This window comes from Arthrobacter sp. B0316-5-4, assembly GCF_059090325.1.
This window is the reverse complement of the sequence record NZ_JBNHFN010000003.1, coordinates 503276-560946: the sequence shown is the minus strand read 5'-3', so window position 1 is coordinate 560946 and position 57671 is coordinate 503276. Positions and strand designations below refer to the sequence as shown.

Below are 57671 nucleotides of genomic sequence, written 5' to 3'. Positions count from 1 at the left end.
CCGCCCGGCGGCACTCACCCCGCCAGCCCGACGCGCCTAGCGTTGCCGCGCCACCCAGCGCACGGACAACGTGGTGCACACGCAGAACGTGAGCACGGAGCCGAGGATCACGAAGAGCGGAACAGTCCAGCCGTCAGAGGCACTGTGGACGTAGCCAACAATGGTGGGAGCCAGCGCCGCGAAGCAGTAGCCAACCCCTTGCACCACTGCGGACATCTTCCCGGCGGACGCTTGCGAGTGTGCGAACTTGATGATGGCAATGAAGATGACCGTGATGCCGCCACCCTGGGCAATACCGCCCATCGAAGACCACAGCCACCAGAACCCAGGCGCCAGTAACAGGCCCACGGGAACGGCCAGCCAGAGCGCGCTCAAGGTGACCGCCACCGTCGTCGTACTGGCGAAGCGGGCCAGGAGTGGCACGCCCAGGCCGCCAACAATCGCGAAGATCTGGAAGAGCGAGGAGCCGGCACCGGCTTCGGCGGTGCCCATGGCGAGCTCATCAGCGAGGAAGCTGGGCAGCCAGGCGGTGACGCCGTAGTAGGAGAAGGCCTGGCCGGCAAAGCCGAGCGTCAGGCCAACTGTCAGCCAGCCGACGCCGGCCACCTGGCCAGCGCCGGAAGCAGCGGGGGTGGGAACAGCGGCAGGGACGAAAGCCCGCCGTGCACCAACAGTGGGCACCCAGAACACGATGGCGGCCAACGCCAATAGTGCACTCGCGGCCAGGGCCAGACGCCAGCCGACGAGCTCAGCCAACGGCGCCGTCGCCACGGATGTGAGGAACGAGCCGATGTTGAGCGCAGCCGTGTAGACGCCCATGGCAGTGGCTTGGCGCCGGGGTGCGAAGTCACGCCGGATGATGAGCGGCACCGCGATGTTGCCGATGGTGATGGCCAGGCCAATGATGACCGTGCCGGCCATGACCAGGGCACCACCGCCGCTGGAGCGGATCACCACACCGGCCAATACCCCAAGCAGGGTGAGCATCACCGCGAACTCGGCTCCGAGCCGCCGCCCGGCCAACGAAGCCAGAGGGGACGCCAAGGAGAAGCAGAGCACGGGAATGCCGGTCAGCAGCCCGAGTTCCACCGGCGAGAACCCGAGGTCCTGCCGCAGGGAGTCCACCACGGGCGCCACCGCGACGAAAGGCCCGCGCATGTTCAGGGCAATGAGCCCAATACACGCGAGGATCAGCCAGCCGCGCGGGACTTTGGCAAGGAATTGGCTCATTGGACGCACCGGGAAGGAAAGAAAATAGACATCACTTTCATTGCTATCACGCCGCCACCCGGCGAACGGCACCCAACGGGGCTCAGCCTGCAGCTTGCAGCGTGGCTTCAATCACGGCCGGCGAAAGAACGTGTTGTGTGACCATTTGGCTGGCGCCCAGGATGGCTGCACGGTCGCCGGCCATGGAGATACCGATGCGCAGGTGGGTGGTGGCCAGTGGCAGGGACCGCCGGTAGACCACTTCGCGGATGCCCGCTACGAGGTGCTCGCCGGCTTCCCCCACGCTGCCGCCGATAATGATCATGGACGGATTGAGCAGGTTGACCACGGTGGCCAGTACGTCGCCGACGTCGCGACCGGCCTGCCGCAGCGCCTGGATGGCTTGCAGGTTTCCCTCGCCCACGAGCCGCAACACGTCCCCGCCAGTGGAGGCTTCGAGCCCCTGCGCCTTGAGCTGACGGGCGACGGCGGGACCTGAGGCCAGCGCTTCGAGGCAGCCGTGGTTGCCGCATCGGCAGAGGACGTCGTCGCCGCGCGGAACACGGACGTGGCCGAGGTCGCCGGCCGTGCCGTTGGCGCCGCGTTGCAGTTCGCCACTGCTGATGATGCCTGCGCCGATGCCGGTGGCGACCTTGATGAACAGGAAGTTATCGTGGTCGGGCCAAAATGCGGTCCGTTCGCCGAGGGCCATGATGTTGACGTCGTTGTCCACCAAAACGGGAACGGGCAGCAATCGCTGAACGTAAGTGACGACGTCGAACCCGTCCCAACCGGGCATGATGGGCGGCTTCACGGGCCGCCCGGTGGCGTGCTCAACCGGCCCCGGCAATCCGATGCCCATTCCGGCGAGGTCCCCGAGCTCCCGACCTGCCTCGGCGAGGAGCTCACGTCCCGCGGAAACCAAACGGCCCAGGACCGCTTCGGGCCCGTCGGCGACTTCCTGGCCCAGCCGCCGCTCAGCGAGGATGCTGCCGCTGAGGTCGGTGACGGCAACAATCACGTGGGTTGCGCCGACGTCGACCGCCAGGACCACGCGCGCGGCGGGATTGAAGGCAAAGCGCGACGGCGGCCTGCCGCCGCTGGAGCTCGCCTCCCCTGCCGGACCGACAAGGCCGGAATGAATCAGGGCATCGATGCGGGACGCAACTGTTGAACGGGCGAGCCCTGTGGTGACGGCAAGTTCAGCTCGGGTGCGGGCTTGGCCGTCGCGGAGAAGTTGGAACAGATCGCCAGCGCGCGAAAGGTTGCCGACCTCCACCACGGAGGCATTTCCGGCGTCGTTTGCGCTGGCTGAAGTCATGTCTTTAGTGAAGCACGATTGCTTATGCGTGTCATGCAGCAGAAGTATGTCGGCCTTATTTCAACTTTTGCTTGACGCTCGGCAAAAGTCCCCCTAGGTTGTGATGAGCAGCACATCAAGGCGATCGATTCTCACCATCTCCCCCATCGATTCACCTCCAGAAGTCCGCTTACGAAGAGGTAACTGAACTTGTCCAGCCACACAGACGCCACCCGCCCTTTGGGTGTTGGCATCCTCGGCGCCGGCCCTGTCACCCAGGCCATCCACTTGCCGTCCCTCGCCCGGCTCGGCGACATCCTCACCGTCCGCCACATCATGGACGTGGACCCCTCCGTCGCCGAATCTGTCGCCGCCCGCGTCGGCGCCACCCACAGCACCAGCGTCGACGCCCTCCTCAGCGATCCCGCCGTCGAGATTGTCGCCATCTGCAGCCCCCACCAGTTCCATGCCGAGCAGGTCATCGCTGCCTGCCGCGCCGGCAAGAAGGCCGTCCTCTGCGAGAAGCCCTTCGCCATGAACGCCGGGGAAGCGGCACGGATCTCAGCGGTCAGCGCGGAAACCGGAGTGCCGATCATCGTCGGTGCCATGCACACCTTTGATCCCGGCTGGCTTCCCGCCCAGGAGAACTGGACCGACCTCCCCGAGACCACGCACACCATCCGTTCCTCGATCGTCCTCCCACCCAACGCCCGGTTCGAGGACTTCGCCACCGAGATCATCACGCGCCCCGTTGGGGGCACACCCGACTACTCGGACCCTGAGGTAATCAAGGGCGCACTCCGCGGCGGCATCATGGGCCTGGCCATCCACGACCTCCCGCTGATCCGCCGGTTCACCCCCGATTTCAAGGACATCGAGGTGCTCGAGGCACGCCACGTCCGCCCGTTCGGCTACGTCATCTCACTCCGCACCCCCACCCGGACCATCGAACTCCGCGCGGCCATGAACAACACGTGGAAGCCGGAATGGACCTTCGAAGCCATCTCAGACGACGCTGCCCTGCACATCGACTTCACACCGTCGTACGTGCAGGCCGGTTCCGCCACCGCCGCCTTGACGCGGGGCACCACGACCACAGTGCTCGGCCCCTTCGACCACAACGGCTACGAAGGCGAGTGGCGCGAACTTGCTGCCCTCGCCACGGGAGCGAAGCAGCCGCCCACCGCGCAAACCCTGATTGACGACCTGACCTTCGCGTTGGACATCGCCGACGCTACGGTAGCCACCCTCGAGACGCAGCGCGCCGTAGCCGAAGGAATCCGCGCATGAGCCACAAGTACACAGTCAAAGCCGCGCCCGAGGCCCAGGTCGCCGGTGCCGTGGCGTTGGTGGTCGCGTCCCTACCCGAATCGTTCGGTCCCGCTACCGAAGCAAAGGCCCACGTACACGTCATTGCCGGCCGGCCAGGCTGGACCGCCGAGGCGGCCACGGCCATCGACGACGGTGCGCGCGGCATTGTGGTGGTCAACCCGGCACCGGAAAACACCGACTCCCTCGCGGCAGCCGCCGGACGCAGCAACACCGCAGTGGTCCTGGACCAGCGCTGGGCATCCAACCCCGCAATGCCCGCAGCCGAGGACGCAGTCCGCTCCCTCGCCGGACGTGCCGCGATGGTCGACACCGTCGCAACCGCCCCGGCCGGCACCAACTCCGGTGAGCTGCTCGCGGACCATCTTGCCGCCGTCGTGCGTGTCACGGGTCCGTTGGGCAAGCTGCGGACCGTGGGCCACCGCGACACCGGCTACACGGTGTCCGCGACGCTGGCCAACGGCGCCCCGGTCGCCTTGCAGGGCGTGCTGACCGACGCCCGGCCCGCGGCCCTGCAGCTCAGCATGCTGACGGACGACGGCGGCGTCGACCTCACGCTGCCTGAACCGTCCGCGGCGTGGCCGGCCACGGTCAAGGTCACCGACCCGCACGGCGAACTGCTTCTGCCCACCCTGTACGAATCCGCCCACCGCGCCACTTGGCGTCGACTCAAGGAACACCTCGACGCCGGCACCGTCCCCTCAGATCTGCGCCGCTTCGCGGAACTGTCCGAATCCGTTTCCAACCTCACCTGAACCACCGCAACACAAAGCAGTACCAGCCATTCAGTATCCGTTTGCCCTACTCAAAGTTGAGCTGGACCGGCGTATCGACGCGGACTCCGCGTTGCCGGTCCCGAAAGGAATCACTATGAATGTTCAGTCCACAGCCAACAAAGCATTCTCCCGCCGCGGCTTTCTCGGCCTGACCGCCGCCGCGGCCTCAGTGCCGCTGCTCGCCGCCTGCGGAGGCGGCTCAGCCAGCCAGGGCGGCGGTGGCGGCGGTGCCGGTGGCACCATCAAGTTCTGGGATATGCCGTGGGCAACACCGGCCTACAACGATTCCGCCAAGAAGATCGCTGAGGGCTTCTCCGGCGCCAACAACGCCAAGGCCAACTACCAGATCATCCAGTGGAACAACTTCTACCAGACGTTCTCCTCGGCCATCGCGTCCAAAACCGGTCCCGCTGTTTCCACTGGTGGTGGCTTCCAGGCGTTCCAGTTTGATCAGCAGGGTCAGATCGCGTACGCAGACAAAGTCATTGAGAAGATGAAGTCCAACGGCCAGTTCGACGACTTCCTTCCCGGAGTGCTCGATCCGTTCAAGTCGGACAAGGGCTACGTCGCAGTACCGTGGCAGCTGGACATGCGCGTGTTCTGGTACCGCAAGTCGCTGTTCGAGAAAGCCGGAGTCTCGCTCCCCACCGACTGGCCATCCCTGCTCGAAGCCGGCAAGGCACTGAAGAAGGTTGGCGCGTTCGGCTTCGCCACAGGCGCCGGTTCGGGCAACAACTACGGCAACCACTCCATGATCATGATGATGGTCAACAACGGCGGCGGCGTCTGGAACAAGGCCGGCGAACTGGACCTCCTCAACGACCGCAACGTCGAAGCCATGGAATTCGTCCTGGAGCTTGTCTCCAATGGCATCATCGATCCAGCCGCGGTCAGCTACACCACGGACAACATGTCGGCCCAGTGGAAGGACGGCAAGGCAGGATTCGGCCTGTTCCAGGTCAACGTTCCGCAGCGCGTGGGCGACACTTCCGGCGACCTGCTCGTGGCCGACCCCATCACCGGCCCGCACGGCGACAAAGCCACCATCGTCTTCCCGAACAACATCATGATGTACAAGAACACCCCCTCGCAGGAGGCCTCCGAAGAGTTCCTTGTCTACTACATGGGCCAGCTCAAGGAACTGTGGAAGCAGAAGCTCATGTCCGCGCTTCCGGTGTTCAAGTCGATCACCGAAACGCCCGAGTTCGCCAACGATCCCAACAACGTCAAGATCGTCAAGGACTGGCAGCCCATCGCCAAGACGTTCGCCTCCCAGGGCAGCACCCTCAACGCCAACCTCGCAGCCCTCGACGGCGGCCAGGCCCTCAACCAGTTCAGCCAGTCCATCCTGACCGGCCAGGCAAAGGACGCCAAGAGCGCCCTGCAGACGTTCCAGTCCGGCCTCGAATCCGTCCTGAAGAAGTAGAACGGGTCCAGCCATGACATCCACCACCGCACCTTCGGGCTTGTCCCGGGCCCGCCGGGGGCTCGCCCCCGGCGGGCCGGGGGCCTCCCCTGGTAAACGCAAGAGCAAACTGAGCGCGCAAACCACCAAGACCTTCTTCTGGCTCCTGTTGCCTTCCGTGGTCCTGCTGGTCCTGATCCACGGCTATCCGCTGATCCACGCCGCGGTCCAGGCTACCCACGACGGCGACCTGCTCCAGACGGGAAACTTCGTTGGTGGGGAAAACTTCGCCAACGTCCTGTCCTCGCCGGCGTTCTGGAAGGCTGCACAGTTCACCCTGTGGTTCACGATTGTTGGCGTGTTCGGCTCCTGGCTTGTTGGCCTGGGACTGGCCCTGCTGCTGCGGACCAAAATCCCCGCAGGCAATACCTTCAAGGTCCTCTTGCTCCTGCCGTGGGTGGTGCCGATCGTGGTCTCCTCCACCGCGTGGAACTGGCTGGTTGCCACACCTGACAGCCTGATCCCGTCGATCTTCCGGGGCCTCGGCCTGGGAACCCCACTGTTCCTGGCCGATCCGACCCTCGCGTCCATCACTGTCATGGTGTTCAAGGTCTGGGTTTCCTTCCCCTTCATGATGATGATGATCTCCGCGGCCCTGGCCTCGGTGGACACCACCGTCTACGAAGCCGCGAGCATGGATGGTGCCAGCCGTTGGCAGCAGTTCACCCAAATCACCTTGCCGCTGATCGCCCGTTCCACGTACATCTCGTGGATCCTCATGACGATCTTCTGCGTCAATGACTTCCCCACCATCTACCTCCTCACCGGCGGCGGACCTGTCAGCGCCACCACCTCGCTGGTGGTCCTGGCCTACCGGACCGTCTTCCAGGACTTCGCCACCGGGCCAGGCGTTGCCATCGCCTTCCTCATGACCATGACCCTGGTGGTCATCTCAGTCATCCTGTACCGCCAGATCCGAAAGTCGAGCGTCGAATAATGAGCGCTGTACTCCACGCCCACCCCGAATCCGGCCCGGCCCTCGGCATCAGCGAAACGGGCAAAACCCGCCGGGTCCTCTCCGAAGCCGGCATGCGCGGACGCTGGTGGCGGTTTGTCCTGATCCTGGCCATCACCGTGATCGTCCTGGTTCCCATCATGGTCACCGTGGTCCTGGCGTTTACACCAGGCCCCAACAGCACCGCGACCGGGTTCACCTTCGAAAACCTGGCCAACGTCTTCAACGGAACACTGGCTGCGACGTGGCTGCAGAACAGCCTGGTCACCACGCTCTCCACGGTTGTGGTGTCCGTAGCCGTGGCAGCACCTGCCGGCTATGTCCTCTCCCGCGGGCGGTCCAAGGCAGTCTCCGGCTACTCGCTGCTCCTGTTCGTCATGCAGTCCCTGCCGATCATCACCTCGGTGGTTCCGCTGTTCATCCTCTTCGCAGGGATGGGACTGGTGGACAACCTGCTGGGCATCACCATCATCTACGTCGGTTCCACCATGACAGTCGCAACCTGGATGATGGCCGCGTACTTCGATTCGATCCCCATCAGCCTTGAAGAAGCATCGTGGATCGATGGGTGCTCGGTCTTCGGGTCGTTCACCAAGGTGGTGCTGCGCAACTCCTTGCCGGGCATCCTCTCCACGGCGATCTTCGCCTTCCTGCTCGCATGGAACGACTACCTCGTGGCAATCGTCTTCCTCCGCTCCAATGAGATCTTCACCCTCCCCATGGGTGTCCAATCCTTCTTCCAGCAGAACGCCACAGACTGGACCTCCGTGATGGCGCTGGCCGTCGTCATGATGCTTCCCCCGATCATCGTCTTCGCCACGTTGAACAAGTACTTCAGCGTTGGCGGAATCGGTGGCTCCCTCGCCGGGCGCTAACTAGACTGGCGCCAACGCCTGAATTCCCTGCATAAACCACTCCCGCAAAGGAAAACAATGTCGTACTCACTCCAGCTGTACACCCTCCGCAATGCCATCCAGGAGGATCTGCCTGGAACCATCAAAAAGGTCGCCGAGATCGGTTTCACGCAAGTTGAGCCGTACAACTTCGTGGCCACCGCAGCCGAGCTCGGGGCTGCCCTGAAGGAAAACGGCCTGACCGCTCCTTCAGGACACGCGCCGCTTCTGTCGGCCGACCAGGATGAGATCTTCGCCGCTGCCAAGGAACTGGGCATTACCACCGTGATCGACCCGTTCCTCCCGGCTGAGCACTGGCAGGACGCGGAAACCATCCAGAGTACGGCGGCCAAGCTCAACGCCGCGGCCAAGAAGGGTGCTGAGTACGGCATCCGCGTGGGGTACCACAACCACGCCTGGGAGCTGGAGTCCACCATCGAGGGCAAGACCGCGCTGGAGTACTTCGAGGGCCTGTTGGATCCGGAACTCGTCCTCGAGGTGGACACCTACTGGGTTGCCGTGGGCGGCCAGGACCCCGTGGAACTCCTGGCCCGTTTGGGTGACCGCGTGAAGCTGATCCACATCAAGGACGGCCCGGGCAACACCGACACCAAGGCCCAGCAGCCCGCAGGCCAAGGCACCATCCCCGTGCTGGACGTCATCGCCGCAGCGAAGTCCTTGGAAGTTGGCGTCGTTGAGTTCGACGACTACTCCGGCGACATCTTCCAGGGCATCACGGAATCGCTCGCATTCCTCAACGCAGAATCGACAGGTGCCAAGGCATGAGCTTGACACCTTCCACCCGCAAAGGCGCCGTAGGCGTAGCAGTCATCGGTGCGGGCAACATCAGCAAGCAGTACCTGGACAACCTCACCACCTTCCCGGACGTCAAGGTCCTGGTGATCGCCGACCTGTTCGAAGAGGCCGCCAAGGCCCGTGCCGAGGAATACGGGATCCCCGAGTGGGGTGCCCCGGAGCTGGCGCTGAACCATCCCGACGTCGAGATCATCGTGAACCTGACCATCCCGGCGGCTCACGTCGAGGTGGCGACGGCCGCGGTCAACGCGGGCAAGCATGTTTGGACCGAGAAGCCGTTTTCCCTGGACCGCGAGTCCGGGCTGGGCCTGCTCAAGGCAGCCGACGCCGCGGGCATCCGCTTGGGCACCGCACCGGACACGTTCCTTGGTGCGGGCCTGCAGACCGCGCGACGGATCATCGAGCGCGGCGACATCGGTACGCCGCTGACCGGCATGACCACGTTCCAGACCCCCGGACCGGAATCCTGGCACCCGAACCCTGCGTTCTTGTTCCAGCACGGCGCCGGACCCCTGTTCGACATGGGCCCGTACTACCTCACCGCACTGATCCAGACGTTCGGATCGATCCGCAAGGTGGCCGCCGTCGGCTCCTCCGCGAAGGCGACCCGCGTGATCGGTTCCGGTCCCAAGGCCGGCGAGGAATTCGCCGTCGAGGTCCCCACGCACGTTTCGGCCATGGCTCAGTTCGAGGGCGGCCAGTCCTCACACAGTGTGTTCTCCTTCGAGTCGCCGCGCCAACGCATGGGCTTCGTGGAAATCACCGGCTCGGAGGCGACGCTCTCGCTGCCGGACCCGAACTATTTCGACGGCGACCTGAAGCTCTGGCGTCCGGGCGCGGAAGAACCCGAGATCATCGCCGCGACCGGGCCCGCCAATGGCCGTGGGCTCGGCGTGCTGGACATGGCCCGCGCCCTGCGAGCCGGCACCCCGCACCGCGCCACTGGCGACCTCGCCTACCACGTGCTGGACAGCATGGTTTCCATCGCCGAATCCGTGGAGTCGGGCTCGTTCGTGGATGTCACCAGCAACGCCCCCACCTCGGCTGCCCTGCCCGAGGACTGGGCGCCGGAAACCGCAACCCTCTAGAAATCCGCAGCGAACCCAGCGAGGAATCGAACCATGAGCACGCCCACACACTCGTCCCTGCCTTCCAACCAGCCTCTCGGCGTGGCCGCCATCGGCTACGCCTTCATGGGGAAGGCCCACTCGAATGCGTGGCGGAACGTGGCTAGTTTCTTCGACGTCCCGGCCTTCGAGCAGAAAGTCCTCGTGGGCCGGGACGCCACGCAAGTGGCCGAGGCCGCCGCCAAGTATGGCTGGGCCGAATCCGCCACCGACTGGCGTTCGGTCATTGAACGGGACGACATCCACATCATTGACATCTGCGCCCCGGGTTGGATGCACGCCGAAATCGCCATCGCTGCGCTCGAAGCGGGCAAGCACGTGCTGGTGGAAAAGCCGCTCGCCAACACCCTGGCGGAAGCCGAACTCATGACCGCCGCCGCGGCGAAGGCACGCAAACGCGGAGTCCAGTCCATGATCGGCTTCAACTACCGCCGCGTCCCCGCCCTGGCCTTGGCCAAAGAGCTCATCGCCGAAGGCCGCCTCGGCACCGTCCGCCACATCCGCGCCGCCTACCTCCAGGACTGGCTCTCCGACGCAGAGTCTCCCATGACCTGGCGGCTCCGGAAAGAAACCGCCGGCTCCGGTGCATTGGGGGACATCGCATCACACGCCATCGACCAGGTCCTCTACCTGTTGGGCGATGCGGTCACCGAGGTCTCCGGCCGCCTGCACACCTTCGTGGACCGGCGCCCCGGAGCGGACGGCCTGGAAGATGTAACGGTCGACGACGCCGCCTGGGCCACCCTGACCCTTGCCTCCGGAGCAATCGCCTCGGTGGAAGTCAGCAGGGTGGCGACGGGCCAGAAGAACTCCCTCAAACTCGAAATCTACGGCGACAAAGGCACCATCCTGTTCGATCTGGAGGCCCTCAATGAACTGGGTTTCCTGGATGCGACCGTGCCGGTCCGGGAACAGGGTTTCCGTCGGATCCTGGTCAACGAGCCCGAACACCCGTACCTGGAAGCGTGGTGGCCGCAGGGCCACATCATCGGCTGGGAACACACCTTCACGCACCAAATCCGCGACTTCCTTCTCGCCATTCGCGACGGAAGCCAGCCATCGCCGTCGTTCGAAGAAGGGCTCAACGTCCAACACATACTGGCCGCCGTGGAGGAGTCCGCAGCCGCCAAAAGCTCACTGATCCAACTCAACGCAACCCCTATTAAAGGAGCCTGACATGCCCCGCCCGTACACCCTGTTCACCGGCCAGTGGGCCGACCTCCCCTTCGAGGAAGTCGCCAAGCTCGCCTCGGGCTGGGGCTACGACGGCCTGGAAATCGCCGTCTCCGGAGACCACCTGGACGCCTGGCGCTGGGACGAACCCGGCTACGTCGAGTCCAAGCTCGCTGTCCTGGAAAAGTACAACCTCAAGGTCTGGGCCATCTCCAACCACCTCAAAGGCCAGGCCGTCTGCGATGACCCCATCGACTTCCGCCACGAAGCCATCGTCGGCTCCAAAGTCTGGGGCGACGGCGACCCCGAAGGCGTCCGCCAACGCGCAGCCGAGGAAATGAAGCACACCGCCCGCCTCGCCAAGGCCCTCGGAGTGGACACCGTCGTCGGGTTCACCGGCTCCTCGATCTGGCAGTACGTGGCGATGTTCCCGCCCGTCCCGGAGAAAGTCATCGAGGCCGGCTACCAGGACTTCGCCGACCGTTGGAACCCCATCCTGGACGTCTTCGACGAATGCGGTGTCCGTTTCGCCCACGAAGTGCACCCCTCCGAAATCGCCTACGACTACTGGACCACTGTGCGCACCCTCGAAGCGATCGGCCACCGGCCGGCGTTCGGGCTGAACTGGGACCCGTCCCACTTCATGTGGCAGGGCATCGACCCCGTCTCCTTCATCTGGGACTTCAAGGACCGGATCTACCACGTGGACTGCAAGGACACCAAGCTCCGTCCCACCGGCCGCAACACCGTCATGGGCTCGCACCTGCCCTGGGGCGACCCCCGCCGTGGCTGGGACTTCGTCTCCGCCGGACGCGGCGATGTGCCGTGGGAATCCTCCTTCCGCGCCCTCACCGCGATCGGCTACAACGGACCCATCTCCGTGGAATGGGAAGACGCCGGAATGGACCGCCTCCACGGCGCCCCCGAAGCCCTCGCCGCCCTGAAGAAGTTCGACTTCCCCGCGTCGCAGACCTCGTTCGACGCCGCCTTCAGCCAGGACTAGCCCATGGCCGACGCGATCCGCACCCTTCGACCCGGTCAGCGTTGCGAGGTGTGGGTCGCGTCGGTCAGCGGTCAGGCCGAGCTGCTGTTCACCTCCACTGACGTCCTGTTTGAGGCACCGAATTGGACCCTCGACGGGACGGCACTGGTCCTCAACGGGGACGGCAAGTTGTGGACCCTGGACGTCGATTCCGCGGAGCTCACCGCGGTTCCGCTGACCGGCGTCCCGGACCTGAACAACGATCACGTCCTCGCGCCCGACGGCGCCGGCATCTACCTTTCAGCCAACGACGGCCACATCTACCGGGCATCATTGGGTGGCGGTCCTGCCCAGCGGATCACGGCCGAGGACGGCACATTCCACTTCCTCCACGGCGTCAGTCCCGACGGCAAGGAGTTGGCCTACGTGGGTATCGAAGCGGGCGACTTTACACAGCCCGGTCGCCTCATGACCATAGCGTCCGACGGCGGCGCTACCGCCCGGGTTGTTGTCGGGCGCGGTCACTGCGACGGGCCGGAGTACTCGCCGGACGGCAAGTGGATCTACCTCAATACCGAGTCCTTCACTTCTGCTCCCGGCCACGCCCAACTGGCCCGGGTCCGCAGTGACGGGAGCGGATTCGAGCAGCTTCTGACCTCGGGATCCGTGGACTGGTTCCCGCACCTTTCCCCTGACGGCCGCTTCGCGACGTATATCCGGTTCCCCAGCGGCACCGAAGGCCATCCTGCCGACTTGCCGGTCGCCGTCGTACTTGTTTCGACCGAAGACTGGACCACTCCCCTCCAGACGTGGCCACTTTTCGGCGGCCAAGGTACCCTCAACGTCAACAGCTGGTCGCCGGATTCGACGCGCTTTGCGTTTGTGGCATACCCGCTCAACGACTCACCAAAGGACTAAGCCCGTGACCCTCAGCAATGGCACTTCAGACGGCACCATCCGCTGGGGAGTTCTCGGCACCGGCTTCATCGCCGGGCTGCAAACGCAGGACCTCAATGACAACGGTTTCACGGTCCAGGCGGTCGGATCACGGTCGCTGGAATCGAGCAAGGCATTCGCCGAACAGCACGGTGTCGCCACCGCGCACGCCAGCTACGAGGACCTCGTTGCCGACCCCCTGGTAGACGTGGTGTACATCGCCACACCGCACCCGTTCCACCACGCGAACGCTTTGTTGGCCCTGAATGCGGGTAAGCACGTGTTGGTGGAAAAGTCGTTCACCATGAACGCCCGCGAAGCCCAGGACATCATTGACCTGGCCGCATCGAAAGGGCTCGTGGCCTTGGAAGCCATGTGGACGAGGTTCCTTCCGCACATGATCCGTGTGCGCGAGGTCATCGCGGCCGGCACCATCGGCGAGGTCCGGAAAGTGGTGGCCAGCCACAACCAAAGCCTTCCCACGGATCCTTCCCACCGCTTGAACGATCCCGCACTGGGTGGTGGGGCCCTGCTGGACCTGGGCATCTACCCCATCTCTTTCGCTTTCGACATCCTGGGCACGCCCGCCGCGATCCGGGCAAGCGCTTCCATGACGGCCACCGGTGTGGACCGACAGACGGCGGCGATTTTTGATTACGACGGCGGCGCGCAGGCTTTGGTGGACTGCGAACTGGACGCTGCGAGCGCCAACCGGGCCATGGTGATCGGCAGCGAGGGTTGGATCGACATCGAACACACTTGGTACAACCCCGTGCCCTTCACCGTTTGGGGTGCCGATGGTGCGGTTATTGAACGGTATGAGCAGCCCGTCACCAGCCGGGGCATGCAGTACCAGGCAGCAGAACTTGAACGCTTGGTCCGTGCCGGTGACACTGCCGGAACTATCCTTCCGCCGGAAGAAACTGTTGCCATCATGGCGGCCATGGACGAGATCCGCAGCCAGATCGGCCTGAGCTACGACGCCGACGGCGCTTCCAACGGGGCGGGTGCCGCATGAGCGACTCACCCCTCCTCGCAGAACTCCGCCAGCAGGAAGAGGAACTGGTTTTCGCAGCATTCGATCACCACGACGCCTGGCGGTTGGGATCGCTGATCGCCAACCACGCCCTGTCCGCCGGCCTCGGTGTCGCCATCGATATCCGGCGGCACAACATAGTGCTCTTCCGATGCGTCCTGCCGGGTGCCACATCCGACCAGGAAGAGTGGATCCGCCGGAAGTCCGCTTCAGTGCTGCGGTTTGAAAACAGCACGGCCCTGCTGACTGAGCAGTTTGCCGAACGCGACCCCCTGGGCGGCGGATGGCTTGCGCCGGAGGACTACACCTTGGCAGGGGGCTCATTCCCCATCCGGGTCCGTGGGGTTGGCGTCATTGGGGCGATCACAGTGTCCGGGTTGTCATCCGATGACGACCACCAACTGGTGGTGGACGGGATCCGGAACTACTTGAAGACGGTCGGCTGACCCGCAACTCAGTCGGTGGGCTTAGATGTTCAGTGCGCGGCGCACCGTGCGGGTGTTCCTTCGCGAAACGGGAACCATCGTGTTCTCGGCGTTGTCCATGATGAGAACCCATTCGCCCTTTTCCCGGCGTTCCACCTCGCGAATGCGGCTGAGATTGACCAGGTACTGTCGGTGCACACGCAGGAAGCTCCCCGTATCCGAGAGGTCAGTTTCGAGCTTGTCCAGGCCGGACAAAGCAGCCCGTAGCTTGCCTTCGTCGGTCAGCAGCCACACTTCGTTTCCCTCGGCTTCCGCCACCGCCACTTCGGAGGTTCTCAACAGCACCATCCTGTTCTCCTCACGGAGGGCTACAACCCGCCGCGATCCTCCCAGCAGGATCCCGCCTGTTTCGGCCTGGGGAAAGTGCTCGCCGGCGAAGGCCCCGAAAGATATCAAATGGCCGATCAGATTGTTGTGGAGGAACACCGGGCGAATACCGATTGACGTCGGTTCGTCGGTGAAACGCGTAAAGATTTGGGTTGACCCGGTCCACCCGGAGTCTATGGCAGCCCTCTTGGTGGCATAACGTGCGGCATGGATAAATGGGGGGAGTTGCGGAGTCCAGCGGACCACCGGATCCACCGCGGGTGCATTGCCCGGTATGCCCAGGATAATGCTCGCCCTGTCGTCGGCAATCACCACTCCGCCCTCAGTGTCAACGGCGACGAGCGGATCGGTTGAGCGTCCCCGCGCCTGGGTAAAAACCGCAAGCAGCTCATTGCCGCTATCGTAGGCCCTCCCCCTCAGGACGTGTTGGGTCCGGGCGGCGGAGGTCTCCAGCCATTTCCGTGCGGAGGCCGGCAGTTCGCTGCCCCAGCAGGAGATATTGAGGACTGCGATGGGCTCTCCACCCACCAACTCCCGCACCGCGATCGCACCGCAGGACCAGTCATGGAACGCCTGCAGCCAGTGCTCGGATTGCCTGATCATCACTGCGCGCCGGGTTTCGAGCGCGGTTCCCATGCTGTTGGTTCCAACCGAACTCTCCGACCAACTGAAAAAGGGCGCAAGCCCACCCTCGGAAGCGATCGTGCGTGTGTTCCTGTCGCCCCATGCGGCAACTATCCGGCCATTGGCGTCGGCGATCGTCGCGACACCGCCCACCTTTGCTACCTCGTGCGCCATCGCAGCAGCGCAAAACCCCAGCTCCGCGAAGACGGTGTCCTGGTCCAGGGAGTGGGTGGCATCCGACACGGCATTTGGCGCCTCCGTCAAAAAGGGGTCTATGCGGTAGACATCCCGGGAGCGTTGCCACGATATCGCGACTTCGGGCCTTACCCCGTGGACGTCATCCTCACCGCCCACAAAGCGTTCCCACGCTTGCAATACGGCGGTTCTGTTTGAGTGAACGGCAGCCGGTTGTGATCGTTGCTCATTTGGCATGGAAACCTCCTTGGCGCCCGTCAAGGAACGCGTTTTGGACCAAAGGCCAACCCATGGCCTGCGTCTATAGCCATTAGTGGCGGCTTGGTGGATTTCGTGACGTAGTTCACACATTTGCTTTGGCGGGCACTATTTTCGTGCCGCGCAAACCCATGCCGGAAATCTGGTCCACGCACTGTGGAAGCGGCTGTGAACGGCACCTTCGGAGGGGTGAACGGCGCGCTCCGGGGGGCCGGCGGTAGTGGCTGTTCGGCGGGTTTGGGCGGGCATACGGTTAGCTCTCAGCTGCTCGGACGAGCTGGCTGTTACGCATGCAGGTTCGCGTAATTCGTATGTGATTTCACGAGGAGGTGATGTCTGGTGACGATTGCTGAAGAACACATTACTGAGGAACGATCAGAGTTGCTGGCCAGGCTTGGTTTGGACGGGCAGAACAAAGCATCCATGGGCCGGGTATTGGCCACAGGTTCCATCGCGGAGGCGACGGAGCGTGCCGACGGCACTATGGAGGCGACCATCCGGATCAAGGAAGACGAGGTTTGCTGGGAGCCAGCGATTCTGGTTCTGCCGCATGGTGGTGATCTCGAACTGACGGTCATCAATGACGACAAGAACACCCACGCCTGTCTGTTGCCGAGCAACGGCGACCAGAAGTTCCTTTGGCTGGTGAACCATTCGAGGGGCAAAGCGACAATCCGCCTGGATGGCCCGGGCTACTACTGGTACAGCTCGCCGGGAGGCAACGACGAAGGACGCGGCCTCACCGCCGCGATCGTCGTGCAGGGTGAAGTGCCCCCTGAAGCCCGACTCGATCGTCCCACCCAACCCCGCTCATAGAAAGGAACAGACAGATGACTGTTGAGTATGTGGACGCCGGCGAGGCTATCAACCACAGTGCGTTGAGCAGCATGGCGAGGATCGCGCCCGCCGTGACAAACGACATCGACTCCGAGCGCCTCCTGAAGGCGCGTTCGGAATCACAGAACTGGCTGACGTACTACGGCGCCTATGACGGACAGCGCTACAGCCTGCTGGACCAAATCAATGCCGGGAACGTGAGCAAGCTCAGCCCCGCATGGATCTTCCAGGCTGGGCAGTCCGGCCAGATGGCCGCCACCTCGACCTATGCTTTCGAAGCCTGCCCGCTGGTGGTCGACGGCGTCATGTACGTCACCGGCTGGGACGGCTGGTTCTGGGCGTTGGACGCGGTGACCGGCAAGGAGCTGTGGCGCTACAAGCATGCTGTGCCTTTTGACGTCTCGCTCTGTTGCAGCAACGTCAACCGGGGTTGTGCGGTAGCGAAGGGGAAGGTCTTCTTCGTGACCCCGAATGCCCAACTGTTGGCGCTGGACGCAACAAATGGGGATGTGGTGTGGCAGAAGACCATTGGGGATGTACGCGCAGGTGAAAGTGCCTCAATTGCCCCAACTGTCATCAAGGACACGCTCATCACCGGCAGCGCTGGCGGCGAGTTCGGGGTCCGTGGCCACATCGACTGCTGGGACCTTGAAACGGGCGAGCAGCGCTGGCGCACTTATACGGTGCCCAAGCCCGGCGAACCGGGCTCGGAGACCTGGCCCGACGACGGCGAGGCCTGGCAGCGCGGTGGCGGAAACCACTGGGTTACCGGAACCTATGATCCGGAGCTGAATCTGTACTACGCCGGTACCGGCAACCCTGCGCCGGACTTCGATGGCGGCGTCCGTGAAGGGGACAACCTCTACACCGACAGTGTCGTCGCGATGGATGTCGACACCGGGGAAATCAAATGGCACTACCAGTTCACGCCGCACGACCTGTGGGACTACGACTCCACTATGGAGATGACCCTGTTTGAACGTGATGGAAAGAAGTTGCTCGGCCATTTCGACAAGAACGGCTACTTCTTCGTCCTCGACCGGACCAACGGCGAGCTGCAGCACGTAACTCCTTTTGTGGACCGGATCGACTGGGGCGTTATCACCCGGGATGGGAAAGTAACGCCGCGCAAGTATCCCGACAAAGAAGGCGAACCGGTTCACTTCTACCCCGGCCCGGCCGGTGCGAAGGAATGGACGCATGCCGCGTACAGCCAGAAAACTGAGCTGTTCTATGTGCCAGTGGCCGACGTCGGTGCTACCGCGACGCGTCGTCGACGGGAGTTCAAGGAAGGCATCCCGTACTGGGGCGCCGGTGTCCAAGTGGACATCGACAACATGGCCGGATCAGTCAGTGCGTTCGACACCTACGGTGAAGAGAAATGGCGCTGGCGCATCGACTACCCCATGGCCGCGTCCGTGCTGGCCACGGCCGGGGACCTGGTGTTCGCTGGCACCCCTACCGGCGAATTCGTAGCACTGGACGCCCGCACCGGTGAAAAGCTCTGGGAATTCCAGTGCGGAAGCGGACACCACAGCAGTCCCTCGACGTACAGCGTCGACGGTAAGCAGTATGTCGTGGTGCCCGTCGGTTGGGGCGGTTGGCTGGAAGGGATCGTTCCGGGTCTCCTTGGCCAAGGTCACGGCAGCGCTGTCATCGCCTTCGCCCTCCCCGACTGAATCGTCCCCTGCAAACCCATCCATAAATGAAAGGAGAAGGAACATGACTGAGCAAAGCACGAAGAAGAGCTGGGAGGCTCCCACGCTCGCGGAAATCCGCGTATCGGCAGAAGTAACCGCTTACGTGGCAACCAAGTAGTGGTCCGGAGGTATGCCGGCAACCATAGCCGGCATACCTCCGCCCATAACACCTCCACCGCAACGAAAGGCGTCATCAGAGATGTGGGTACGCGTACTGGGATCAGCAGCTGGAGGAGGCTTTCCGCAGTGGAACTGCGCCTGCCCTTCGTGCAGTGCGGCAAGGGACGGATCACGTCCTTGTGTTCCGCGCCTTCAATCGTCCATCGCGGTCAGCGCTGACCGTCGGCAATGGTTCCTTGTCAACTGCTCGCCGGACATCCGATCACAAATGGAATCCTTCGAAGAGCTGCATCCAGTAGCAGGCCAAGGAACCCAAGTACAGGCCGTCCTGCTCACGGATGCTGAGCTTGATCATTCCCTGGGGCTGCTGCTGATGCGCGAGGGCGGTGGCCTCGAAGTGCATGCCACAGAGTCAGTGCACGGAACACTCACCTCCGGTAGCGGCATTCTGCGAACGCTCGAACAATATTGCCCCGTCAAGTGGAAACCCGTGATACCGGGTGTGGAGACGCAGCTTGGGCCAGGGCTGTCCTACCGCGCTTTCAACGTCCCCACCAGCAAGCGCACGCGCTTCGAAGGCACAGCTTCCTATGGCCGCGTGGTGGGCTATCGGGTCACTGACACCACCACGGACAGATCCTTGGTCTACCTTCCCGGCGTGCAGCGACTCACCCCGGACATCCTCGAGGAATTCCAGGATTGCTCCGCCCTCCTGATCGACGGCAGCTTCTGGCGCGACGACGAAATGGCCAGGCTCAACCTGGCTGACAAGACTTCACGGGACATGGGACACGTTCCCATCACTGGGCCGGGCGGCAGCCTCGAAGCGTTGTCGGCCCTCGGGATCCGGCGCAAGATCTACGTCCATATCAACAACACCAACCCCATCCTGCTCGACGACTCACAAGAACGCCTGCACCTCGACCGGCATGGCATGGAGGTCGCCGTGGACGGGCTCGAGTTGGAAATCTAAGGAGCAGCTATGACAGCAATACTCACGCCGGATGAGCTCGAAGAGTCCCTCCGTGCCCACGCCAAGCAGTATCACAGCGAGCATCCCTTTCATCGGCGCATGAACGCAGGCCAGTCCACCCCGGAGGAACTCCGGGGCTGGGTGGCGAACCGCTTCTACTACCAAATGAATATCCCCCGCAAAGATGGGGCGATCCTCAGCCACTGCCCGGACAGCGACGTCCGGCGACGCTGGGTGCAGCGGATTATCGACCACGACGGTGTCACGGAGGGAACCGGCGGAATCGAGTCCTGGCTGCGGTTGAGTGAAGCTGTCGGCCTGATGCGCGAAGAGGTGGAGGACTCGCGGCACCTGCTTCCCGGGGTGAGGTTCGCCGTAGATGCGTATGTCACCTTCACCCGCACCAAGCCCTGGGTGGAGTCCGTCGCATCGTCCCTGACCGAGTTGTTTGCCCCGGACCTGATGGCGGAACGGCTCTCGGCCTTCGAACGCTATTACACCTGGATCGCCCCGGAAGGCCTCGCCTATTTCCGCGCCCGCATCTCCCAGGCCCCCCGCGACTCCGAACACGGTTTGGAGATCGTACGAAAGTACTGCGTCACCCCGGAAACACAAGCCGCCGCCGTCGCCGCCTTGTCCTTCAAATGCGATGTCCTGTGGAGCATGCTCGATGCGATTGAGCAGGGCTATGGAAATCGTTGATGCAACAGACCGGCCAAGGCTGTCCCCCCACGTTCGGCTGGTCTTCAACGCCGCGCGCGGAGAGTACGCGTTGCTCTCACCCGAGACCATTTGGACCATCAACGCCACCGGCGCCGCGATTGTGGAGCTATGCGACTCCACCAGGACTCTCGCAGAGATCGAGGCCGAACTGCGCGGCCAGTACGACCAGGTCGCATTCGGCGACATCCAACGCTTCGTGGCGGGGCTCGTCACCAAGCACGGCATGGAGGTAGAACATGGATAAGCCCTACGGACTGCTCGCTGAGCTCACCTATGCCTGCCCGCTCAAATGCGGCTACTGCTCAAACCCGCTTCAACTCGACGACTACCGCGATGAGCTGAGCACGGAGGAGTGGAAACGGGTATTCGCCGAAGCCGCAGACCTGGGCGTCCTGCAATTGCATCTATCCGGCGGCGAGCCACTCCAGCGCCACGACATTGTCGAGTTGGTGCGCTCCGCCAACCAACTGGGCCTCTACACCAACCTGATCACCAGCGGGCTTGGCTTATCAAGGAGCCGTGCGGCGGAGCTTCGCGAGGCCGGCCTGGACCATGTGCAGCTCAGCATTCAGTCAGACGAACAACCACTCTCCGATCTCATCGCTGGCACTCCCTCGTTTGCCCGCAAGCAGGTGGTCGCCCAGCAAGTGAAGGATCTGGGCTGGCCGCTCACCCTCAACGTCGTCCTGCATCGGCTGAACATCGATCGGATCGCCGGCATCATCGCCATGGCTGAAGCGATGAACGCCGACCGCATCGAGTTGGCAAATACGCAATACGCAGGCTGGGCGGGGATTAACCAGCCCGAATTACTTCCGAGCCGGGATCAGCTCGACCACGCCGAAGTGGTGGTTCGCGAGGCACGGGAACGTCTGGAGGGATCCATGGAGATCATCTACGTCATCCCGGACTACTACAGCAAGTATCCAAAACCCTGCATGGACGGGTGGGCCAGCCGGCAGTTCACCGTAGTGCCCAACGGCGATGCACTGCCGTGTCCAGCCGCCCACGAATTGACGATCGGCCACGGAATCCCTTCGGCCAATGTCCGCGACCACTCCTTGGGGTGGATCTGGGAAGAGGCTCCACTCTTCCAGCAATTCCGCGGTGACGCGTGGATGCCCGACCCGTGCCGCAGTTGCGAGCGCAAGGAAATCGACTTCGGCGGCTGCCGCTGCCAGGCCTTTGCCCTGACCGGCGATGCCGCCCGGGCTGACCCGGTCTGCCATCTTTCCCCTGACCACGGCCTCATTGAAGCTGCCGTGGCGACGGCGAACGATCCATCCCGGCCCGCGGGCGGGATACTGATCCCCCGCGCAGCGATGGGTCGCCCCAACCGGACAATGACGGTGACCCCGCGAAGGACCACAGGCACACCCGTCCAGCTGTCCCCCACCATTCTCAGGGACAAACCATGATCGCCCTGGTGGGGCTGGGGTTTGCCCTTGGCCTGGACAACTTTCGGACGTCCATTGTGCTTGGCGGCCTCAAACCCAACTGGCGCACGTCAGTAAGGACGTCACTGGTCTTTGCTGCGTGGGATGGCATGGCACCGGTGGCAGGGATCCTGATCGGCGCATATCTGAGCACAAAGATTGAAGGCATGGCAGGAGTCATCGGTGCGATCGGCTTGGGCGCCTACAGCCTGTGGCTCATCATCAAGGCGCTGAGGTTTCCCGAACATGCCGATCTCGACATGAAAACGGCACGGCGTTGGCTGCCCCTGCCCCTAAGCTTCGACAACGTCGCAGCCGGTGCCACCCTTGGACTGGCGGGCCATTCGCCGTGGCTTGCTCCAGCCCTTTTCGCCCTGACCACGTTCGTGATGTCAGTCGCGGGACACCAAATCGGCCGAACGATCGCCAGCTTCCTACCCCGTTTCCTGCCCCGCCTCCGCATGGACCTGCTGACAGGGATAGTCCTCCTGGTCATGGCGTGCCTCATGCTCCTGGGCATAGACATCATTGACGAGGGCATCGCCGATACGGATGGCGACTGATGGAGAACAACGGAATTCGCGGCCATGAGGATGACCCGACGCGTCCGCCCTGCTATCACTGCGGCGAGCCGTATACGTCAGCAGGATCGGGTCGGCACGTTGAGCCGGTGGACTGCCAGGTCTGCCAACGGTGCAAGATGATGCCCGCCTGCTACACGTGCCGGAACATGTATTGCCCGTGCGAAGTCCACCAACACGGAAAAACGCCTTAACGCCATGAACTGCGAGGCGGCCGCGGACCTGCGTATTCTGAGCCTCCTCAAGGAAGACTTGCAGGCCGCCAAGACGCAAGACCCAGCGGCGTCCAACCTCTTCGAGGTCGCCCTAGCCTATTCAGGGGTTCACGCAATCTGGAGCCACCGTCTGGCGCACGCCCTCTGGCAGAAACGGCACCTGCAAGGTTTGGCGAGGCTGATATCCCAAGCGACCAAGACCCTCACAGGGATCGACATTCACCCAGGAGCCAGAATCGGGCGACGACTTTTCATCGACCATGGAACGGGTATTGTCGTGGGGGAAACGGCTGAAATCGGTGACGACGTCCTCATGTACCAAGGCGTCACGCTGGGCGGCCGGGCATTGAGCAAGACTAAACGGCACCCCACCATCGGAAATCGCGTCATGCTCGGCGCGGGCGCAAAGATACTGGGTCCCATCACGATCGGCGAAGACTCTGCCGTAGGCGCGAATGCCGTTGTCGTTCGTGACGTTCCGCCGCGCTCCGTAGCGATCGGCATTCCCGCAACTTTCCGCAGGAAAGACCCGGAAGCTGTCGCGGACCCGAGAACAGATTTCATCGACCCGGCCCTCCTGATATGAGGTAGCCGCATCACGTTTTAAGGGCGCAGTTGATGCAGCTCGGCAAGAACCCGGTGGCGACGACGAACCAGTCCAGCTGGTCGGCGTCGTCTCCGGGTTCCCTGTGCCCGCACACCACGCAACTGACGGGTTCCTGCCCGGGCGGAAGCGGGTGCAGATAGGACATCGCCTGCAACAGCCGGCGCCAGGCTTTGGTGATTGAGCTACGCATCCGTGGTCACGTCCGCGGCACGGGGAGCCACATGACAGCACCTCGAAGCTTCCGCGCCGCCTGGGCGGGGTCCGCGGCGCCATAAATGGAACCTCCGACGACGGCCACGTCCGCGCCGGCCTGCTGAATGTCTGTAATCGTGGTCAGCTTTACCCCACCTGCAACAGAGAACGGAACGCCTGCTTCTTTGCCCGAACGGAGCAGCCGCGCCAAGTCGAACCCCGGCTGGGCTTGCTCGTCCAATCCAGCATGCATCCCCGCGTATTTGGCGCCCAAGGCTCGGACCTCACGGGCGCGGCCCACCTTGTCCTCCACGCCAAGGAGGTCGACGATCACTCCCTTGTCGCATTCAGCTGCCGCCTTAATCGCACCCGCAATGGTCGAGTCGTCAGCAACACCCAGCACCGTCACCAGGTCAGCGCCTGCCGCGAAGGCAAGGTTTGCTTCAAGCTCTCCAGCATCCATGGTCTGCAGGTCCGCCAGGACCTGTTTGTCGGGGTGCGCCTTCTTGACGGCGCTGACAACCGGGAGACCTTCAGACTTGATCAACGGAGCCCCGAGCCCCAGGATGTCCACGTATTCGGCCACCTTCCCCGCGAGTTCCAAGGCTGCGTCGGTAGTAAGGAGGTCGATGGCGACTTGGAGTTTCATGATGGTCTGCTTTCTTCAGGACGCGACTATCGGCACAACCGCAGCGACCACTCCGGCCAGGGCTCCTCCGACGAGTGGGCCCACAACGGGGATCCAGCTGTAGCCCCAATCGCTGGATCCCTTGCCCTTGATGGGAAGAAGGGCATGGGCGATCCTGGGCCCAAGATCCCTGGCCGGGTTGATGGCATAACCGGTCGGTCCACCGAGCGAGACACCAATGCCAACCACGAGAAGGGCGACGGCGAGGGGACCAAGGCCCGAGGGAGTGCCACCAAATGTGAGGATCCCGAAGACAAGGACGAACGTGCCGATAATCTCGGTGACCAGGTTCCAGGGAGTGGACCTTATGGCCGGGCCTGTAGCGAAAACGCCGAGCTTGCTTGTGGGCTCAGGCTCCGCATCGAAATGCTGTTTGTGGGCAGCCCACATGACCACGGCACCCAGGATCGCACCCACCATTTCACCGCCGAAATAGGTGAGGGTGGACGCGAAGTCCACCTTGACGCCCGCAGCGTACTCCGCCTTGCCATTGATCAGCAGGCCCAGGGTAACTGCTGGGTTGAGGTGCGCGCCGGACTTCACGGCGACAAAAACGCCGGCGAAAACGGCGATACCCCACCCCCAGGTCACCATCAGGAATCCGCCATTGTTTCCTTTAGTGCCTTTGAGCGTAACGTTCGCCACCACGCCGCAGCCCAAGAGGGTAAGCATTGCTGTTCCGAATAATTCGGAAAGGAAGACTATTCCGAGAGACATCCATTTACTCCTTTAGTTGGTGTTGCCGGTTCTTGTCACCGGTGGAAGGCTGCTGCATCGCTATCGAACAAACCTGTCGAGGTCCATGACCTTCTGCCACGCGAAGACGAAATCGTTGATGAACTTTGATTGGGCATGCCGGCTCGCATAGAGCTCCGATAGGGCACGCAGTTCGGTATTACCCGCAAAGACGAGGTCAGTGCGGCTTGCGACCCACTTGGGTTGCCCGCTCTCGCGGTCCTTTCCTTCGTACGTCGCTTCTCCCGGGCCGGCCGCCGTTGTCTGCGTCCAGACGGTGTCGATGTCGAGCAGGTTGACGAAGTAATCGTTGGTCAGGACTCCCGGGGTCAAGGTCAGTACGCCAAGTGGTGAACCCTTGTGGTTGGCACCCAGCACCCGGAGCCCACCGAGGAGGACAGTCATCTCGGGGGCAGACAATGTCAGTTGATGGGCGCGCTCCACCAATAGGACTTCTGACGGGAGGCGGTTGCCTGGTCCCACATAATTGCGGAAGGCATCCGCCGTGGGTTCCAGCACGGCGAACCAGTCGGGATCGGTCCACTGCTGCGTGGCATCCGTGCGGCCCGGCCGGAACGGGACCTCGACGTCGTGGCCTCCCATGGCTGCGGCGTGTTCCACCGCTGCGCATCCACCCAGCACGATCAGGTCCGCCATGGATATCCTTTTCGTACCAGGCTGGGAACTGTTGAACTGCTCTCGGATCGCTTCAAGGGTGTCCAGTACTTTGGCCAAGGACTCAGGGTCGTTGGCTTCCCAACCCCGCTGTGGGGCGAGGCGAATGCGCGCTCCGTTGGCTCCTCCACGCTTGTCACTGTTTCGGAACGTGGACGCCGAGGCCCACGCAGTCGAAACCAGTTGTCCCACGGACAGACCTGATTGGAGCACTTGGCTCTTCAGCGCGTCGATGTCGTCGGCGCCGACCAGCTCGTGGTCGAGTTCGGGTATCGGGTCCTGCCAGATCAGGGGTTCACACGGGACCAGCGGGCCCAGATATCGGCTGACGGGTCCCATATCCAAATGCGTGAGTTTGAACCATGCACGGGCAAAGGCATCCGCCATTTGCTCCGGATTCTCCAGGAATTGCCGCGCAATCAGGCCGTATTTTCGGTCTTCCTTCAGGGCAAGGTCCGTGGTGAGGACTGTGGGGACGTGGCTCTTGGACGGGTCGTGGGCGTCGGGAACTGTGCCGGCCCCTTCGCCGTCGCTCGGAACCCATTGCCAGAGACCTGCTGGGCTTAGGGTCACATCCCATTCATAGGCAAAGAGTGTCTCCAGGAAGCTGTTGTCCCACCTGGTCGGGGTGGGCGTCCAGATGCCTTCCAGCCCACTGGTGATGGTGTCGGCGCCGTTGCCTGTTCCGAACGAATTCGGCCAGCCCAAGCCCTGCAGTTCGTATTCTCCGAGGCCTGGCTCGGCGCCCAGATGGGTGGCGGGGTGTGCAACTCCGTGGGTCTTACCGAACGTGTGGCCACCAGCCACCAAGGCGACAGTTTCCTGGTCGTCCATCCCCATGCGCCGGAATGTTTGACGAATGTCCCGGGCTGCGGCAATCGGGTCAGGGACCGTGGCTGGCCCTTGGGGGTCAACGTAGATCAGGCCCATTTCGCTGGCAGCCAGGGGCTCGTTCAGATCCCGGATGCCGCTGTGGCGCTCGTCCGCGAACCAGGTGTCCTCCGGTCCCCAGTACGTCTCGTCAGCTTCCCAGGCGTCTTCGCGTCCACCCGCAAACCCGAAAGTTTTGAAGCCCATGGATTCCAGGGCCCTGTTACCTGCGAAGATCATCAAATCCGCCCAGGAAACCTTGTAGCCGTACTTTTGCTTCACCGGCCAGAGGAGTCTGCGCGCCTTGTCGAGGTTGCGGTTGTCGGGCCAGCCGCTGAGGGGTGCAAAGCGTTGCATCCCGGCGCCTGCCCCTCCCCTCCCGTCACCCACACGGTAAGTACCGGCGCTGTGCCAGGCCATGCGCAAGACAAGCGGCCCGTAATGTCCGAAGTCGGCCGGCCACCAGTCCTGGGATGTAGTCAGTACCTGATCGACATCCCGGGCTAACTCGTCAAGGTCCACCGAAAGAAACTCTTTGGCGTAGTCAAAACCATCGCCCATTGGATCAGCGGCGCGACTGGGCCTGGCAAGGCACCTCAGGTCGAGCCGGGGAGGCCTTTCGTCGCGTGGGTGGCCGCCCGCCACCGGACAATTCCTTTTGCCAGGCGGTCGATGCGCTGCAAGGGTCTGATCGTATGTAAGGTCCACATGGGCGTCGGGGCTTCCAGACATAGTTACTCCTTCAGCAGGAGCCTCGAAGGACTCTGTTTGGTGACGAACGGTGGGAACTGAGAGCTAACCTATGCCCGCCAAAACCCCCCGAACAGCGGCTACCGCCGGACTCCCGGAGCATGCCGTTCACGCGTCCGAAACCGCCGTTCGCGGCAGCGCCCCCCCTCAAGCCAGGACGCGTCCGCATGGACGGGGACACGGACGGGTGAGCTTAAGACATTGGTGGCAAAGGCGTCACTCGCGGCGCCGTGGGGTGCGCGTTACCGCGGATGTTTCGGTGTCCCTCAAGACGCGGATCAGATTGCCGTGTGTCAGGGCTGCAAGCTCAGGATCTGACCATCCGCGGCGCTTAAGCTCCCCGAGGAGGGCCGGGAAGCGGTCCACCGAAGCCATGTCGTCGGGCGGGGTCATCCCGTCGAAGTCGCTGCCTATTCCGACGTGCCCTATCCCGGCGACGTCGCGAATGTGCTCTATATGGTTGCAGATCTCCCGAATGCCGCAGGGAGGCTTGGGGTTCTCTTTGCGCCAGGCGGTTTCCTGCGCCGTCGCCTCCGGCCCCTTCCAGTCTCCTTGCACGGATTGGCGCGCTGCAGACCATTGCCGGTATTCCTCGGAAAGGAACTCCGGGAGGAATACCACCATGACAATCCCCCGGCTGGACCTGACGGCGTCCAACATGCCGTCAGTGACGTTACGGGGATGGTCGGACAGGGCACGGGCGCCGGAGTGCGAAAAAACAACGGAGCGTCGCTGAGACGTGCGACGTGCTCGATAGTTGAGTCTGCGCAATGCGACAGGTCGATCAACATGCCAAGCTCGTTCATCGTTTCCACCACGGATTCGCCGAAGGAGTTCAGGCCACCCACCCCTGGACTATCCGTGGCACTGTCAGCCCATGCCGTGTTCCTGTTGTGCGTCAGGGTCATATACCTGACCCCGCTGCGGTAGAGGAAGCGCAACACGTCGAGGGAATCGAGTATCTGGTGCCCTCCCTCCAAGCCCATCAACGAGGCAATCCTCCCTTCGGAGAAGCAGCGCTCGATGTCATCCGCGGACCGCGCGAGGGCCGTGAGGTGGGGATAGGTCTCGCATAGACGGTGGACGGCCTCGACCTGCGCAAAGGTAAGGGCAGCTGTTTCGGCCGGATCGGAATCGGACGGGACCCAGATGGACCAAAATTGTGCCCCCACGCCGCCGCGTTTCAGGCGTACCAAATCGGTGTGCAGTTGTTGCTGCTCCTGGGCAGGGTCGAGAACGCCGAAGTCCAGGCCCGCGAGTTCGTGGTGCTTCCACAGCATGTCGTTGTGGCCGTCGATGATCAGGTGCTGTTGAGCAGTCACAACGTCTTGCCGACAGATCCGAGCTGCTGGGCTGCTTCGACGATGCGCGCGGCCATGCCGGCTTCGGCCGAAGCACCCCACACGCGCGGGTCATAGGTCTTCTTGTTGCCCATCTCGCCGTCGACCTTCAGCACGCCGTCGTAGTTGGAGAACATGTGCCCGGCCACCGGGCGGGTGAACGCGTACTGGGTGTCGGTGTCGATGTTCATCTTGATCACACCGTAGGACACCGCGTCAGCGATTTCCTGCTCGGTGGAACCCGAACCGCCGTGGAACACGAGGTCGAACGGGTTTTCCTTGCCGATCTTCGCGCCAACCTCGGACTGGATCTGCTTGAGCAGTTCCGGGCGGAGCTTGACGTTGCCCGGCTTGTACACGCCGTGCACGTTACCGAAGGTCAGCGCGGTGAGGTAGCGGCCGTTCTCACCGGCACCCAGGGCCTCGATCGTGGCCAGGGCATCCTCGGTGGTGGTGTAAAGCTTCTCGTTGATCTCGTTCTCCACACCGTCTTCCTCGCCACCGACGGTGCCGATCTCGACCTCGAGGATGATCTTCGCAGCAGCAGCACGCTGCAAAAGGTCCCGGCCGATACGCAGGTTCTCTTCGAGGGTCTCGTGCGAACCGTCCCACATGTGCGAGTTGAAGATCGGGTCCTTACCGGCCTTCACGGCTTCCTCGGACGCGGCCAGCAACGGCAGGACGAAGTCCGCCAGCTTGTCCTGCGGGCAGTGGTCCGTGTGGAGGGCAATGTTGACGTTGTAGTTCTTCGCAACTTCACGGGCAAACGCGGCGAACCCGAGTGAACCGGCCACCATGTCCTTGACCGAAGCACCGGACCAGTACGCCGCACCACCGGTGGAAACCTGGATGATGCCATCGGATTCGGCCTCAGCGAAACCGCGGATCGCAGCGTTCAGAGTCTGCGACGACGTCACATTCACCGCGGGGAAAGCGAATCCGCCAGCCTTCGCGCGGTCGATCATCTCGGAGTAAATCTCTGGGTTTGCAGTGGGCATGGCTACTCGGAAATCTCCCCGTCGGTCTCGTATGCGGTGATTTTGCCGATTCGACGCTCGTGGCGTTCGGCGTTGCTGAACGGTTCGGCAAGGAACGCTTTGATCAATTCCGTGGCTTCCTCCACGCTGTGTTGGCGTCCACCCACAGCGACCACGTTTGCGTCGTTGTGTTGCCGGGCCAGGACAGCGGTGTCCACGTTCCACACCAGCGCTGCGCGCACGCCCTTGACCTTCTTCGCGGATATCTGCTCGCCGTTGCCGGACCCGCCCAGCACGATGCCCAGCGCATCCACGCCCGCTTCCTGGTCATTGACGACGGCGGTCGCTGCCTTAATGCAGAACGCCGGGTAATCGTCGTCCGGGTCAAAGGACGTGGGTCCGTGGTCCACCAAGTCGTAGCCGCTGGCCGTCAACGCCGTGATGAGGTGCGAGCTGAGTTCGAGCCCGGCATGGTCTGTCGCTATGTGAACACGCATGCGTGGCCTCAGGCTTTCCGTGGATTGTTGGAGGCGAATGCCAGCTGTCCGTTGGCCCGCAGCGCCTCAATCGCCTCAGATGGTGAAGGCTTCCCGTAAACGGCCGAACCCGCCACGACGACATTGGCGCCGGCCTCCGCTGCACGGAGGATGGTTTCCTCCGTAATGCCACCGTCAACCTGGATGGCCACGTTCACTCCGGAACCGTCGACCGCCTCACGGGCACGCCGGATCTTTGGCAGCACCACGTCCAGGAACGCCTGGCCACCAAAGCCGGGTTCCACGGTCATGAGCAGCAGCATGTCAAGTTCCGAAAGCATGTCAAGGTACGGCTCCACTGGAGTGGCCGGGCGCAGCGCCATGCCCGCTTTGGCCCCCCTGGCCCGGAGTTCGCGTGCGAGCTTGATCGGAGCCATCGCGGCTTCCACGTGGAAGGTGACCGAGGAGAGACCGGCATCGGCGAACTGCGGAGCCCACCTGTCCGGTTCGGCAATCATCAGATGGGCATCCAACGGGACCGGACTGACCTTTTGCAACCGCTCGACGACGGGCAGACCGATGGTCAGGTTGGGCACGAAGCGGTTGTCCATGACATCTACATGAACGGCGTCGGCGTTGCTGATCCGGGCCAGCTCGGATTCGAGGTTGGCGAAGTCAGCCGAGAGGATACTGGGGTTTATGCAGCAAGTCAGGGGCGAGGAGGACATGGTGCCTGCCTTTCGGTGAGGGTCAGAGCTGGCATTGCCGGGTGGTCACGCCGCATTGCGCGCCGCTGTGAGGGCGCCTTCGACGTCGGAAAGCAGGTCGTTCCAGCTGGCGACGAACTTGTTGAGTCCTCGGTTTCCAACTGTTCGACCACATCGTTGTAGGTGATGCCAAGGTTTCGGAGTGAGCTGAGGACCGCACTCGCTTCGTCGTAGGTGCCCGCGATGGTGTCCCCTTTTACGATGCCGTGGTCAAAGGTGGCGTCCAGCGTCTTTTCCGGCATGGTGTTCACTACGCCCGCCGCAACCAGCTCTGTGACGTAGAGGGTGTCCGGGTAGGCCGGGTCCTTGACGCCGGTTGAAGCCCAGAGAGGACGTTGTGGTCGCGCCCCCGCAGCGGCCAGGACAGCCCAGCGCTCGGTGGAAAAGAGCTCTTCGTAGACGTGATAGGCGATACGGGCATTGGCCAAACCGGCCCTCCCTTTGAGTGCCTTGGCTTCGTCTGTGCCGATGGCATCAAGGCGCTGATCGATTTCCGTGTCCACGCGCGAGACGAAGAACGATGCCACTGAGTGGATTTTGGAGAGGTCATGGCCGTTCTCCATGGCCCGCTTGATACCCGACTGGAAGGCCCCAATCACGTCCCGATATCGGGAGAGCGAGAAGATGAGCGTGACATTGACGCTGATGCCTTCCGCAAGAACCGCGCTGATGGCTCCCAGTCCTTCACGGGTGGCCGGGATCTTGATCAGGACGTTCTCCTTGTTGACCTTCTTGTACAGCTCTTTGGCTTCGGCGATGGTGCCGGCCGTGTCCCAAGCGAGCCTGGGGTCCACTTCGATGGAGACCCGGCCATCAACTCCCCCGGTGGCTGCCGCGATCGGAGCGAAAAGGTCACAGGCGTCTGCGACGTCGGTTGTGGTGAGCTCGAAGATCGTTTCTTCAACACTGGCCCCTGCTGCGGCCTGGGCAGTGATCGCGTCGTCGTAGTCCGTGCTGGATGTGATGGCGGCCTGGAAGATGGAGGGATTGGTGGTCACACCCACCACGTTTTTCTGGTCGATGAGCTCTTGCAGGCTGCCGCTTGAGAGCCTCTGGCGGGAAAGGTCGTCCAGCCAGATGGAGAGCCCGGCGTCGGAAAGTTGCTGCGTGGGAGTAGTGGACATGGTGATTCTCCTGTATTCGATGATTAGGCAGTCAAGCCGGCGAGGGAGTCTTTGGCTGCTGCAGTGACGGCTTCGGCGGTGATGCCGAATTCGTTGAAGAGCCGCTTGTAGTCAGCCGAGGCGCCGAAGCGCTCCAAGGAGATGGAGCGGCCTGCGTCGCCGACGAATTCCTTCCAGCCCAGTGCCAGGCCGGCTTCGACTGAGACACGTGCCTTCACCGCGGCGGGGAGCACGGACTCGCGGTAGGCCTCGTCCTGCTTGTTGAACCATTCAACGCAGGGCATGGAAACCACGCGGGCGGCGATGCCTTCGGCCTGGAGGGCTTCGCGGGCAGCGACGGCGAGCTGGACCTCTGAACCGGTGCCGATCAGGATGACCTGGGCGTCTACCGTCTTGCCCTCGCGGGAAGCCTCCGCCAGGACGTAGCCACCCTTGGCCACGCCAGCAGGGGAAGCGAATGTATCGCCGGTGGCTTGGCCCTCACCACGGTCAAAGACCGGCACGTTCTGGCGGGTCAGCACAATGCCGGCCGGGTTCTGGTGATTCTCCAATATGGTTTGCCAGGCGATACCCACCTCGTTGGCGTCGCCGGGGCGGACGACGTCCAGGCCCGGGATGGCGCGGAGGGTCGCGAGCTGCTCCACGGGCTGGTGGGTGGGTCCGTCTTCGCCCAGGCCGATGGAGTCGTGCGACCACACGTAGATGGAGGGGACGCCCATCAAGGCAGACAACCGAATGGCTGGCTTCTGGTAGTCGCTGAAGATCAGGAACGTGCCGGAAAAGGCGCGGGTACGGCCGTGCAGGGAGATCCCGTTCACGATCGACGCGGCAGCGTGCTCACGGATACCGAAGTGCAGGACACGTCCGTACGGGTTGCCCTTCCAGGCGTCCGTGGAACGCGACGTCGGAATGAACGACGGCGAGCCCTCGATGGTGGTGTTGTTCGACTCGGCAAGGTCGGCGGAGCCGCCCCAGAGTTCGGGCAGGACCGGGCCGATCGCGTTCAGGACCTTGCCCGAGGCTGCACGGGTGGAAACGTCCTTGCCGGCCTCGAACACCGGCAAAAAATCGCCAAGATGGGCCGGAAGCTGCTTGGCCTCGATGCGTTCCAATAGGGCTGCAGCCTCCGGATGCGAAGTTTGCCAGGCACTGAACGTCGCATCCCACTGATCACGGGAAGCTGCGCCGCGCTCAACAACTTTGCGGGCGTGCGCCAGAACAGCTTGATCTACGTCGAACGACTTCCCTGGGTCAAAGCCAAGGACCCCTTTGAGCCCGGCCACTTCCTCGGCACCGAGTGCGGAGCCGTGGATCTTGCCGGTGTTCTGCTTCTTCGGTGCCGGGTAGCCGATGATGGTGCGCAGCGAAATGATGGACGGCTTGTTCGTTTCAGCCTTGGCAGCGAGCAAAGCCACGTAGAGTTCCTGGACGTCTTCGACATACTCGCCCGTGCGGGTCCAGTCCACACGCTGGGTGTGCCAGCCGTAGGCTTCGTAGCGCTTGAGGACGTCCTCAGTGAACGAGATGTCGGTGTCGTCTTCGATGGAGATGTGGTTCTCGTCGTAGATCACTACGAGATTGCCCAGTTCCTGGTGGCCGGCCAGCGAAGACGCCTCTGACGTGACGCCTTCCTGGATGTCGCCGTCGGATGCGATAACCCAGATGGTGTGGTCGAACGGTGATTCGCCGGCGGGAGCATCGGCGTCGAACAGGCCGCGTTGGCGACGCTGTGAGTAGGCGAACCCGACGGAAGATGCGAGGCCCTGGCCGAGCGGCCCTGTGGTGATCTCCACACCGGCGGTGTGCTTGTACTCGGGGTGGCCCGGGGTGAGCGAACCCCACGTGCGCAGCGCCTCAAGATCCTTCAGTTCCAGGCCATAGCCGGAGAGGAAGAGCTGGATGTACAGGGTCAGTGAAGAGTGGCCCGGTGACAGGATGAAACGGTCACGGCCAATCCAGTCCGGATCGCGGGGGTCGTGCCTCATCAGCTTCTGGAACAGCAGGTACGCTGCCGGAGCCAAGCTCATTGCCGTACCGGGGTGGCCGTTACCGACCTTCTCCACGGCGTCGGCGGCCAGCACGCGGGCGGTGTCAACTGCCCGCTGATCCTCGGCGGTCCAGTTCAATGTCGCCGTCGCGGGGTCTGTGTCGCTGAATGTAATCGCCGTATTTGCTGTTTGGTTCACGATGAATCCCCTTTGATCTGGTGGCCACCATAAAAAAGGGGGCCGAAACGTCATCTTTTGGTTGCTACTCATACTTCCTAAACAAGGAGTGGGAGATAACACTGTTTTCTGACAGTTTTTGACTACACTTTCGGATGGGCAAGAACTTTGCCCTACTGGGTGCGCACCGCGGCGCACCCTTAGTGAGCGCACGAGGATGCAGCCATGACCCTTTCTGACCTCCCCTGGCCGCTGTTGAACTCCGTGGCCGCCCTCGCTGATGCCCCGCTGTCCCACATAGCCGAGCGGCTCCGCGAAGCCGTACTCCCGTCCTTTGGGAGCAGTGCGTTGGTCATCTTCACGGAGGACTGCACGGGGCGCCCGCAGAAAAAGGCGGGCGCGGAAGACATCATCTCCAAGGTCTCGATTGCCGAGCTTGACGTACTTCGTGCCGAGCTGCCGGATGAGGAGCCGTGGTTCGGCGATGCCGTACTCGCCGGCAAACCAAGGCACGCGCTGGCCCTGAAGCATGCCCCCAGCAATGCCCTCCTGGTGATCACCGATCCGCGTCCCACGGAGCAGGACAACGAAGCGGGGATGGACCTCCTGCGGTTCCTTTGGAACCTGGCGGCACGGCGGATACAAGAAAAAGTCGCTGATGCGCCGCCGTCGTACCTGCTTGAATCGCGGGCGGCCTCGGCGGAGCGCCTGCGCGTCACAGCCGAGCTGACCGACCTGCACTCCACAACCTTGGAGACCCTCCTGGCCGCCTTGCGGTCATCGTCCTTGGACGACGCCACGGCCCGCTCCACCGTCACTGACCTTGCCGCAAGGGCTTTGGTAGGGCTCCGCACGCACAGCGACCGCACCACTGATCTGGTCGAAGAACCGGTAGCCAAGGCGTTTGAACGCCTGCGCGAGGACCTGCGGCCGCTCACCAGTTTCAGCGGCATCGAGGTCCAGTTCATCGAACCGCCGTTGAACGGCCGGGCCCTCCCCGGGGAAGTTGCGCACGCTGCGCGCGCCATTGTTCGCGGGCTGGTTTTGGTCATGATGGAGCAGCCCGAGGTCAGCCGGATCCGAACCCATTGGGATTGTGACGGCGAGAACCTGCTGATCAACGTGCGCGACGACGGCGGCGGGGCGTTGACCGTCAAGGATCCCAATATCAGCCGACTGGACCGCAGGGTCCAGGCGCTCACTGGACAGCTGCGGATGGACGTCATGTCCGGCTGGGGTGCCGACGTCTTCGTGTCATTGCCGCTTGACCTTCCGGCCCGCCCCACGGGCGATGTCGCTGGCTGGAACCTGGCCGCGCGCGAGCTGGAGGTCCTTCAGCACTTGGCTTCCGGGCACCGCAACCGCACCATCGCCTCGGCCATGGGCATCAGCGAGAACACGGTCAAGTTCCATGTGCGGAACCTTTTCAAGAAGCTCGACGTCGGTTCGCGCACCGAGGCGATCGCACTGGCCCACAGCCACGGAATGCGGCAGTAGCGGTGAAACTACTCGAAAGAGTAGTAGAAGCGATTGATGCGTACATCGAAAAAGGTGGTGCCCCACGGCTGGTCGCCTGCGGGACACCACCTTCGATCCGATGGCTAGGAGATAGCTGCGCGGAGAGCCTTGGCAGCCAGTGCCGGGTCCTCGGCACCGTAGATGGCGCCGCCGGCCACAGCGACGTCGGCGCCGGCTTTCTGGACGTCTCCGATGGTGGCAACCTTGACGCCGCCAGCCACTGAGAACGGAACGCGGGCTTCTGCACCGGCACGCAAGAGACCGGTCAGGTCAAAGCCGGGTTTGGCCTGCTCGTCCAGGCCAGCGTGCATTTCCACGAACTTTGCACCCAGGGCACGGACTTCCTTGGCGCGGGTCACCTTGTCCGAGATGCCGATGAGGTCAACAACAACGCCCTTGTTGTGCGCTTTCGCTGCCTTGACTGCCCCAGCAATGGTGGAGTCGTCAGCGGCACCGAGCACGGTCACCAAGTCAGCGCCGGCCTTGAAAGCGATGTCGGCCTCGAGCTCGCCGGCGTCCATGGTCTTGAGGTCTGCGAAGACGATCTTGTCCGGGTGCGCGTCCTTGACTGCCGTGATCACGGACAGCCCTTCAGCCTTGATCAACGGAGTGCCCAGCTCAATGATGTCGACGTATTCGGCGACCTGGCCAGCCAGCTCAAGGGCGGCTTCGGTGGTGAGGAGGTCGATGGCAACTTGGAGTTTCATGACGATACTTCTTTCTGTTGAGAACTGATCTGGGTGTGCAAAAACGATGGCTGGATTACTCGAGGTTCGCGTGCCGCAGCCACAGCTCTTCGGCAGGCTGCGGATCGTTGTCCCAGAGGGACTGGAAGATGGCTTCCGTGGCCACGAACAGGGCCTGCTCAAACAGCGAGCCGGAGTACTGACGGGTCTTCGACGATCCGTGGTCGGTCTTCTGGGCTGCTGGAATGATCACCAATGCATCAGCAAGCCCAGCGAGCGGCGAGTCCGGGTTGGTGGTGAACGCTGCGATGCGGGCTCCGGCTTTGGCGGCAGTTTCCGCGGACTTGACCACACCCGAGGTGGTGCCCGATCCCGAGGCAACCAGAAGGAGGTCGCCGGAGGAAATGGCCGGAGTGGTGACATCGCCGGCGATGTGGACAGCCAGGCCCAAATGCATCAATCGCATGCCGGCCATCCGAAGGACCAGGCCGCTGCGACCGGCTCCCGCCACGAAGATTCGTCCAGGGTGTACGAGGTGGCTTGCAATGCGGGCCATCTGCTGTTCATCAATCTTGACGACCGTCCCCGACATCTCGTCAAGGACGAGGGAGATGTTGCGGGCAATGTCGGACGGTGTCGTGGTCGGAGCTGCACTCGTTGCATTCGCTGCCGGATTCACAATCGTTTGTCCCTTCGATTCGGTCCTCGGCCCGTGCAGGCGTTCGGAGTGATGTTCGGTTGTTGACTATGCTTCCGAAACACAAGGGATGGGGTAACACTGTTTTCTGACGGTTCTTCCTACCCTTAAGGATTGGTGCGCCAACCCGCAGCCCACCCTGCGCAACCGCGCTAGGTAGTATTGGAGCCACCTGGTAGCCGTTCTTGGGAGCACAGACACTTGGCAGCGCCTTCCTCGTTCGAGTCGCAGATCTACCGGTCATTGCCGGAAATCGAGCGGGCCGATGCAATCGTCGACAGAATCTCTACGGCCATAGCGTTGGGATTGCTCAAAGTCGGAGAACGCCTGCCAGCGGAGACCGCGCTGTCCGAAATGTTCGGTGTTGGCGGCTCGACTCTTCGCGAAGCGCTGACTGAACTGCGCGCCCGGGGAATCGTGGAGACCCGCAGGGGGCGAAGCGGCGGATCATTCGTCGTCAGCTACCCCCGATCCGATGCCGATAAGATGCGGGCGTGGTTCCTCGCAACGTCCATCCCGGAAATACGGGACATCGGTGAAGAGCACGCTGCCATCGCCACGGCGACTGTCCGCCTTGCCTGCGAACGCGCAGAATCCCATGACTTCGAGCGCCTGCAGGCACTGGCCCGGGCACTGGATCATGCTGCGTCACCTGAAGTCCGTGCCGCTGCCGACAGCCGATTCCACGTCCAACTTGCCGTCGCAGCCCGGTCACCGCGGCTCACCAACGCCGAGATCAGGCTCCAAGAGGAGACCGTCCAGCAGTTATGGACTCCCCTCGCGGTGCCATTCGATCCCGCTACTGCCACCGCCGAACACCTTGGACTGGTCCGCGCAATTGCACAGGACCAACCCGGCACGGCCCAGGCCTTGGTGCAGGAACATATCAGGCGGAACGTGTTCCACCTGATCGATACAAAGCTCACCCTCGACTATGCCCAGTCCCAGCGAAGTCGCTAAATAAGGCCTTCAGCCGCGGCGCGCTCAGAAAAGCGGCCGACCCTCAAAAAGCTCAGCCCACCCAAAGGGGTGGTAAAGACCATCCCGAATTAGCGTTTCGGGTTCTCTGCGCCCGAAGGACGATGGAAGCCAGGCCCTGCCGCATTCGTTGCCCCAGGTGAACCCGTTCCCCGCGCTCCTCCGGAAAGGCAGACCGATGCTTACTTCAGATACTTGCCTTGCCGAATGGATGGGGCGGGAGGCCCTCGCCGAGGCCATGATTCCCGTCATAGGCCGGCTCTACCGGGAAAACAACGTGGTCACCACCATCCACGGACGCAGCCTGGTCAATCAGTCCACTACGAGCATCCTCAAGGCCCATCGTTTCGCCCGCCGAATCAGCAAGGAGGAACTCCTCCTCGAGGAGACCGCGCCCTTGGTCAACGCATTGGCCCAACTACAACTCGGACCGGCCACAGTCGACATCGCCCGCCTGAACCAGAAGTTCAAGGACAAGGGCACTGGCACGGGCGTGGAGGAATTCCTCCGCACCGAACTCGCGGGAGTAGCAGGCAAGCGCGGCGGCAGGGCCGGCGGCAGCACCGACGTCGTGCTTTATGGTTTTGGCCGTATTGGACGCCTGGTGACGCGGCTTTTGGTGGAACAGGCGGCCGGCGGCCATGGCCTGCGGCTTCGGGCGGTCGTTGTTCGCAAAGGCGCGGAGAACGACCTCACCAAGCGCGCCAGCCTGCTGCGTCGGGACTCGGTCCATGGTCCCTTCGAAGGGTCCATCAAGGTAGACCTCGAGGCCAACACCATTACGGCCAACGGCGTCCGCATCCAGGTCATCTACTCGGACAACCCCGCCACAGTCGATTACACGGCGTACGGGATCAGGGACGCCTTGATTGTTGACAACACCGGACGGTGGCGGGACGCAGAAGGCCTCTCGCAGCACCTCCTGAGTCAAGGTGCCGCCCGTGTTTTGCTGACCGCACCGGGCAAGGGTGGGCTGAAGAACATCGTGCACGGCATCAACCACCGGGACCTCAACGACGACGACACGATCGTCACCGCGGCGTCCTGCACCACCAACGCCATCACACCGATCCTGCAAGCCATCAACGACAAGTACGGAATAGTCCAGGGCCACGTGGAAACGGTCCACTCGTTCACGAACGACCAGAACCTCATAGACAACTTTCACCAGGGCAACCGCCGGGGCCGTTCCGCAGCGCTCAACATGGTCATCACCGAAACCGGGGCTGCCAGGGCCGTGGCGAAGGCGCTGCCCGAGTTGCAGGGCAAGCTCAGCGGAAGCGCCATCCGGGTGCCCACCCCTGACGTGTCCATGGCCATACTGAACCTGAACCTTGAGCGCGGCACCACTAAGGACGACGTCAACACGTACCTGCGCGGAATGGCGCTGCATTCGGACCTTCGGCAGCAGATCGATTACGTCGACTCTCCGGAAGTTGTTTCCACGGACTTCGTGGGTTCCCGGCATACAGGGATTGTTGATGGGCTGGCCACCATCTCGAACGGCAAGAACCTGGTTCTCTACGTCTGGTACGACAACGAATTCGGCTACTCATGCCAGGTGATCCGGGTCATGGAAGAAATGGCAGGCGTGCACCGGCCGTCCTACCCCGTGGCGAACGTGGTGGAGGAAGCCTTGTCCGTGCTGGCAGCCGCGGACTCCTGATGGCCGTCCAAAACCCAGCCCCAACAAAGCGAGCCGACGCATGAAAATTGGAATCCTGACCAGTGGTGGGGACTGCCCCGGCTTGAATGCGGTGATCCGCGGTGCCGTCCTGAAGGGCATTGCCATCCAAGGACACGAGTTCGTAGGCTTCCGTGACGGATGGCGCGGAGTGGTGGAAGGCGACGTGATCGATATCCCGCGTTCCATGGTCCGGGGTATCGCCAAGCAAGGCGGCACCATCTTAGGGACATCGCGCACCAACCCTTTCGGCGATGGTGGTGGCCCGGACGTCATCAAAGCACACCTGGAACGCCTCGGCATTGATGCGATCATCGCGATCGGCGGCGAGGGCACCCTCGCAGCCGCCAAACGGCTCACGGATGCCGGGCTCAACATCGTGGGCGTTCCCAAGACCGTGGACAACGATCTCGACGCCACGGATTACAGCTTCGGTTTCGATACCGCGGTGCATATCGCTACCGAAGCGATGGACCGGCTACGTACCACCGGCGAATCGCACCACCGCTGCATGATCGCCGAAGTCATGGGACGGCACGTGGGCTGGATCGCCCTCCACGCGGGCATGGCCGCCGGCGCGCATGCCATCCTGATCCCTGAGCAAAAGGTCAGTGTGGAGCGAATCGGCCAGTGGATGCTGGCAGCGTATGCCCGCGGCAGGGCACCCTTGCTGGCAGTAGCTGAAGGCTTCGTCCCCGAATACATGGAGACCCCGCATTCCCAGCGGGGCCTGGACACCTTCGGCCGTCCCCGCATGGGGGGCATTGCGGATCAGTTGGCTCCGCAGTTGGAAGCGATCACGGGTATGGAAACCCGGACTGCGATCCTCGGCCATATCCAGCGCGGTGGAGTGCCTACCGCCTTTGACCGGGTGCTGGCCACCCGCTTGGGCATGGCGGCAATCCACTCCGTCGCCGAGCGTCGCTGGGGCACCATGGTGGCGCTCAAAGGAACGGAAATACAGAGTGTGAGCTTTGATGAGGCTCTCGGGAGGCTCAAGACAGTTCCGCAGGACCGCTATGACGAAGCTGCCGTCCTGTTCGGCTAAGCAGGGATACCGGTCAGCGCCCCTTCAACACGTATCGCCGTTCAGGACGTCCGACGCCGTACTTGAGTCGGACGTCCAAGGCACCTTCGTCGTGGAGGTACTCAAGGTACCGGCGGGCGCTCACGCGGGAAGTTCCCAACTGTTCTGCGACCTCAGCCGCGGAAAGGTCACCGGGCGCGGATTTCAGCGCTGATTCGACCAGTTCGAGGGTCTCGACGCTGCAGCCCTTGGGCAGTGACCGCTCGGAGACGCTGACACCGAACACCCGATTAACATCGGCCTGTTCAGCCTGGTTCTTCGACGAATCCAGCCCCTGGTATGCGCTGAGATAGTGCTCCAGCCTTTCCTGCAGGTCCGCCTGGGAGAAAGGCTTGATCAGGTAATGAACAATCCCTCCACGCAGGGCCTTCCGCACTGTCTCCACTTCCCGGGCGGCACTGATCACCAGTACGTCCAGGTCCGGGGCCACGTCCCGGAGTTGGTGCATCAGGTCCAGGCCGCTGATGTCCGGAAGGTGGATGTCCAATAGCACCAGGTCGGGTTGAAGGCGTTCGGTTTCGATCACGGCACGGGCTCCGGTGTGGGCCACTCCCACCACTTCAAAGTGGGGTGTTCTCTGGATGAACCCGGCGTGCACTTTGGCCACCATGAAGTCATCATCGACGATCAGGACCTTGATCACGGCTGCGCTGCCTCTTTCTTTGCGTGTGAATCCTGTTTTGCGAACCGGGCGGTGAAGACGGCACCCCCGTTGTTGGCCACCGTCAGGTCCCCTCCGCTGCGGCGGCAAATCACCCGCGAGAGCGCCAGGCCGAAGCCCCGCGCGTCGCCGGGGCCCGGGTCCTTGGTGGAGAAGCCCTGCCGGAAAATGTCTTCTGCGGAATCGGAGGGCACGCCCGGGCCGTTGTCCCGCACGGTGACAGTGACGCCGTCCACCGAGTCGGCCACCAGAACGGTGACCGCTGCCCCAGCAAGCCCGGTGACGGCGTCGAACGCGTTATCCACCAGGTTCCCCACCACGGTGGTGACGTCCCGGGAGAGTTCCTCGGGCACCGGCGCGAGAGTGGATTCAGGGTCCAGTTGCACGTCCACCCCGCGTTCAGAGGCCAGGCTGGCCTTGGCGATGAGCAGGGCGGCGAGCGCCGGGTCTTGGATGCGGCTGGTGACGTCGTCGTTGAGCCGGGTGCGTTCCACTGTGGCGCCGTTGACGAACTGCACCACGGAGTCGTATTCGCCGATCTGGATCAGGCCTGAGATGACGTGGAGTTGGTTGGCGAACTCGTGCGCTTGCGCCCGTAAGGTGTTGGTGACTGTGCGGGTGGCGCCCAGTTCGCTTTCCAGGGAGGACAGTTCTGTCCGGTCCCTCAGGGTTGTCACGGAGCCGATGTCACGGCCGTGCGAGTGGAGGGCCACGCGGTTCATCACCACCAGCCGTTCGCCCACCAGCACCAGCTGGTCCGGGTCTGCTTGATCGCGGGTCAGGACGGTCTTCAGCGCGGGGTCCACGGTGAGGGACCGGAGCTTCTTGCCGACGCAGTCCGGTGGAAGGCCCAGGAGCTGCCGGGCGCTTTGGTTGGCTACGGTGATGCGTTCGTGCGGGTCGAGCGCCACGACGCCTTCCTTCAAACCCTGCAGCATGGCCTCGCGGTTCTCCACCAAACCGGTGATTTCCCGGGGTTCCATGCCCAGTGTCTGGCGTTTGACGCGTCGGGACAACAGGAGCGAGCCCGCCACTCCCAGGATGCTTGCAACGCCCAGGTAAGTGAGCAGGTTGGGGACGGCGTCGCCCAGGCGTTCCAGTGTGGAGGGATAGTTGCGGCTGATGGAGGCGATACCGATCATGGTTCCGGAGTCGTCAATGACCGGCACGTGGGCGGAAAGGACTTCGCTGTTGTTGGCGTTGAGTACACCGGTCCATGCACGGCCTTCCATGACCCTGCTTTCGCCCAAGGGAAGCTTGCGGCCGATGAGTCCGGGGTCGGAGGCAGTGATGACGGTGCCGTCCAGCTTGGCCAAGGCAACGTGCGCTGATCCGGACACTGTGCGGACGGACTCGGCTACTGCCGGAAGGGCTGAACCGCCACGTGGTTCTGCCGTGGGCAGGAGTGCCCGTACGGTGGGGTTGTTGCCCAGGGCTTCGGCGGCGGACAACGCCCGGCGCCCCTCGGTCCGTTCGAAAGCGGCGGCCGATTGGGCCAGGGAGATTGCCACAACGGCTACAAGGACGGCCAACACTATGAGCAACTGCAGTACAAGGTACTGCCCTGCAAGGGACATGCCTCTGCGTCGAGTCACGGTGCGGTTCCTTTGGTGGTGCCGGTGATCGGAGCTGGCTGGGGATGCTCCGCGTGGCGTACGGGAACTATACCCCAGACCCTTCCGGGACCTTTCCGGTCCGTGAACGCAATGAACTTAAAGATCACTGCGAACACAAGAGTGATCGCCGTCACGCCCCCGTCTAGCATCAGTTCACGGGGCTCAACGTTGACCGCCCTGGACAGAATTCATAACTGAGAAGAGGAACACCATGCGCCAGATCCGCGCATTGCGAGTTGCCGCCGTCGCTGCCGGCCTCGCCCTGATGGCTACAGGTTGCGGTGCCACAGGCAAGAGCTCCACCGGTTCGGAAACCTCCGGCGCAGCAGCCGGACCCATCACCGGGCTCCAGATCATGGTGCCGAACACTCCCGGCGGCGGCTATGACACCACGGCCCGCGCAGCTGCCAAGGTCCTTGATGACGAGAAGATCGCCAACAACACCGAGGTCTTCAACCTCGCCGGTGCCGGCGGTACTGTCGGCCTGGCCCGTGTGGTCAATGAGAAGGGCAACGGCGACCTCGCCATGTTGATGGGCCTGGGCGTCGTGGGTGCCAGCTACACCAACAAGTCGCAGTCCAAACTGACGGACACCACGCCCCTGGCAAAGCTTATTGAAGAGCCGGGCGCCATCATGGTCAGCAAGGACTCCCCCTACAAGACCATCGACGATCTTGTGAAGGCCTGGAAGGCCGATCCGGGATCGATTTCGGTTGGCGGCGGCTCTTCCCCCGGCGGCCCTGACCACCTGCTGCCGATGCAGCTGGCCGGTGCCGTTGGCATCGACGCCACCAAGGTCAACTTCGTTTCCTACGACGGCGGTGGCGACCTGCTGCCCGCTATCCTGGGCAACAAGCTCGGCTTTGCAGCCTCCGGCGCAGGGGAATACCTGGAGCAGATCAAGTCCGGCGAAGTCCGCGTACTTGCCACCAGCGGTGAAAAGCGGCTGGACGGCGTGGACGCACCCACGCTGAAGGAATCCAACATTGACCTGGTGTTCAGCAACTGGCGTGGCGTGGTGGCCCCTCCGGGCATCAGCGACGCCGACAAGCAGTCCCTGATTGCCGCACTGGAGAAGATGCACGCTTCTGAAGGCTGGAAGCAGGCGCTGAAGACCCACAGCTGGACTGACGCTTTTGTCACCGGCGATGAGTTCAAGACCTTCCTGACTGACCAGGACAAGCGGGTGGCGGACGTCCTCACCAAGCTTGGTCTGGCGTGAGCTCTGCAGTAACAGGCTTGAAAGGCCGCGCCGAGCTGGGGGTAGCCCTCCTGCTCGGCGTGGTTGGCGTCCTTGTTTTCCTCGACGCCAACGGCCTGGTAACCCCGTACTCCAAGTCAGACCCGGTTGGCCCCAAAACGGTCCCCTTCATTGTTGCCGGAATCCTCCTGATCTGCGCCGTGATGCTGGCCATTAACGTCCTCCGTGGCGGTAAAGGTGAAGCCGAAGAAGGCGAGGATGTGGACCTGACCCACCCCGCGGACTGGAAGACCATCCTTCCGCTGGCCGGCGCGTTCCTCCTGAACATCCTTCTGATCGACTGGGCCGGATGGGTCATCTCCGGCACCGTCCTGTTCTGGGGCAGCGTCCTCGCCTTGGGCAGCCGCCGGTACATCCGCGACGGAATCATCTCCGTGGCGCTCTCCCTGCTCACCTTCTACGGCTTTTACCTCGGCTTGGGCATCGCTTTGCCGGCCGGGCTCCTGGAAGGAATCCTCTGATGGACGTCTGGTCCTCCTTGATGGACGGTTTCTCCACCGCCCTGACTCCCCTGAACCTCATGTACGCCATGATCGGCGTCATCTTGGGCACCGCCGTTGGTGTCCTCCCCGGGCTGGGCCCGGCCATGACCGTGGCTCTGCTCCTCCCTGTCACTTATGCCCTTGAACCCACCAGCGCGTTCATCATGTTTGCCGGCATCTACTACGGCGGCATGTACGGCGGCTCCACCACTTCCATTCTGTTGAACACCCCGGGTGAATCGTCGTCGGTGGTGACGGCCATTGAAGGCAACAAGATGGCCAAGGCGGGACGCGCCGCCCAAGCACTTGCGACGGCGGCCATCGGCTCGTTCGTGGCGGGCACCATCGGCACCACCCTCCTTGCAGTCTGCGCGCCGATCGTTGTGAAGTTCGCCGTCAGCCTGGGCTCTCCCAGCTACTTCGCGATCATGATGCTGGCTCTCCTGGCCGTCACCGCAGTCCTGGGCAAGTCGCGTCTCCGCGGCTTTGCCTCATTGGGCCTGGGCCTGGCCATCGGCCTGGTTGGTTTGGACTCCGTCACGGGTCAGAGCCGCCTCACGTTCGGTATTCCGTTGTTGTCCGACGGACTGGACATTGTGGTGGTGGCAGTCGCCATCTTCGCCGTGGGCGAGGCACTCTGGGTAGCCGCACACCTGCGCCGTACCCCGTTGCACATCATTCCGGTAGGCCGTCCGTGGATGGGCAAGAAAGACTGGCAGCGTTCCTGGAAGCCGTGGCTTCGCGGCACAGTGTTTGGCTTCCCGTTCGGCGCACTGCCCGCAGGTGGCGCCGAGATCCCCACCTTCCTCTCCTACGTCACGGAAAAGCGCCTCAGCAAGCACCCCGAAGAATTCGGACACGGTGCAATAGAAGGCGTGGCCGGGCCGGAAGCCGCCAACAACGCAGCGGCGGCCGGAACGCTCACCCCCATGCTGGCCCTGGGACTGCCCACCAACGCAACAGCCGCCGTCATGCTTGCCGCGTTCACGTCCTACGGCATCCAGCCTGGTCCGCAGCTCTTCTCCAGCCAGGGACCGTTGGTCTGGGCGTTGATTGCCAGCCTCTTCATTGGCAACCTCCTGCTCCTGCTGATCAACCTTCCGCTGGCGCCGCTGTGGGCCAAGCTCCTGCAGCTCCCCCGCCCGTACCTGTACGCGGGCATCCTGTTCTTCGCCACGTTGGGCGCCTACTCGGTGAACCTGCAGGCGTTCGACCTGGTGATCCTGCTGGTCCTCGGAGCACTTGGCTTCATGATGCGGCGGTTCGGGCTCCCCGTCCTGCCGCTCATCCTGGGTGTCATCCTTGGCCCTCGCTTGGAAGGCCAGCTCCGCAAGACCCTGCAGCTCAGTGCCGGCGACCCGGCCGGCCTCTTCAGTGAGCCGATCGCCGTCGGAATTTATGTGATCATCGGCATCATCCTGGCGTGGCCGCTGGTCCTCAAGCTCATCCGGCGCAACCGCCCGGCGAAGGCCCTCCCCGCTGGCTACGACGACGCTGAACCCACCACGGAACATCCCGTTGCGTCCGTCCCGCCGTCAACCACCACGGAAGCCACCATCCCAACCCATCGGAAACAGGAGAAACCATGACCATCGTGGTGGGATACGTCCCCACACCCGAAGGCGAAGCGGCGCTGACCCAGGCCATCGCCGAGGCCAAGAAGAGCAATGACACCCTTCTTGTCATCAACTCCTCCAAGGGCGACGCCCTGGTGGACAATCGCTACGCCCAAGAGCCGGACATCCAGAGCATCGAGGAACGGCTTGCTTCGCAGGGCGTGCAGCACGTCATCAAGCAGCCCATCCGCGGCCACGACGCAGCAGCCGAAGTACTGGACGCAGCTGATGAGCATGACGCGGGACTGATCGTGATCGGCCTCCGCCGCCGCAGCCCGGTGGGCAAGCTCATCATGGGCAGCGTTTCCCAGCGGATCCTGCTGGAGGCCGACTGCCCGGTGCTGGCGGTCAAGGCGGACTAAGGTTCGGGAAGCACGACGGCGGCTGGTCACCTCGCGGTGACCGGTCGCCGTCGTGCTTAACAACCGGTTACCACATGGCCCTGTTGAGCGGCGTGACGGTCAGGCTCTCAAGACGGGCCGTACCTCCCTCCGAGAACAGGGACAGGGAGTTGGCGCCCGCCGAAGGGAAGACCTGGTCCGTGAGCGTCGCCAGGCCATCCTGGGCGAACACCTCCACGGCGGCCTTATCGACGTAGATCCGCAGGCTGAGCTTTCCGTTGACGAGTTGGACCGGAGCGTCGTCCAGCGATGCGAAGGCCGGGTGGAAGCCCTCGTTTCCGGACGCGGTCCTGTCAATGAACGCCCGCCCGGAGGCCGTTGTGTAGCCGATCCTGGTGGCCTCGGTGCCGTCACCAAGGACCTTCAGCCCGAACGCTGTAGCCGTTCCCGGTGAAAACTGCGCATCGATCTGCATGACGTCCCCAGAGACTGGGAGACTGCTGGTCCCGGCCGGGACGTCCTGGGCGGGGGCCGTATAGGCAGCGCCCGTGTTCTTCAGGCTATCCACCTGCTGGACAGCTTTCTGGGTGAGCCTGGGGCCCTGGCTGGTTTGCGTTAACAGGACTTCCCGCGGCAGTGCCATGGTTCCCCGCCACGTGGAGGTTGGAGTGGATTGTCCATAATCCCAGTTGTTCATCCAGCCGAGCATGATCCGCTTGCCGTTCGGGGCGTTGTTGAACGAGACGGCCGCATAGTAGTCCCGCCCCCAGTCCAACCAGTCATGCTGTTCCAGGCGGGTGATGTCGGAGGCCACAAACTCGTCCGCAAGAATGTGTCCCCACCCACCGCGGTTGTTGTCCACGATCAGAATGGTGGCCTGGCTTCCCTTGTAGGCGCTGACGTCCCAGGTTTTCCAGTCCAGGTGCTCGGAATCGGAGCCGGTGGTGGTGCGGACGGCTTGTCCGTTGACCATCAGGTTGACCGCAGTCTCGCTGCTTCGCGGCTGTGCCGGCTGTGAGCCCAAAACCATGTTGTCCAGTGTCAGGTGACCCCACGGTCCGGTCGCATTGTCCACGATCCGGATCCGTGCGATCTGGCCGTAATACTGGGAGACATCCCAGTTCTTCCAGTTCAAGTCGCCCGAGTTGCTGCCCGTGGTGCTCCGGACTGGAACGCCCCCTACCAGGAGTTCCACCTGGAGTGTGCCGTCCCTCCGGTTGCCACCACCCAGGAGGAACCCGATGTTGGTGTTGGTCAGGTAGAACTCCGGTGACGTGATGGTGCCTGTGTTGTTGTCCGCGTTGGGCCCCCCTTCAAAGGTGTTGATGCGTTTGCCGATCGCGTACTCGCCGCCCGCAGTGGACGGGTTTCTGGCTGCTTCGAAGTCTCCGGTCAGCTGCCATCCGGCAGCACTGAGTGTTCCCGGGTAGTCGAAGCCGTCGAACAGGAGGTAGCCCGGCGGCGGGGCGTTGCCGGGTTGCTCCCCGGGTTGCCGCGGGTGGTTTCCGCCGCCGGCCAGGAAATTGATGTAGTCCTTGGTGACCGTGAAGGGCGCCGATTCCAGCGTGCCCGTTGGAGCATCCCCGCCGTTGAAACTGTTCACCATGCCGGCACCGATGGAGCCCGCGACGGTTTGCTGTCCCGTCAGCGTTCCGCTGGCCGGGGCGCCTCCCCAAGGTCCTGCGGGGTTGGCCGGGTCATTCCCCACGTTCCAGCCGCTGTAGCCCCCGCCGTTGAACCCTGCTATCAGGTTCCCCGGTGGGGCAACATCCACCGGATCAGTGGTTTCGGACGTGAAGGTAGTGCCGTCAAAACTCCCTACGAAGTACTGGCCTCCGCTGCCTCCAGCCACCGCGCCCGGATTGATATTCACCACCAGGACCCATTTGGTGTTGTTCGTATTGCCATCCACGGCCAAGGGGAAAAGGTCCGGGCATTCCCATTGCCCGCCCGTGGCGTTGGCCGGCTTGAAGTCGTCCAGGTACGTCCAGCTTTTCAGGTCGCTGCTCTTGTAGAAAAGGACCCGGTGCTCGTTCGCTTCCACGGCCGACATCACCCAGTAGGAACCGGCGGAACCTTGGTACCAGAACACTTTCGGGTCCCGGAAGTCCGTGGTGTTCCTGCTCAGCACAGGATTCCCCGAGTACTTGGTCCACGTCTGGCCGCTGTCCGTGCTGTACGCCAGTGATTGGGCCTGCTTGCCCGGGTACAGGGGATTGTTGCCGGTGAAATTGCTGGTGTAAACGGCAACCATGGGCGGGTTCTGCGCTGTTCCCAGGCCACTGGTGTTCTGGGAGTCCACCACGATGGAACCGGAGAAGATGTCTTCTGTTGCCTGCCCGCTGCTGTTGAAGGTTTGCGCGATGGCCAACGGCTTCTCGGACCAATGCAGCAGGTCCGTGGAGGTCGCGTGCCCCCAACTCATGTTTCCCCACGTCGTTCCGTAAGGGTTGTACTGGTAGTACATGTGGTAGGTCCCGTTGTTGTAGACCAGCCCGTTGGGATCGTTCATCCAGTTCTTCAGCGGGGTGTAGTGCACAGCGGGACGGTACTGCTGGGTTGCGGGGTCAGGATCGGTGGCGTGCGCCGGAGCGCTTGTCGCCGCCAAGGACAGGGATACCACGACGGCGGCAATCACCGAGGCGACCACCGGCGGTTTGGTGCGTCTTGTCATCATTGACAGACCTTCCTTCTCAGCCCGGCGCTAGGGGGTCGCCCGGAACGAGTAGGAGTTGGTGTAGTGGACGAACTCGCCAGCTCCGCCGCTGTCCAGCACCTTGGTCCCGGTGGTTGAACCATCCAGCACCACCGTGTTCGTCGCCACCGAGGAGATGGTGTTGTTTGCAGCGATGTAGTTATTGGCACCGGACGCCACCAGGATGATGGTGGGTTTTTGGCCGGAAGGGCTCACTGAAGCGGAAGGGACGTCGTAGCTGAAGTGGTTGCCCGTCAGAGTGTTCCCGCTGCCTGCCAGATGAACCAGGCCGAACAGGTCGTCCAAGCCGTTGTTGTAGGGCTTGAGGGGATCGAAAGGCTCCATTTGCCGCAGGAAGTGGTTTGCTCCCACCAGGTTTTCCGTGCAATTACCCTCGAAGTTCACCATGCCCGGGTAGAAGGCGTGGAAGCGGTTGCTGGTGATGGTGGAGCGGGTGCAGTTCTTGAAGTGCACACTGCTCTTGCCCCGCGGGAAGACGTTGTTGGCGCTGACCAGCAAACCCATGTGGCCCTCCGCATAGATGGAGAAGCCCACGTACCCTGCACCGATGAGGTTATCGGTGACTTTGGAGGCCTGCCCGGATCCGGTGAGTTCCACGCAGCTACCGCATTCGGCCAGGAAGTTGCCGCTCACGCTCAGGGCGTCGGTGTCCCGGACCACCAGCCCATGTTCCAGGTACACCATACCCATGCCTTCCAAGCGGCAGGAGTCGTTCGCGGAATCGAAGCGGATGCCGGTCTTGCCGTTGACGTACGAATTCTGGTTGGAGTTGAACGAGACTCCGTCCAGGCAGAAGTTCTGGAACACGATGGAACTGAGCCTCGGATCTCCGCTCCGGTACACCCGGAAGGCGTCGGTGTTTCCGTCTGTGTTTTCCACCCGGATCCGGCTGCCTCCGGGGTTGATCTCATGCCAGCTTGACGTGTTGCCGGCGTTGTAGCGGATGCTGCTGGACGTGAAGCCGTGGCCGGATCCGCGAATGGTCACGAAGCTGATGTCAACGTTGACCCGGGTCTTGAGCGAGTAATCTCCTGGCGGGATATAGACGACGGCGCCGGGTTTGGATGCCTGGTTGGTCTGCTGGGATTTCACATCGGCAATGATGCTGTTGATGATGAGCCCAATGTCGTTGTAGGGCGTGGCGGACGGGTTTCCGGGGACAGACCAGGTGGTGACGTCGTAGACAGTGGTCACAGCGTGTTCTCCTCACATCGTTGGGGGTACTGCTTGAGTGGCCTTGCTTCATTGCCGGGTGTTGCCGGGTGGCCTTAGAGCACGCCGATGATTGCGCGATGGCCCGGCGTTGCGGCGTTTTCAGCGGTAACTGCCTGCGTGGCTGGTTCCGTTGCGGGGGCTTTCTTAGCGGACAGCACGACGACGGCGCCCGCGACGGCCGCTGCCGGAATGAGCCGGAGGATGCTCCTTCGGCTCAGGGACGGGGATGGATCCATGGTTCTCCTTTGAACTCGTGTGGCTGATTCGTTCGGTGGCAGGTCTGAGCAGGGCAGTGCCCGATCGGGTGCCAAACAATTGCCAAATCAGCCAAAATATGCCAAAACGATTTGTCCGGTGGCGCGGATCACTTTATGGCTATCCGTTCCCCGCCGTCAAGAGTCCGAAAAGTTTCGTGGAAACCAGTTGACACACCCCCGGGCACGGCCCTAATGTCAATGCCAAGTCGTTTTGGCAAAACGATTTTTCAAGCCAACAGCAATCCCCAACCGTCTCTCTGCAATTTCCGTTCAAGAGAAAGTGAGTCGACAGCGATGTCCACTCGAAAAACCATCTCCAAGCTCGTCACCCTCGGCGGACTGTGCACCGCCGTTGCCCTCGTGGCCACCGGTTGCGGCGCCGGAGGCCCCGCCCCCTCGTCCGGCGGATCCGGCGGGTCCACCTCCATCAACGTTTTGGTCGAAGCCGGAGGCCACGCCGAACTCACGGGCGTCGCCGAACAGTGCAAGAAGAACGCAGGCGTCGACGTGAACTTCGTCGAACTCCCCTACGACGGCATGTTCAACCGCCTTTCCAGCGAGTTCTCCTCCGGCAACGTGTCCTTCGACGTAGCAGCCCTGGACTCGGTCTGGTTGCCCAGCTTCAAGGACGCCGTCCAACCCATCGACGAGCTCTTCACCGACGACGCCAAGAAGGACATCTTCCCCGCGCTCGTCAAGGAAGCCAACGTGGATGGCCACTTCATCGGCATGCCGGCCTGGACCAACGCCGAGATCATCCTGTACCGCAAGGACCTGTTTGAGGACGCCAAGAACAAGGCCGATTTCCAGGCCAAGTACGGCTACGAGCTCGCCGCGCCCAAGACCTGGAAGCAATACCAGGACATTTCGGAGTTCTTCACCAAGGACGGCATGTACGGCACGGACGTCAAGGGCGCAGTTGAAACCGAATGGCTGGCCCACGTCCTCCAGGCCGGCTCCCCCATGGTCCTGGACAAGGACAACAACGTGGTCATCGACAACGCCGCCCACAAGGAAGCCCTGGACTTCTACGTGAGCTTGGCCAAGGACGCCCCGAGTGGGGCAGCACAGGTTGACTGGGCAGCAGCACAGAACCTGTTCAACCAGGGCAAGACCGCCATGACCCGCTTCTGGGCCCACGCCTACCGCCAGATTCCCGCCGATGCTCCCGTGGCAGGAAAAGTGGGCGCGGCAGCGATGATCGGCGGCAGCGCCGGCGTCGCAGGCGTACCGGGACCGTGGTACCTCTCCGTTCCCAAGGCAACCAAGAACGCTGACGCTGCCAAGAAGTTCGTCAAGTGCGCCTACGACTACAACGACAAGGGAATCGAATCCAAGCTTGGCCTGGCATCGCGGATCAGCGCCTTCCAGAAGTATCAGGACCAGCCCGGTTACGAGAGCTTCAAGCCGCTCATCGAGACCCTCAACGGCCAGGCGACGGCCACCCGACCCGCTACCGCCAAGTGGCAGCAGATCGTTGACACCGTCCTGATCCCGTTGCTGCAGAAGGCCGTGGCCGGTGGCGACACCTCCGCGCTGCTGGCCGATGCCAAGAAGCAGATCCAGGACCTCCTGAAGTAAAGACTCCGCGGCCGGCACCATCAGCACTCAAATGACAGTGCCGGCCGCGGTCCCAACCAGCAGAAAAGAAAACCGTGCGTATCTCCGATCGCCGCTTCGCCCTCTATCTGATGACGCCCGCGGCTCTGTTCCTGGCCGTATTCGTGGCCTACCCGCTCTTCCGCCTGGTGGCAGACAGCTTCTTCAAGATCTCCCCCATCGCCGGCGGGCCCCGCGATTTTGTGGGGTTCCAAAACTACGTCACCGCATTCACCTCCGAGGCCTTCACCAGCGCCGGATGGCGAACCTTGGGCTACACGGTGGTGGTAGTAGCACTGGAGTTCACCCTCGGCCTCGGCATGGCATTGCTCTTCACCGCCCTCGGCAAGAAGTCCCAGATCTGGCGGACAGTGTTCCTCTACCCCCTGATGATTGCCCCGATCGTTGCGGGCCTCCTGTGGAAGTTCCTGATGATCGATAACTTCGGCCTCATCGGAACGCTCCTCCACCAAGCCGGCATTCTGTCGGACCCCAACCAGATCGGGTGGTTGTCCGACCCCAACATTGTGTTGTTCTCGGTGGCCATTCCAGACATCTGGCTCACTACGTCCTTCATGTGCCTGGTGCTCTTCGCCGGCCTCCAGAACATCCCCGGCGATCTTCTCGAAGCCGCCCGCCTTGACGGCGCTCGTGCTCCGGCGCTCCTGTTCCGGATCATCCTTCCGCTGCTTCGCCCCGTGATCGCTGTTGCATTGGTGGTCCGCGGAATCGACGCTGCGAGGGCTTTTGACACCATCCTGATCCAAACCAACGGCGGGCCCCAGTCGGCATCGGAAACGATGAGCCTGCTGATCTACCGCACCATGATCCGCTTCGGCGACCCTGGCCTGGCCAGCGCCATGGGCACCATTTACCTCATCGCCATGCTGGCCATTGCCTTCGTCGCGGTGGCCACCATCTGGCGGCCAGGAAAGGACAACTGATGAGCACCGCGAGCGTAACCACCAAAGCCGGGCCGCCGCCGTCGGGCCTTAGCGAACCACAAGTGCTCCGGCGACGCGGGGTCAACCGTGAAGGGCTCGAAGCCGGCCGGCGCAGCACACGGACCATCCTGTGGATCCTGCTGGCGGTAGCCATGGTGCTGTACGGTTTCCCGTTCCTGTACCTGCTGTTCACGTCGTTCAAGACGCCGATCGACACCATCGCTGTCCCGCCTACCATCCTGCCCCGCGAGTGGACGCTGGAGAACTACACCAATGCCCTGGGTCGCAGCGGCGTGGTGGCGTCCTTCATCAACAGCATCCAAACAGCGGTCATCAGCACGCTGTTGTCACTGGTCCTGGCAGTGCCGGCCGCCTACGGCATCACCAGGTACAAGACCCCCAGCGGCCGCGTGTTCATCATGGCCGCACTGGTGACCCGCATGGTCCCGCCGGTGGCCATCGGCATTCCGCTGGCGTCCATGATGTCCTCCGCAGGCTTGGCCGACACCCCCATAGCCCTGTCCATTGCGCACACCACCATCTCGCTGCCGCTCTCCATTTGGCTGATGTCCAGCTTCTTCGAATCCGTCCCCCGGGACCTGGAAGAAGCAGCAACCGTGGACGGATGCAGCAGGCTCGGTGCCCTGTGGCGGGTGGTCATCCCCGTGGTGTCCGGCGGTATCGCCGTCACAGCGATCTTCGCTTTCCTGGCTTCCTGGAACGAATTCCTGTTCGCACTTCTGATGACAGCGATCCGCTCCCAGACAACGCCAGTGGTGATCGCGAACTTCCAAACGCAGTTCGGCCTGGACTGGGGTTCCATGACGGCCCTCGCCGCGGTGTACTCGATCCCGGTCATCCTGCTAACGCTCCTGCTGCAGCGAAAGATCGTGGCGGGCATGACGCTGGGTGCGGTCAAGGGCTAGCGCCACCATCAACGAGTAGCCTACTGATAGCCCCTCCGGGGCGTCACCAACCATAAGGACGTGGGAGTCAATGAGCAGCAAGAACATCGGTATCAAGGACGTAGCCGTCGCTGCCGGCGTGTCCGTCACCACCGTGTCCCATGTCCTCAACGAGGTTTCCTATGCTCGGATCAGCACCGAAACGCGGGACAAAGTCAGGATGGCCGCCGAAGAACTCGGTTACGGCCCCAACCGCCTGGCCCAGGCCCTCCGCACGCAAAGGACCGGCATGCTGGGGCTGGTCAGCGAGGAAATCGCCACCACGCCCCACGCGGGCAGGATCATCCTTGGCGCCGATGAGGCCGCCAAAGCCCGGGGATACAACCTCATGATCATCAACACCCCGGGCTCGGCCAGCCTCGAATCAAGGCAAGCCGACGTGCAGGCCCTCCTGGAGCGCCGTGTGGACGGGATCCTTTACGCCACCATGTACCACCGCAACGTGGAACTCCCGGAGAACCTGGCCAGCGTCCCATCGGTCCTGGTGGACTCCGTTGCCATTGGCGGGAGCATCACGGCAGTCGTACCGGACGAGGATGGCGGCGCCCGCGCCGCAGTCGGAGCCCTCCTCGACGCCGGCCATACCCGGGTGGGCTTCATCAACAACACCGATGATGTGCCAGCAACCCGCGAGCGGCTCCAAGCCTTCCGGGCCATGCTCAACGAAGCAGGGCTCGACGGCGACGCGGCACCTGTTGAGTCCGAGGTTTCCGAGGTGCATGGCGGCTATGAGGCAGCGAAACGGATTCTCTCGCGGACGGAGAGGCCTACGGCACTGTTCTGCTACAACGACCGCATGGCCATGGGCGCCTACCGGGCGGCTGCCGAACTGGGGCTCAGCATTCCCCGCGACCTTTCCGTCGTGGGCTTTGACGACCAGGAACTGATCGCCGCCAACCTCTACCCCGGCCTCACCACAGTCGCCCTCCCCCACTACGAGATGGGGGCCTGGGCCACCGAACACCTTATTGACGCCATAGAGGGCAAGGACGACTTGTCCTTAATGGCACTCCACCCCACCATCCTGGGCTGTCCGTTGGTCACCCGCGATTCCGTCGCCGCTCCGCGGTAGAGCCCAGCCAGCCACTTCAACGTCCCAAAAGGAACGCACCACATGTCCAGTAGCCTTGATGCCGCACGCCCGGAAACAGCCCCGGCCGTAACCCCCCGGTTTCGCCCTGCCATCCATTTCACGGCAAGCGACACGTGGCTGAATGACCCCAACGGCCTGGTGTTCCACGACGGTTTGTACCACCTCTTCTTCCAGAACAACCCGTACGGAAACGTCTGGGGCAACATGTCCTGGGGCCATGCCACGTCCCCCGACCTCCTCCACTGGGCTGAGCACCCCGTCGCTATTGCCGGCGACGAGGTTGAGGACATCTTCTCCGGAAGCGTCGTTGTGGACCACGGCAACACGTCAGGGTTCGGAACGGTCGACTCCCCAGCCTTGGTGGCTGTCTACACCAGCGCCTTCAAGGCCGCCTCACCGTACAGCGGCACACAGGCCCAGTCCCTCGCGTACAGCACCGATGGCGGAATGACGTGGCTCAAATACGATGAAAACCCTGTCCTCACCAGGAACTCAGCGCACTTCCGGGATCCCAAAGTGTTCCGCTACGAGGGCGCAGAAGGGTCCTTCTGGGTGATGGTCGCAGTTGAAGCCCAGCACCAGACAGTGGTCCTGTACCGTTCCCAGGACCTCAAATCCTGGGACTTCCTTAGCGACTTTGGCCCGGCCAACGCCGACGCCGGTGAATGGGAATGCCCCGACCTGTTCCCGTTGGAGGTAGACGGCGACCCGGACAACACCAAATGGGTGCTGATCGTCAACGTCAACCCGGGTGCCGTGGCCGGCGGTTCGGGCGGCCAGTACTTCGTAGGGAACTTCGACGGCGTCCGTTTCGTCCCGGACGCGGGCTCGCTCGCCGCTCCCGCCGGGCTGTCGTCCTTTCCCGACAAGGATGCGGCCAAGGCGGCGATGCAGCAGTGCCTCTGGCTGGACTGGGGCCGCGACTGCTACGCCTCCGTGTCCTTCAGCAACGTCCCTGACAACCGGCGCATCACCATCGGCTGGATGAACAACTGGGACTACGCCAACCAATTGCCCACGGCCCCCTGGCGGTCCTCCATGACCCTGGCACGGGAACTCCGGCTCAGTTCAGTCAACGGCTCCCTCCGCCTGATCCAGCACCCGGTCCTTCCCGACCAGCGGGTGGAGGTAAGCCCAGCGGTAAGTCCGGCACCGTTCAATGTGGGCGGCACTGCCCTTCGACTGGCCGACGCCGTTCCCGGCACCGCACAGGTCATCGAAGCCGAGATTGTTCCGGGAAGCGCCGAACGCGTTGAGTTCAGCCTGCTTGGCAGCACCGACGGGAGCCAGCGCACGGTGCTGGGCTACAACACGGGCAGCGGGCGGCTCACCCTGGACCGCAGGCAGTCGGGAGATACCCAGTTCCACGGGAAGTTCGCATCAGTGGAATCGGCCCCGGCCGCTCTGGAGGACGGCATCCTTAAACTGCTCATCGTCGTGGACCAATGCTCCGTGGAAGTCTTCGCGCAGGACGGCAAAGTGGTCCTGACAGATCTCGTTTTTCCCGAAGCCAACAGCCTCCAAAACTGGTTGTCAGCCGAGGGTGGCACAGCAACCGTCCGCAAGCTCGCCGTCTCATCAATTGCCTAAGGAAAAGCCCGGAATGCACGAAGCAAAACCTGCCCTCCCTGGAACAGACCCCGACGTTGTCGTTGTTGGCGAAGCCCTGGTGGATATTGTCGTCGCCCCCGGCGGTACTGTGGAGCACCCCGGTGGATCCCCGGCAAACGTCGCCTACGGACTTGGGCGGCTGGGCGTCCGCACCGCCTTGATGACGTCGATCGGAGACGACCACCACGGCGCCGCCATCCAGCGGCACCTGGCCAGTGCCGGCGTCGAACTCCTGGCTGCTCCCGGAAAACGGGACCGAACCGCCACGGCAACCGCCACCCTGGCATCCGACGGTTCAGCCCATTACGACTTCGATATCGCTTGGGACCTGCCCGCCACCGCACCGATGACCCTTCCCAAGGTTCTGCACACCGGATCGATCGCCACCTTCCTGTCACCCGGAGCAGCGGCCGTCCGGACCCTCCTGGAGCAGTCGCACCAGCGCTGCGTGGTGACCTACGACCCCAACATCCGTCCCGCGCTCCTGGGCAGCCAGGCCGAAGCGAAGGGAATTTTCGAGGACCTCATCCCCTTCACCGAGGTGGTCAAACTCAGCGACGAGGACGCCCGGTGGCTCTATCCGGGGTTGGCACTGGAAGACATTGCGCAACGCATCCTGCACCTGGGGGCCGGCCTGGCCGTTGTCACCAAGGGTTCGGATGGATCGCTGCTCTCAACCCCGGGAGCGCAGGTTCTGGTTCCGTCCGTGAAGTCTGTAGTGGTGGACACCATTGGCGCCGGCGACTCCTACATGGCCGCCCTGATCTACGGGCTCCTGGCAAGGGAAGCCGAATGGCTGGGGCCCGA

At 63.1% G+C, this 57671-nt stretch carries 53 protein-coding genes and 2 pseudogenes (1 of these 55 cut by a window edge); 35 read left to right on the top strand and 20 right to left on the bottom strand.

The genetic code is table 11. The features are described 5' to 3' along the window. Positions 1-36: 36 nt before the first annotated feature. On the bottom strand, positions 37-1230 hold the full coding sequence (locus AC5RU9_RS11200) for an MFS transporter (protein WP_494016493.1): 1194 nt from the start codon (positions 1228-1230) through the stop codon (positions 37-39). An 82-nt stretch (positions 1231-1312) separates the two neighbouring features. Further along, a complete protein-coding gene (locus AC5RU9_RS11195) occupies positions 1313-2530 on the bottom strand; it encodes an ROK family protein (RefSeq protein WP_494016492.1) in 1218 nt (405 codons plus the stop codon). Between the two features lie 189 nt (positions 2531-2719). Between AC5RU9_RS11195 and AC5RU9_RS11190 the strand changes: the two genes are divergently transcribed. The 12 genes from AC5RU9_RS11190 to AC5RU9_RS11135 all read left to right on the top strand — a co-directional run bounded on the left by AC5RU9_RS11190 (position 2720) and on the right by AC5RU9_RS11135 (position 14443). Then, positions 2720-3799, top strand: a complete 1080-nt coding sequence (locus AC5RU9_RS11190; protein WP_494016491.1) for a Gfo/Idh/MocA family protein — start codon at positions 2720-2722, stop codon at positions 3797-3799. After that, a complete protein-coding gene (locus AC5RU9_RS11185) occupies positions 3796-4593 on the top strand; it encodes a hypothetical protein (protein WP_494016490.1) in 798 nt (265 codons plus the stop codon). Before AC5RU9_RS11190 ends, AC5RU9_RS11185 begins: the two co-directional genes overlap by 4 nt. A 115-nt stretch (positions 4594-4708) precedes the next feature. Then, the gene (locus AC5RU9_RS11180; RefSeq protein WP_211713773.1) at positions 4709-6040 is read left to right on the top strand and encodes an ABC transporter substrate-binding protein; all 1332 of its coding nucleotides are present in this window, start codon (positions 4709-4711) and stop codon (positions 6038-6040) included. Between the two features lie 13 nt (positions 6041-6053). After that, positions 6054-7016: a carbohydrate ABC transporter permease gene (locus AC5RU9_RS11175; RefSeq protein ID WP_211713774.1), complete on the top strand. Its 963-nt coding sequence runs from the start codon at positions 6054-6056 to the stop codon at positions 7014-7016. Continuing rightward, a complete protein-coding gene (locus AC5RU9_RS11170; protein ID WP_211713775.1) occupies positions 7016-7909 on the top strand; it encodes a carbohydrate ABC transporter permease in 894 nt (297 codons plus the stop codon). The genes AC5RU9_RS11175 and AC5RU9_RS11170 overlap by 1 nt, the downstream gene beginning before the upstream one ends. A 57-nt stretch (positions 7910-7966) precedes the next feature. After that, positions 7967-8713, top strand: a complete 747-nt coding sequence (locus AC5RU9_RS11165) for a sugar phosphate isomerase/epimerase family protein (protein WP_494016489.1) — start codon at positions 7967-7969, stop codon at positions 8711-8713. After that, a complete protein-coding gene (locus tag AC5RU9_RS11160) occupies positions 8710-9831 on the top strand; it encodes a Gfo/Idh/MocA family protein (protein WP_494016488.1) in 1122 nt (373 codons plus the stop codon). Before AC5RU9_RS11165 ends, AC5RU9_RS11160 begins: the two co-directional genes overlap by 4 nt. Before the next feature lie 33 nt (positions 9832-9864). Continuing rightward, entirely contained in the window at positions 9865-11046 is a 1182-nt protein-coding gene (locus AC5RU9_RS11155) for a Gfo/Idh/MocA family protein (protein ID WP_494016487.1), read from the top strand. 1 nt (position 11047) lies between these two features. Then, on the top strand, positions 11048-12046 hold the full coding sequence (locus AC5RU9_RS11150; RefSeq protein WP_494016486.1) for a sugar phosphate isomerase/epimerase family protein: 999 nt from the start codon (positions 11048-11050) through the stop codon (positions 12044-12046). A gap of 3 nt (positions 12047-12049) precedes the next feature. Then, positions 12050-12943 (top strand): TolB family protein, encoded by an 894-nt coding sequence (locus AC5RU9_RS11145; RefSeq protein ID WP_494016485.1) that lies wholly within the window; start codon positions 12050-12052, stop codon positions 12941-12943. 4 nt (positions 12944-12947) lie between these two features. Beyond that, the gene (locus AC5RU9_RS11140; protein WP_494016484.1) at positions 12948-13979 is read left to right on the top strand and encodes a Gfo/Idh/MocA family protein; all 1032 of its coding nucleotides are present in this window, start codon (positions 12948-12950) and stop codon (positions 13977-13979) included. Then, positions 13976-14443, top strand: coding sequence for a heme-degrading domain-containing protein (locus AC5RU9_RS11135; RefSeq protein ID WP_494016483.1), 468 nt, complete (start codon positions 13976-13978; stop codon positions 14441-14443). Before AC5RU9_RS11140 ends, AC5RU9_RS11135 begins: the two co-directional genes overlap by 4 nt. 21 nt (positions 14444-14464) lie before the next feature. On the opposite strand, the gene AC5RU9_RS11130 is transcribed toward AC5RU9_RS11135, so the two are convergent. Continuing rightward, positions 14465-15865, bottom strand: coding sequence for a DNA-binding protein (locus AC5RU9_RS11130; RefSeq protein WP_494016482.1), 1401 nt, complete (start codon positions 15863-15865; stop codon positions 14465-14467). Positions 15866-16225: 360 nt separating this feature from the next. On the opposite strand from AC5RU9_RS11130, the gene AC5RU9_RS11125 reads away from it, so the two are divergent. The 9 genes from AC5RU9_RS11125 (at position 16226) to epsC (ending at position 23057) form a co-directional block, all read left to right on the top strand. Next, positions 16226-16702 carry an MSMEG_3727 family PQQ-associated protein gene (locus AC5RU9_RS11125; RefSeq protein ID WP_211713783.1) on the top strand — a complete coding sequence of 159 codons (477 nt, stop codon included), beginning with the start codon at positions 16226-16228 and terminating at the stop codon, positions 16700-16702. A gap of 14 nt (positions 16703-16716) precedes the next feature. Next, positions 16717-18402: a PQQ-dependent dehydrogenase, methanol/ethanol family gene (locus AC5RU9_RS11120; protein WP_211713784.1), complete on the top strand. Its 1686-nt coding sequence runs from the start codon at positions 16717-16719 to the stop codon at positions 18400-18402. A 43-nt stretch (positions 18403-18445) separates the two neighbouring features. Further along, positions 18446-18541, top strand: coding sequence for a pyrroloquinoline quinone precursor peptide PqqA (pqqA, locus tag AC5RU9_RS11115; RefSeq protein WP_211713785.1), 96 nt, complete (start codon positions 18446-18448; stop codon positions 18539-18541). A 12-nt stretch (positions 18542-18553) separates the two neighbouring features. Further along, positions 18554-19516 carry a pyrroloquinoline quinone biosynthesis protein PqqB gene (gene pqqB / locus AC5RU9_RS11110; protein WP_494016481.1) on the top strand — a complete coding sequence of 321 codons (963 nt, stop codon included), beginning with the start codon at positions 18554-18556 and terminating at the stop codon, positions 19514-19516. Between the two features lie 9 nt (positions 19517-19525). Then, positions 19526-20218 (top strand): pyrroloquinoline-quinone synthase PqqC, encoded by a 693-nt coding sequence (gene pqqC / locus AC5RU9_RS11105; RefSeq protein ID WP_494016480.1) that lies wholly within the window; start codon positions 19526-19528, stop codon positions 20216-20218. Beyond that, positions 20205-20483, top strand: coding sequence for a pyrroloquinoline quinone biosynthesis peptide chaperone PqqD (pqqD, locus tag AC5RU9_RS11100; RefSeq protein WP_494016479.1), 279 nt, complete (start codon positions 20205-20207; stop codon positions 20481-20483). The genes pqqC and pqqD overlap by 14 nt, the downstream gene beginning before the upstream one ends. Next, positions 20476-21657 (top strand): pyrroloquinoline quinone biosynthesis protein PqqE, encoded by a 1182-nt coding sequence (gene pqqE / locus AC5RU9_RS11095; RefSeq protein WP_494016478.1) that lies wholly within the window; start codon positions 20476-20478, stop codon positions 21655-21657. Before pqqD ends, pqqE begins: the two co-directional genes overlap by 8 nt. Next, complete coding sequence (locus AC5RU9_RS11090) at positions 21654-22238, top strand: manganese efflux pump MntP (RefSeq protein WP_494016477.1); 585 nt, start codon at positions 21654-21656, stop codon at positions 22236-22238. Before pqqE ends, AC5RU9_RS11090 begins: the two co-directional genes overlap by 4 nt. Positions 22239-22478: 240 nt before the next feature. Then, positions 22479-23057 (top strand): serine O-acetyltransferase EpsC, encoded by a 579-nt coding sequence (gene epsC / locus AC5RU9_RS11085; RefSeq protein ID WP_494016635.1) that lies wholly within the window; start codon positions 22479-22481, stop codon positions 23055-23057. A gap of 10 nt (positions 23058-23067) precedes the next feature. On the opposite strand, the gene AC5RU9_RS11080 is transcribed toward epsC, so the two are convergent. The 10 genes and pseudogenes from AC5RU9_RS11080 to tkt form a co-directional block, all read right to left on the bottom strand. Further along, complete coding sequence (locus AC5RU9_RS11080) at positions 23068-23268, bottom strand: hypothetical protein (RefSeq protein WP_494016476.1); 201 nt, start codon at positions 23266-23268, stop codon at positions 23068-23070. 6 nt (positions 23269-23274) lie between these two features. Beyond that, on the bottom strand, positions 23275-23919 hold the full coding sequence (gene hxlA / locus AC5RU9_RS11075; RefSeq protein ID WP_494016475.1) for a 3-hexulose-6-phosphate synthase: 645 nt from the start codon (positions 23917-23919) through the stop codon (positions 23275-23277). A 15-nt stretch (positions 23920-23934) separates the two neighbouring features. After that, on the bottom strand, positions 23935-24675 hold the full coding sequence (locus AC5RU9_RS11070) for an MIP/aquaporin family protein (RefSeq protein WP_211713795.1): 741 nt from the start codon (positions 24673-24675) through the stop codon (positions 23935-23937). 60 nt (positions 24676-24735) lie between these two features. Then, positions 24736-26970: a catalase/peroxidase HPI gene (gene katG / locus AC5RU9_RS11065; protein WP_494016474.1), complete on the bottom strand. Its 2235-nt coding sequence runs from the start codon at positions 26968-26970 to the stop codon at positions 24736-24738. 234 nt (positions 26971-27204) lie between these two features. Next, a pseudogene (locus tag AC5RU9_RS11060) lies at positions 27205-28268 on the bottom strand (dipeptidase). Positions 28269-28306: 38 nt separating this feature from the next. Beyond that, positions 28307-29326 (bottom strand): class II fructose-bisphosphate aldolase, encoded by a 1020-nt coding sequence (gene fbaA / locus AC5RU9_RS11055; RefSeq protein WP_494016473.1) that lies wholly within the window; start codon positions 29324-29326, stop codon positions 28307-28309. Between the two features lie 2 nt (positions 29327-29328). Further along, positions 29329-29802: a ribose-5-phosphate isomerase gene (locus tag AC5RU9_RS11050; protein WP_494016472.1), complete on the bottom strand. Its 474-nt coding sequence runs from the start codon at positions 29800-29802 to the stop codon at positions 29329-29331. An 8-nt stretch (positions 29803-29810) separates the two neighbouring features. Further along, complete coding sequence (rpe, locus tag AC5RU9_RS11045; RefSeq protein WP_494016471.1) at positions 29811-30509, bottom strand: ribulose-phosphate 3-epimerase; 699 nt, start codon at positions 30507-30509, stop codon at positions 29811-29813. A gap of 45 nt (positions 30510-30554) precedes the next feature. After that, positions 30555-31672: pseudogene (gene tal, locus AC5RU9_RS11040) on the bottom strand (transaldolase). 23 nt (positions 31673-31695) lie between these two features. Next, complete coding sequence (gene tkt / locus AC5RU9_RS11035; RefSeq protein WP_494016470.1) at positions 31696-33858, bottom strand: transketolase; 2163 nt, start codon at positions 33856-33858, stop codon at positions 31696-31698. Positions 33859-34062: 204 nt separating this feature from the next. On the opposite strand from tkt, the gene AC5RU9_RS11030 reads away from it, so the two are divergent. Further along, positions 34063-35334: a helix-turn-helix transcriptional regulator gene (locus AC5RU9_RS11030; protein WP_494016469.1), complete on the top strand. Its 1272-nt coding sequence runs from the start codon at positions 34063-34065 to the stop codon at positions 35332-35334. A gap of 104 nt (positions 35335-35438) precedes the next feature. Here the strand turns inward: AC5RU9_RS11030 and hxlA (AC5RU9_RS11025) are convergent, their stop codons facing one another. Beyond that, on the bottom strand, positions 35439-36062 hold the full coding sequence (gene hxlA / locus AC5RU9_RS11025) for a 3-hexulose-6-phosphate synthase (protein WP_494016468.1): 624 nt from the start codon (positions 36060-36062) through the stop codon (positions 35439-35441). Between the two features lie 55 nt (positions 36063-36117). Beyond that, entirely contained in the window at positions 36118-36720 is a 603-nt protein-coding gene (gene hxlB / locus AC5RU9_RS11020) for a 6-phospho-3-hexuloisomerase (RefSeq protein ID WP_211713916.1), read from the bottom strand. 219 nt (positions 36721-36939) lie between these two features. Between hxlB and AC5RU9_RS11015 the strand changes: the two genes are divergently transcribed. The 3 genes from AC5RU9_RS11015 to AC5RU9_RS11005 all read left to right on the top strand — a co-directional run bounded on the left by AC5RU9_RS11015 (position 36940) and on the right by AC5RU9_RS11005 (position 40448). Further along, on the top strand, positions 36940-37698 hold the full coding sequence (locus AC5RU9_RS11015; RefSeq protein ID WP_494016467.1) for a FadR/GntR family transcriptional regulator: 759 nt from the start codon (positions 36940-36942) through the stop codon (positions 37696-37698). Positions 37699-37894: 196 nt separating this feature from the next. Next, positions 37895-39382 carry a glyceraldehyde-3-phosphate dehydrogenase gene (locus AC5RU9_RS11010; protein WP_494016466.1) on the top strand — a complete coding sequence of 496 codons (1488 nt, stop codon included), beginning with the start codon at positions 37895-37897 and terminating at the stop codon, positions 39380-39382. Positions 39383-39422: 40 nt separating this feature from the next. Next, a complete protein-coding gene (locus AC5RU9_RS11005) occupies positions 39423-40448 on the top strand; it encodes an ATP-dependent 6-phosphofructokinase (protein ID WP_494016465.1) in 1026 nt (341 codons plus the stop codon). A gap of 13 nt (positions 40449-40461) precedes the next feature. Here AC5RU9_RS11005 and AC5RU9_RS11000 read toward each other — a convergent pair whose 3' ends face one another. Together AC5RU9_RS11000 and AC5RU9_RS10995 are read right to left on the bottom strand one after the other, a co-directional pair. Further along, positions 40462-41130, bottom strand: a complete 669-nt coding sequence (locus AC5RU9_RS11000; RefSeq protein ID WP_211713920.1) for a response regulator — start codon at positions 41128-41130, stop codon at positions 40462-40464. Then, positions 41127-42725 carry a sensor histidine kinase gene (locus AC5RU9_RS10995; RefSeq protein WP_494016634.1) on the bottom strand — a complete coding sequence of 533 codons (1599 nt, stop codon included), beginning with the start codon at positions 42723-42725 and terminating at the stop codon, positions 41127-41129. Before AC5RU9_RS10995 ends, AC5RU9_RS11000 begins: the two co-directional genes overlap by 4 nt. A gap of 250 nt (positions 42726-42975) precedes the next feature. On the opposite strand from AC5RU9_RS10995, the gene AC5RU9_RS10990 reads away from it, so the two are divergent. Genes AC5RU9_RS10990 through AC5RU9_RS10975 form a run of 4 tightly spaced genes read left to right on the top strand, consistent with a single transcriptional unit; the run spans position 42976 to position 46485 of the window. Next, positions 42976-43986, top strand: a complete 1011-nt coding sequence (locus AC5RU9_RS10990; RefSeq protein WP_211713921.1) for a Bug family tripartite tricarboxylate transporter substrate binding protein — start codon at positions 42976-42978, stop codon at positions 43984-43986. Beyond that, on the top strand, positions 43983-44486 hold the full coding sequence (locus tag AC5RU9_RS10985; RefSeq protein ID WP_211713922.1) for a tripartite tricarboxylate transporter TctB family protein: 504 nt from the start codon (positions 43983-43985) through the stop codon (positions 44484-44486). Before AC5RU9_RS10990 ends, AC5RU9_RS10985 begins: the two co-directional genes overlap by 4 nt. Beyond that, positions 44486-46096, top strand: coding sequence for a tripartite tricarboxylate transporter permease (locus AC5RU9_RS10980; RefSeq protein ID WP_494016464.1), 1611 nt, complete (start codon positions 44486-44488; stop codon positions 46094-46096). The genes AC5RU9_RS10985 and AC5RU9_RS10980 overlap by 1 nt, the downstream gene beginning before the upstream one ends. Continuing rightward, complete coding sequence (locus AC5RU9_RS10975) at positions 46093-46485, top strand: universal stress protein (protein WP_235519818.1); 393 nt, start codon at positions 46093-46095, stop codon at positions 46483-46485. The genes AC5RU9_RS10980 and AC5RU9_RS10975 overlap by 4 nt, the downstream gene beginning before the upstream one ends. 67 nt (positions 46486-46552) lie before the next feature. Here AC5RU9_RS10975 and AC5RU9_RS10970 read toward each other — a convergent pair whose 3' ends face one another. From AC5RU9_RS10970 to AC5RU9_RS10960, 3 genes are all read right to left on the bottom strand, one after another. Beyond that, complete coding sequence (locus AC5RU9_RS10970) at positions 46553-49138, bottom strand: GH32 C-terminal domain-containing protein (protein ID WP_494016633.1); 2586 nt, start codon at positions 49136-49138, stop codon at positions 46553-46555. Positions 49139-49168: 30 nt separating this feature from the next. After that, on the bottom strand, positions 49169-50374 hold the full coding sequence (locus tag AC5RU9_RS10965; protein WP_494016463.1) for a NosD domain-containing protein: 1206 nt from the start codon (positions 50372-50374) through the stop codon (positions 49169-49171). Between the two features lie 74 nt (positions 50375-50448). After that, positions 50449-50631, bottom strand: coding sequence for a hypothetical protein (locus AC5RU9_RS10960; RefSeq protein ID WP_494016462.1), 183 nt, complete (start codon positions 50629-50631; stop codon positions 50449-50451). A 315-nt stretch (positions 50632-50946) separates the two neighbouring features. Here AC5RU9_RS10960 and AC5RU9_RS10955 point away from each other — a divergent pair, with 315 nt between their 5' ends. The 6 genes from AC5RU9_RS10955 to AC5RU9_RS10930 form a co-directional block, all read left to right on the top strand. Beyond that, positions 50947-52233, top strand: coding sequence for an ABC transporter substrate-binding protein (locus AC5RU9_RS10955; protein ID WP_494016461.1), 1287 nt, complete (start codon positions 50947-50949; stop codon positions 52231-52233). 74 nt (positions 52234-52307) lie between these two features. Beyond that, entirely contained in the window at positions 52308-53195 is an 888-nt protein-coding gene (locus tag AC5RU9_RS10950; protein WP_235519812.1) for a carbohydrate ABC transporter permease, read from the top strand. Next, positions 53195-54121, top strand: a complete 927-nt coding sequence (locus tag AC5RU9_RS10945) for a carbohydrate ABC transporter permease (RefSeq protein ID WP_494016460.1) — start codon at positions 53195-53197, stop codon at positions 54119-54121. The genes AC5RU9_RS10950 and AC5RU9_RS10945 overlap by 1 nt, the downstream gene beginning before the upstream one ends. 70 nt (positions 54122-54191) lie before the next feature. Beyond that, the gene (locus AC5RU9_RS10940) at positions 54192-55232 is read left to right on the top strand and encodes a LacI family DNA-binding transcriptional regulator (protein WP_494016459.1); all 1041 of its coding nucleotides are present in this window, start codon (positions 54192-54194) and stop codon (positions 55230-55232) included. A 42-nt stretch (positions 55233-55274) separates the two neighbouring features. Continuing rightward, entirely contained in the window at positions 55275-56843 is a 1569-nt protein-coding gene (locus AC5RU9_RS10935) for a glycoside hydrolase family 32 protein (protein WP_494016458.1), read from the top strand. 13 nt (positions 56844-56856) lie between these two features. Continuing rightward, positions 56857-57671, top strand: partial view of a carbohydrate kinase family protein gene (locus AC5RU9_RS10930; RefSeq protein ID WP_494016457.1) — the 5' portion only. The gene runs 127 nt beyond the window's last position; the window shows 815 of its 942 coding nt (coding positions 1-815); its start codon is at positions 56857-56859; its stop codon lies beyond the right edge, outside the window.

Excerpts from the sequence above, each read along its gene's own strand:
- AC5RU9_RS11070 (WP_211713795.1), bottom strand. The coding sequence starts at position 24,675 with ATGTCTCTCGGAATAGTCTTCCTTTCCGAATTATTCGGAACAGCAATG.
- AC5RU9_RS10945 (WP_494016460.1), top strand. The coding sequence starts at position 53,195 with ATGAGCACCGCGAGCGTAACCACCAAAGCCGGGCCGCCGCCGTCGGGC.
- AC5RU9_RS10955 (WP_494016461.1), top strand. The coding sequence starts at position 50,947 with ATGTCCACTCGAAAAACCATCTCCAAGCTCGTCACCCTCGGCGGACTG.
- AC5RU9_RS10975 (WP_235519818.1), top strand. The coding sequence starts at position 46,093 with ATGACCATCGTGGTGGGATACGTCCCCACACCCGAAGGCGAAGCGGCG.
- fbaA (WP_494016473.1), bottom strand. The coding sequence starts at position 29,326 with ATGCCCACTGCAAACCCAGAGATTTACTCCGAGATGATCGACCGCGCG.
- AC5RU9_RS11195 (WP_494016492.1), bottom strand. The coding sequence starts at position 2,530 with ATGACTTCAGCCAGCGCAAACGACGCCGGAAATGCCTCCGTGGTGGAG.
- rpe (WP_494016471.1), bottom strand. The coding sequence starts at position 30,509 with ATGTCCTCCTCGCCCCTGACTTGCTGCATAAACCCCAGTATCCTCTCG.
- AC5RU9_RS11030 (WP_494016469.1), top strand. The coding sequence starts at position 34,063 with ATGACCCTTTCTGACCTCCCCTGGCCGCTGTTGAACTCCGTGGCCGCC.
- AC5RU9_RS11120 (WP_211713784.1), top strand. The coding sequence starts at position 16,717 with ATGACTGTTGAGTATGTGGACGCCGGCGAGGCTATCAACCACAGTGCG.
- AC5RU9_RS11090 (WP_494016477.1), top strand. The coding sequence starts at position 21,654 with ATGATCGCCCTGGTGGGGCTGGGGTTTGCCCTTGGCCTGGACAACTTT.
- AC5RU9_RS11050 (WP_494016472.1), bottom strand. The coding sequence starts at position 29,802 with ATGCGTGTTCACATAGCGACAGACCATGCCGGGCTCGAACTCAGCTCG.
- AC5RU9_RS10970 (WP_494016633.1), bottom strand. The coding sequence starts at position 49,138 with ATGACAAGACGCACCAAACCGCCGGTGGTCGCCTCGGTGATTGCCGCC.
- AC5RU9_RS11170 (WP_211713775.1), top strand. The coding sequence starts at position 7,016 with ATGAGCGCTGTACTCCACGCCCACCCCGAATCCGGCCCGGCCCTCGGC.
- pqqA (WP_211713785.1), top strand. The coding sequence starts at position 18,446 with ATGACTGAGCAAAGCACGAAGAAGAGCTGGGAGGCTCCCACGCTCGCG.
- AC5RU9_RS10980 (WP_494016464.1), top strand. The coding sequence starts at position 44,486 with ATGGACGTCTGGTCCTCCTTGATGGACGGTTTCTCCACCGCCCTGACT.
- AC5RU9_RS10940 (WP_494016459.1), top strand. The coding sequence starts at position 54,192 with ATGAGCAGCAAGAACATCGGTATCAAGGACGTAGCCGTCGCTGCCGGC.
- AC5RU9_RS11155 (WP_494016487.1), top strand. The coding sequence starts at position 9,865 with ATGAGCACGCCCACACACTCGTCCCTGCCTTCCAACCAGCCTCTCGGC.
- AC5RU9_RS10990 (WP_211713921.1), top strand. The coding sequence starts at position 42,976 with ATGCGCCAGATCCGCGCATTGCGAGTTGCCGCCGTCGCTGCCGGCCTC.
- AC5RU9_RS11165 (WP_494016489.1), top strand. The coding sequence starts at position 7,967 with ATGTCGTACTCACTCCAGCTGTACACCCTCCGCAATGCCATCCAGGAG.
- AC5RU9_RS10995 (WP_494016634.1), bottom strand. The coding sequence starts at position 42,725 with ATGTCCCTTGCAGGGCAGTACCTTGTACTGCAGTTGCTCATAGTGTTG.
- AC5RU9_RS11150 (WP_494016486.1), top strand. The coding sequence starts at position 11,048 with ATGCCCCGCCCGTACACCCTGTTCACCGGCCAGTGGGCCGACCTCCCC.
- pqqD (WP_494016479.1), top strand. The coding sequence starts at position 20,205 with ATGGAAATCGTTGATGCAACAGACCGGCCAAGGCTGTCCCCCCACGTT.
- pqqC (WP_494016480.1), top strand. The coding sequence starts at position 19,526 with ATGACAGCAATACTCACGCCGGATGAGCTCGAAGAGTCCCTCCGTGCC.
- hxlA (WP_494016475.1), bottom strand. The coding sequence starts at position 23,919 with ATGAAACTCCAAGTCGCCATCGACCTCCTTACTACCGACGCAGCCTTG.
- AC5RU9_RS11200 (WP_494016493.1), bottom strand. The coding sequence starts at position 1,230 with ATGAGCCAATTCCTTGCCAAAGTCCCGCGCGGCTGGCTGATCCTCGCG.
- AC5RU9_RS11160 (WP_494016488.1), top strand. The coding sequence starts at position 8,710 with ATGAGCTTGACACCTTCCACCCGCAAAGGCGCCGTAGGCGTAGCAGTC.
- AC5RU9_RS11185 (WP_494016490.1), top strand. The coding sequence starts at position 3,796 with ATGAGCCACAAGTACACAGTCAAAGCCGCGCCCGAGGCCCAGGTCGCC.
- AC5RU9_RS11180 (WP_211713773.1), top strand. The coding sequence starts at position 4,709 with ATGAATGTTCAGTCCACAGCCAACAAAGCATTCTCCCGCCGCGGCTTT.
- hxlA (WP_494016468.1), bottom strand. The coding sequence starts at position 36,062 with ATGAAACTCCAAGTTGCCATCGACCTCCTCACCACCGAAGCCGCCCTT.
- AC5RU9_RS11005 (WP_494016465.1), top strand. The coding sequence starts at position 39,423 with ATGAAAATTGGAATCCTGACCAGTGGTGGGGACTGCCCCGGCTTGAAT.
- AC5RU9_RS11135 (WP_494016483.1), top strand. The coding sequence starts at position 13,976 with ATGAGCGACTCACCCCTCCTCGCAGAACTCCGCCAGCAGGAAGAGGAA.
- katG (WP_494016474.1), bottom strand. The coding sequence starts at position 26,970 with ATGTCTGGAAGCCCCGACGCCCATGTGGACCTTACATACGATCAGACC.
- pqqB (WP_494016481.1), top strand. The coding sequence starts at position 18,554 with ATGCCGGCAACCATAGCCGGCATACCTCCGCCCATAACACCTCCACCG.
- AC5RU9_RS11130 (WP_494016482.1), bottom strand. The coding sequence starts at position 15,865 with ATGCCAAATGAGCAACGATCACAACCGGCTGCCGTTCACTCAAACAGA.
- AC5RU9_RS11010 (WP_494016466.1), top strand. The coding sequence starts at position 37,895 with ATGCTTACTTCAGATACTTGCCTTGCCGAATGGATGGGGCGGGAGGCC.
- AC5RU9_RS11175 (WP_211713774.1), top strand. The coding sequence starts at position 6,054 with ATGACATCCACCACCGCACCTTCGGGCTTGTCCCGGGCCCGCCGGGGG.
- AC5RU9_RS10960 (WP_494016462.1), bottom strand. The coding sequence starts at position 50,631 with ATGGATCCATCCCCGTCCCTGAGCCGAAGGAGCATCCTCCGGCTCATT.
- pqqE (WP_494016478.1), top strand. The coding sequence starts at position 20,476 with ATGGATAAGCCCTACGGACTGCTCGCTGAGCTCACCTATGCCTGCCCG.
- AC5RU9_RS10935 (WP_494016458.1), top strand. The coding sequence starts at position 55,275 with ATGTCCAGTAGCCTTGATGCCGCACGCCCGGAAACAGCCCCGGCCGTA.
- AC5RU9_RS11080 (WP_494016476.1), bottom strand. The coding sequence starts at position 23,268 with ATGCGTAGCTCAATCACCAAAGCCTGGCGCCGGCTGTTGCAGGCGATG.
- AC5RU9_RS11145 (WP_494016485.1), top strand. The coding sequence starts at position 12,050 with ATGGCCGACGCGATCCGCACCCTTCGACCCGGTCAGCGTTGCGAGGTG.